This window comes from Ignatzschineria larvae DSM 13226, from assembly GCF_038500265.1.
Lineage (GTDB): Bacteria > Pseudomonadota > Gammaproteobacteria > Cardiobacteriales > Wohlfahrtiimonadaceae > Ignatzschineria > Ignatzschineria larvae.
This window is the reverse complement of record NZ_CP150637.1, coordinates 2,338,871-2,396,541: the sequence shown is the minus strand read 5'-3', so window position 1 is coordinate 2,396,541 and position 57,671 is coordinate 2,338,871. Positions and strand designations below refer to the sequence as shown.

The 57,671-nt window shown below is 39.8% G+C and carries 51 protein-coding genes, 4 tRNA genes and 1 riboswitch (2 of these 56 running past the window's edge); of the genes, 14 read left to right on the top strand and 41 right to left on the bottom strand.

Annotated features, from left to right (window positions below):
• The 3 genes from WMO13_RS09935 to scpB all read right to left on the bottom strand — a co-directional run.
• Positions 1-562 carry the 5' portion of an ABC transporter ATP-binding protein gene (locus WMO13_RS09935; protein WP_051396341.1) on the bottom strand. It extends 173 nt beyond the left edge of the window, so 562 of the gene's 735 nt are visible here — the first part of the coding sequence; the start codon lies at positions 560-562; the stop codon falls past the left edge of the window.
• On the bottom strand, positions 555-1,892 hold the full coding sequence (locus tag WMO13_RS09930) for a lipoprotein-releasing ABC transporter permease subunit (protein WP_026879610.1): 1,338 nt from the start codon (positions 1,890-1,892) through the stop codon (positions 555-557). Before WMO13_RS09930 ends, WMO13_RS09935 begins: the two co-directional genes overlap by 8 nt.
• Positions 1,893-2,042: 150 nt before the next feature.
• A complete protein-coding gene (scpB, locus tag WMO13_RS09925) occupies positions 2,043-2,648 on the bottom strand; it encodes an SMC-Scp complex subunit ScpB (protein ID WP_051396340.1) in 606 nt (201 codons plus the stop codon).
• Between the two features lie 794 nt (positions 2,649-3,442).
• Between scpB and WMO13_RS09920 the strand changes: the two genes are divergently transcribed.
• The 3 genes from WMO13_RS09920 (at position 3,443) to WMO13_RS09910 (ending at position 7,797) form a co-directional block, all read left to right on the top strand.
• The gene (locus WMO13_RS09920) at positions 3,443-4,735 is read left to right on the top strand and encodes a serine dehydratase subunit alpha family protein (protein ID WP_034856223.1); all 1,293 of its coding nucleotides are present in this window, start codon (positions 3,443-3,445) and stop codon (positions 4,733-4,735) included.
• A 125-nt stretch (positions 4,736-4,860) separates the two neighbouring features.
• Positions 4,861-6,303, top strand: coding sequence for a cation:dicarboxylate symporter family transporter (locus WMO13_RS09915; protein WP_051396339.1), 1,443 nt, complete (start codon positions 4,861-4,863; stop codon positions 6,301-6,303).
• Positions 6,304-6,462: 159 nt separating this feature from the next.
• Positions 6,463-7,797, top strand: coding sequence for a CoA-disulfide reductase (locus WMO13_RS09910; RefSeq protein ID WP_026879607.1), 1,335 nt, complete (start codon positions 6,463-6,465; stop codon positions 7,795-7,797).
• A gap of 210 nt (positions 7,798-8,007) precedes the next feature.
• Here the strand turns inward: WMO13_RS09910 and holA are convergent, their stop codons facing one another.
• Both holA and WMO13_RS09900 read right to left on the bottom strand, forming a co-directional pair.
• Positions 8,008-9,045 carry a DNA polymerase III subunit delta gene (gene holA, locus WMO13_RS09905; protein ID WP_026879606.1) on the bottom strand — a complete coding sequence of 346 codons (1,038 nt, stop codon included), beginning with the start codon at positions 9,043-9,045 and terminating at the stop codon, positions 8,008-8,010.
• Positions 9,046-9,170: 125 nt separating this feature from the next.
• On the bottom strand, positions 9,171-10,388 hold the full coding sequence (locus tag WMO13_RS09900) for an ankyrin repeat domain-containing protein (RefSeq protein WP_026879605.1): 1,218 nt from the start codon (positions 10,386-10,388) through the stop codon (positions 9,171-9,173).
• Positions 10,389-10,610: 222 nt separating this feature from the next.
• Between WMO13_RS09900 and WMO13_RS09895 the strand changes: the two genes are divergently transcribed.
• Entirely contained in the window at positions 10,611-11,390 is a 780-nt protein-coding gene (locus tag WMO13_RS09895) for a rhomboid family intramembrane serine protease (RefSeq protein WP_026879604.1), read from the top strand.
• 145 nt (positions 11,391-11,535) lie between these two features.
• On the opposite strand, the gene WMO13_RS09890 is transcribed toward WMO13_RS09895, so the two are convergent.
• The 3 genes from WMO13_RS09890 to nadR all read right to left on the bottom strand — a co-directional run bounded on the left by WMO13_RS09890 (position 11,536) and on the right by nadR (position 14,082).
• Entirely contained in the window at positions 11,536-11,814 is a 279-nt protein-coding gene (locus tag WMO13_RS09890; RefSeq protein ID WP_026879603.1) for a hypothetical protein, read from the bottom strand.
• 227 nt (positions 11,815-12,041) lie between these two features.
• Positions 12,042-12,812 carry a nicotinamide riboside transporter PnuC gene (gene pnuC / locus WMO13_RS09885; protein ID WP_245601183.1) on the bottom strand — a complete coding sequence of 257 codons (771 nt, stop codon included), beginning with the start codon at positions 12,810-12,812 and terminating at the stop codon, positions 12,042-12,044.
• A gap of 34 nt (positions 12,813-12,846) precedes the next feature.
• Positions 12,847-14,082 (bottom strand): multifunctional transcriptional regulator/nicotinamide-nucleotide adenylyltransferase/ribosylnicotinamide kinase NadR, encoded by a 1,236-nt coding sequence (nadR, locus tag WMO13_RS09880; protein ID WP_026879601.1) that lies wholly within the window; start codon positions 14,080-14,082, stop codon positions 12,847-12,849.
• A 219-nt stretch (positions 14,083-14,301) separates the two neighbouring features.
• On the opposite strand from nadR, the gene WMO13_RS09875 reads away from it, so the two are divergent.
• The gene (locus tag WMO13_RS09875) at positions 14,302-15,240 is read left to right on the top strand and encodes a hypothetical protein (RefSeq protein ID WP_156923316.1); all 939 of its coding nucleotides are present in this window, start codon (positions 14,302-14,304) and stop codon (positions 15,238-15,240) included.
• 298 nt (positions 15,241-15,538) lie between these two features.
• Here the strand turns inward: WMO13_RS09875 and secB are convergent, their stop codons facing one another.
• The 11 genes from secB to prmA form a co-directional block, all read right to left on the bottom strand.
• The gene (gene secB / locus WMO13_RS09870) at positions 15,539-16,021 is read right to left on the bottom strand and encodes a protein-export chaperone SecB (protein ID WP_026879599.1); all 483 of its coding nucleotides are present in this window, start codon (positions 16,019-16,021) and stop codon (positions 15,539-15,541) included.
• Between the two features lie 103 nt (positions 16,022-16,124).
• Positions 16,125-16,391 (bottom strand): glutaredoxin 3, encoded by a 267-nt coding sequence (gene grxC, locus WMO13_RS09865; RefSeq protein WP_026879598.1) that lies wholly within the window; start codon positions 16,389-16,391, stop codon positions 16,125-16,127.
• A gap of 11 nt (positions 16,392-16,402) precedes the next feature.
• Positions 16,403-16,831 carry a rhodanese-like domain-containing protein gene (locus WMO13_RS09860; RefSeq protein ID WP_026879597.1) on the bottom strand — a complete coding sequence of 143 codons (429 nt, stop codon included), beginning with the start codon at positions 16,829-16,831 and terminating at the stop codon, positions 16,403-16,405.
• 107 nt (positions 16,832-16,938) lie between these two features.
• Positions 16,939-17,811 carry a metallophosphoesterase gene (locus WMO13_RS09855; protein ID WP_026879596.1) on the bottom strand — a complete coding sequence of 291 codons (873 nt, stop codon included), beginning with the start codon at positions 17,809-17,811 and terminating at the stop codon, positions 16,939-16,941.
• Positions 17,812-17,953: 142 nt separating this feature from the next.
• Positions 17,954-18,457: a peptidylprolyl isomerase gene (locus WMO13_RS09850; protein ID WP_026879595.1), complete on the bottom strand. Its 504-nt coding sequence runs from the start codon at positions 18,455-18,457 to the stop codon at positions 17,954-17,956.
• 256 nt (positions 18,458-18,713) lie between these two features.
• Positions 18,714-19,190: a copper resistance protein NlpE gene (locus WMO13_RS09845; protein WP_026879594.1), complete on the bottom strand. Its 477-nt coding sequence runs from the start codon at positions 19,188-19,190 to the stop codon at positions 18,714-18,716.
• A 54-nt stretch (positions 19,191-19,244) separates the two neighbouring features.
• Positions 19,245-19,829: a peptidylprolyl isomerase gene (locus WMO13_RS09840; protein ID WP_034856220.1), complete on the bottom strand. Its 585-nt coding sequence runs from the start codon at positions 19,827-19,829 to the stop codon at positions 19,245-19,247.
• A 246-nt stretch (positions 19,830-20,075) separates the two neighbouring features.
• Positions 20,076-20,642 (bottom strand): elongation factor P-like protein EfpL, encoded by a 567-nt coding sequence (yeiP, locus tag WMO13_RS09835; protein ID WP_026879592.1) that lies wholly within the window; start codon positions 20,640-20,642, stop codon positions 20,076-20,078.
• 120 nt (positions 20,643-20,762) lie between these two features.
• Positions 20,763-21,035, bottom strand: a complete 273-nt coding sequence (locus tag WMO13_RS09830; protein WP_026879591.1) for a helix-turn-helix domain-containing protein — start codon at positions 21,033-21,035, stop codon at positions 20,763-20,765.
• Positions 21,036-21,177: 142 nt separating this feature from the next.
• Positions 21,178-22,122: a tRNA dihydrouridine synthase DusB gene (gene dusB / locus WMO13_RS09825; RefSeq protein ID WP_026879590.1), complete on the bottom strand. Its 945-nt coding sequence runs from the start codon at positions 22,120-22,122 to the stop codon at positions 21,178-21,180.
• 3 nt (positions 22,123-22,125) lie between these two features.
• On the bottom strand, positions 22,126-23,013 hold the full coding sequence (prmA, locus tag WMO13_RS09820) for a 50S ribosomal protein L11 methyltransferase (RefSeq protein WP_026879589.1): 888 nt from the start codon (positions 23,011-23,013) through the stop codon (positions 22,126-22,128).
• Positions 23,014-23,363: 350 nt separating this feature from the next.
• Here prmA and WMO13_RS09815 point away from each other — a divergent pair, with 350 nt between their 5' ends.
• A complete protein-coding gene (locus WMO13_RS09815) occupies positions 23,364-23,618 on the top strand; it encodes a succinate dehydrogenase assembly factor 2 (RefSeq protein WP_026879588.1) in 255 nt (84 codons plus the stop codon).
• Between the two features lie 499 nt (positions 23,619-24,117).
• Here WMO13_RS09815 and WMO13_RS09810 read toward each other — a convergent pair.
• From WMO13_RS09810 to WMO13_RS09795, 4 genes are all read right to left on the bottom strand, one after another.
• Positions 24,118-24,193, bottom strand: a tRNA-Thr gene (locus WMO13_RS09810).
• 65 nt (positions 24,194-24,258) lie between these two features.
• The gene (locus tag WMO13_RS09805; protein ID WP_026879587.1) at positions 24,259-26,283 is read right to left on the bottom strand and encodes a GNAT family N-acetyltransferase; all 2,025 of its coding nucleotides are present in this window, start codon (positions 26,281-26,283) and stop codon (positions 24,259-24,261) included.
• A 175-nt stretch (positions 26,284-26,458) separates the two neighbouring features.
• Positions 26,459-26,533 (bottom strand) — tRNA-Lys (locus tag WMO13_RS09800).
• Positions 26,534-26,692: 159 nt separating this feature from the next.
• Positions 26,693-26,767 (bottom strand) — tRNA-Lys (locus tag WMO13_RS09795).
• Between the two features lie 449 nt (positions 26,768-27,216).
• Here WMO13_RS09795 and WMO13_RS09790 point away from each other — a divergent pair.
• Positions 27,217-28,434, top strand: coding sequence for an aromatic amino acid transport family protein (locus WMO13_RS09790; protein ID WP_026879586.1), 1,218 nt, complete (start codon positions 27,217-27,219; stop codon positions 28,432-28,434).
• A 341-nt stretch (positions 28,435-28,775) separates the two neighbouring features.
• Here the strand turns inward: WMO13_RS09790 and fnr are convergent, their stop codons facing one another.
• From fnr to WMO13_RS09775, 3 genes are all read right to left on the bottom strand, one after another.
• Positions 28,776-29,489: a fumarate/nitrate reduction transcriptional regulator Fnr gene (gene fnr / locus WMO13_RS09785; protein WP_026879585.1), complete on the bottom strand. Its 714-nt coding sequence runs from the start codon at positions 29,487-29,489 to the stop codon at positions 28,776-28,778.
• Between the two features lie 653 nt (positions 29,490-30,142).
• The gene (locus tag WMO13_RS09780) at positions 30,143-31,885 is read right to left on the bottom strand and encodes a chorismate-binding protein (RefSeq protein ID WP_034856217.1); all 1,743 of its coding nucleotides are present in this window, start codon (positions 31,883-31,885) and stop codon (positions 30,143-30,145) included.
• Positions 31,886-32,432: 547 nt separating this feature from the next.
• Positions 32,433-33,353: an ABC transporter substrate-binding protein gene (locus WMO13_RS09775; RefSeq protein WP_026879583.1), complete on the bottom strand. Its 921-nt coding sequence runs from the start codon at positions 33,351-33,353 to the stop codon at positions 32,433-32,435.
• Positions 33,354-34,384: 1,031 nt separating this feature from the next.
• Here WMO13_RS09775 and pyrF point away from each other — a divergent pair.
• Genes pyrF through WMO13_RS09760 form a run of 3 tightly spaced genes read left to right on the top strand, consistent with a single transcriptional unit; the run spans position 34,385 to position 36,140 of the window.
• Positions 34,385-35,095 (top strand): orotidine-5'-phosphate decarboxylase, encoded by a 711-nt coding sequence (pyrF, locus tag WMO13_RS09770; protein ID WP_026879582.1) that lies wholly within the window; start codon positions 34,385-34,387, stop codon positions 35,093-35,095.
• Positions 35,095-35,760, top strand: coding sequence for an orotate phosphoribosyltransferase (gene pyrE / locus WMO13_RS09765; RefSeq protein ID WP_051396338.1), 666 nt, complete (start codon positions 35,095-35,097; stop codon positions 35,758-35,760). Before pyrF ends, pyrE begins: the two co-directional genes overlap by 1 nt.
• A gap of 5 nt (positions 35,761-35,765) precedes the next feature.
• Positions 35,766-36,140, top strand: a complete 375-nt coding sequence (locus tag WMO13_RS09760; protein WP_034856215.1) for a DUF1622 domain-containing protein — start codon at positions 35,766-35,768, stop codon at positions 36,138-36,140.
• Positions 36,141-36,377: 237 nt separating this feature from the next.
• Here WMO13_RS09760 and queF read toward each other — a convergent pair whose 3' ends face one another.
• Entirely contained in the window at positions 36,378-36,851 is a 474-nt protein-coding gene (queF, locus tag WMO13_RS09755; RefSeq protein ID WP_026879579.1) for a preQ(1) synthase, read from the bottom strand.
• Positions 36,852-36,854: 3 nt separating this feature from the next.
• A riboswitch (PreQ1 riboswitch) is annotated at positions 36,855-36,899 on the bottom strand.
• 309 nt (positions 36,900-37,208) lie between these two features.
• Here queF and WMO13_RS09750 point away from each other — a divergent pair.
• Both WMO13_RS09750 and WMO13_RS09745 read left to right on the top strand, forming a co-directional pair.
• Positions 37,209-38,423, top strand: coding sequence for an MFS transporter (locus tag WMO13_RS09750; RefSeq protein WP_026879578.1), 1,215 nt, complete (start codon positions 37,209-37,211; stop codon positions 38,421-38,423).
• Positions 38,424-38,903: 480 nt separating this feature from the next.
• Positions 38,904-41,429 carry a tetratricopeptide repeat protein gene (locus tag WMO13_RS09745; protein ID WP_026879577.1) on the top strand — a complete coding sequence of 842 codons (2,526 nt, stop codon included), beginning with the start codon at positions 38,904-38,906 and terminating at the stop codon, positions 41,427-41,429.
• 187 nt (positions 41,430-41,616) lie between these two features.
• Here the strand turns inward: WMO13_RS09745 and truC are convergent, their stop codons facing one another.
• The 7 genes from truC to folK all read right to left on the bottom strand — a co-directional run bounded on the left by truC (position 41,617) and on the right by folK (position 48,759).
• Positions 41,617-42,438 (bottom strand): tRNA pseudouridine(65) synthase TruC, encoded by an 822-nt coding sequence (gene truC / locus WMO13_RS09740; RefSeq protein WP_084331543.1) that lies wholly within the window; start codon positions 42,436-42,438, stop codon positions 41,617-41,619.
• A gap of 37 nt (positions 42,439-42,475) precedes the next feature.
• Positions 42,476-42,925: a type II secretion system major pseudopilin GspG gene (gene gspG / locus WMO13_RS09735; RefSeq protein WP_051396337.1), complete on the bottom strand. Its 450-nt coding sequence runs from the start codon at positions 42,923-42,925 to the stop codon at positions 42,476-42,478.
• Between the two features lie 14 nt (positions 42,926-42,939).
• Positions 42,940-44,226 (bottom strand): 3-phosphoshikimate 1-carboxyvinyltransferase, encoded by a 1,287-nt coding sequence (aroA, locus tag WMO13_RS09730; RefSeq protein WP_026879575.1) that lies wholly within the window; start codon positions 44,224-44,226, stop codon positions 42,940-42,942.
• A 291-nt stretch (positions 44,227-44,517) separates the two neighbouring features.
• Complete coding sequence (locus WMO13_RS09725) at positions 44,518-45,288, bottom strand: transporter substrate-binding domain-containing protein (RefSeq protein WP_026879574.1); 771 nt, start codon at positions 45,286-45,288, stop codon at positions 44,518-44,520.
• A gap of 391 nt (positions 45,289-45,679) precedes the next feature.
• Positions 45,680-47,014 (bottom strand): branched-chain amino acid transport system II carrier protein, encoded by a 1,335-nt coding sequence (brnQ, locus tag WMO13_RS09720; RefSeq protein WP_026879573.1) that lies wholly within the window; start codon positions 47,012-47,014, stop codon positions 45,680-45,682.
• A 421-nt stretch (positions 47,015-47,435) separates the two neighbouring features.
• Positions 47,436-48,029, bottom strand: a complete 594-nt coding sequence (gene rdgB, locus WMO13_RS09715) for an RdgB/HAM1 family non-canonical purine NTP pyrophosphatase (protein ID WP_026879572.1) — start codon at positions 48,027-48,029, stop codon at positions 47,436-47,438.
• A gap of 235 nt (positions 48,030-48,264) precedes the next feature.
• The gene (gene folK, locus WMO13_RS09710; protein WP_034856212.1) at positions 48,265-48,759 is read right to left on the bottom strand and encodes a 2-amino-4-hydroxy-6-hydroxymethyldihydropteridine diphosphokinase; all 495 of its coding nucleotides are present in this window, start codon (positions 48,757-48,759) and stop codon (positions 48,265-48,267) included.
• A 154-nt stretch (positions 48,760-48,913) separates the two neighbouring features.
• Here folK and WMO13_RS09705 point away from each other — a divergent pair, with 154 nt between their 5' ends.
• Positions 48,914-49,117, top strand: a complete 204-nt coding sequence (locus WMO13_RS09705) for a cold-shock protein (protein WP_026879571.1) — start codon at positions 48,914-48,916, stop codon at positions 49,115-49,117.
• A 454-nt stretch (positions 49,118-49,571) separates the two neighbouring features.
• Here WMO13_RS09705 and icd read toward each other — a convergent pair whose 3' ends face one another.
• From icd to WMO13_RS09670, 7 genes are all read right to left on the bottom strand, one after another.
• Positions 49,572-50,825, bottom strand: coding sequence for an NADP-dependent isocitrate dehydrogenase (gene icd, locus WMO13_RS09700; protein WP_026879570.1), 1,254 nt, complete (start codon positions 50,823-50,825; stop codon positions 49,572-49,574).
• Between the two features lie 104 nt (positions 50,826-50,929).
• Entirely contained in the window at positions 50,930-51,862 is a 933-nt protein-coding gene (gene truB, locus WMO13_RS09695; protein ID WP_026879569.1) for a tRNA pseudouridine(55) synthase TruB, read from the bottom strand.
• The gene (rbfA, locus tag WMO13_RS09690) at positions 51,846-52,265 is read right to left on the bottom strand and encodes a 30S ribosome-binding factor RbfA (RefSeq protein WP_051396336.1); all 420 of its coding nucleotides are present in this window, start codon (positions 52,263-52,265) and stop codon (positions 51,846-51,848) included. The genes truB and rbfA overlap by 17 nt, the downstream gene beginning before the upstream one ends.
• Positions 52,265-54,904: a translation initiation factor IF-2 gene (gene infB, locus WMO13_RS09685; protein WP_026879568.1), complete on the bottom strand. Its 2,640-nt coding sequence runs from the start codon at positions 54,902-54,904 to the stop codon at positions 52,265-52,267. The genes rbfA and infB overlap by 1 nt, the downstream gene beginning before the upstream one ends.
• 58 nt (positions 54,905-54,962) lie before the next feature.
• Positions 54,963-56,456: a transcription termination factor NusA gene (gene nusA, locus WMO13_RS09680; RefSeq protein ID WP_026879567.1), complete on the bottom strand. Its 1,494-nt coding sequence runs from the start codon at positions 56,454-56,456 to the stop codon at positions 54,963-54,965.
• Positions 56,457-56,478: 22 nt separating this feature from the next.
• On the bottom strand, positions 56,479-56,955 hold the full coding sequence (gene rimP / locus WMO13_RS09675) for a ribosome maturation factor RimP (RefSeq protein ID WP_026879566.1): 477 nt from the start codon (positions 56,953-56,955) through the stop codon (positions 56,479-56,481).
• 82 nt (positions 56,956-57,037) lie between these two features.
• Positions 57,038-57,114 (bottom strand) — tRNA-Met (locus WMO13_RS09670).
• A 310-nt stretch (positions 57,115-57,424) separates the two neighbouring features.
• On the opposite strand from WMO13_RS09670, the gene WMO13_RS09665 reads away from it, so the two are divergent.
• Positions 57,425-57,671, top strand: the 5' portion of a protein-coding gene (locus WMO13_RS09665; protein ID WP_051396335.1) for a DMT family transporter. 110 nt of this gene lie beyond the right edge of the window; 247 of the gene's 357 nt are visible here — the first part of the coding sequence; the start codon lies at positions 57,425-57,427; its stop codon lies beyond the right edge, outside the window.

Sequence of the window (57,671 nt, the reverse complement as noted above, 5' to 3'; positions counted from 1 at the left end):
TCGGTTCATCTGCAAGTACTGCCGCCGGCTTAGTCACTAAAGCCCGCGCAATGGCAACCCGTTGCCGCTCACCACCGGAGAGTTTACCCGGGCGATGACTTAAACGGTGAGAAAGCCCTACTCGTCCTAATAACACTTCAGCTTCCGCTCTTGCCGCCTGAATATGACCGCCACCAATCACTAGGGGCAATGCCACATTATCAAGCGCCGTAAACTCCGGCAATAGATGGTGAAATTGGTAGATAAAACCCAAATACTCATTACGCAGATAGCCCCGCTTCGCTTCAGATTCCCGGTTAAAATGGTGTCCGTTAAGATAGATTTCACCGCTTGTAGGTTTATCAAGCCCTGAGATCACGTGCATCAAAGTACTCTTACCCGCACCCGAAGCGCCGACAATCGCAATACGATCCCCTTTATGAATTTGAAAACTCAAATCTTTAAAGATCGCAATCTCCTCTTTCTGATCAATAAAGACTTTTGAGATCTTCTCTACATCAAGCACGATCTCATTTGAAGCAGATGATGCCACTGAAAGTGGCGAGGATAATAATTTACTCATAGCGTAACGCCTCCGCGGGTTGCGTTCTTGATGCTTTCCAAGCAGGATAGAGTGTGGCTAAGCTTGCTAATAAGAAAGCAATACCAGCAATCGTTGCCACATCTGAGAAGAGAACTATCGACGGGATTTCTGAAATGGGATAAATACTAGGTTCAAAGAGTGTTTTACCCACTAAATGCTCAATCCAATGGACAATATCCGCCACATTAAGGGCGATAAGTAACCCTAAAATAATCCCAATGACCGCACCAAAGAACCCAATAAAGGTGCCTTGTACCATAAAGATCGCCATAATTTTCCGAGGGGGTAGACCTAAAGTTCGCAAAATCGCAATCTCTGAACGTTTCTCGGTTACCACCATTACGAGCATTGATACCACATTAAATACAGCAACCGCGACAATCATACTCATAATAAGGAACATCGAGATCTTTTCAATCTCAATCATCTTAAAGAGCGCCGCAAATTGGTTCACCCACGTATAGACAGAGTAAGATTCTTCAGCATTATTACCCTCATTCCCCCCTTGATGTTGCAATTGCATTTGGGCGCGATCTTGTAATTTAGTTTGTAGATAAAAGGCGGTTTCTCTCGCTTTCATCGGCTCGGCTAATTTTAAGCGAACACCGGTCACACTCTCTTTCGGTAAACGGTAGAGAATCCCTGCATCTTTAAGATTCACAAAGATATTACTAATATCATATTCATACACGCCGGCTCTAAAGAGCGCCACCACTTTCAAGCGCTTCATCCGCGGGGTTGCGCCGGCTACAGTGACATTGATATCCGAGGTAATCAGGGAAATATAATCGCCGATACGCACCCCTAAGCGATTGGCCATATCTTGGCTAATCATCACTCCAAAGGGTTGTGTTGAGAGAATATCAAAAGTCCCTTCTGTCAGCTGTCCATTATCATCTTGAATGGTAATCGTGTTTGCAATCGGCGATACTTCTGCCTCATATTGTGGATCAACACCATAGACTTGAACGGGCAACATCAATCCTGAGGCATTAATCAAGCCCTGCCCTTCAATAAAAGGCGCACCCCCAATCACGTTATCCTCTGCTTTTGCTATCGGAATCAATGCTTCCCATTCAGCAATATGACCTGTGCGATCATTGAGAATTTGATTATGAAAAGCCATCGCAATACTGCGTTCAGCCACCTCTTTTTGGAAACCATTCATCACCGATAACACCACAATCATCGTCATTACGCCTAGCGCAATCCCTCCGATTGAGACAAAAGAGATAAACGAGATAAAATTATTTTTGCGTTTAGCGGCGGTATAACGTAAGCCGATAAAAAGCGGTAAAGGTCTAAACATAATCACTCATTTTATAGGTAAATTAAGGGGTTATTATAAAGCAAAAAACAATGCTGTCAGAAGATATTCCCTAACGATGGGTAAAACTGATCAAGCAATGTTCCTTGAGTATAACTTATAGAGACATTATAGAAGATCAAATATAGAGGATTAAATCACAAGATCCTCTTCCTCACCGGCAAGCTCTTTGAAGAGGGTTTCTAATTCTGGTAAGGGCGGTAATTCTTTGAGAGATTTGAGATTAAAGTCATCTAAAAACTGCTCTGTCGTTCCATAAAGAATCGGCCGTCCCGGCGTCTCTTTGCGCCCTACCACCTTAATCCATTCCCGATCTTCTAAGGTTTTAATAATATTACTATTGACCGCGACGCCACGAACAGCTTCAATATCACCGCGGGTCACAGGCTGTTGATAAGCAATCAAGGCAATAGTTTCAAAAAAGGCGGTACTATAACGTTGTTGCCTTGCTTCAAAGAGCTTGCCGACCCAAGGTGCAAAACGCTCTGGCACTTGAAAACGCCAACCGGAAGCAACTTCGACTAATTCAATCCCCCCTTTTGCTTGACGATAATGGTGCTCTAACTCAAAGAGCGCGCGAATAATATCACTCTCACCGTATGCTTCACTCTCTAAAATGGATAAAATTTCCCGCAGGGATAGCGGTACTTCTGAAGCCATCAAGATCGCTTCTAATAATGCTTTTAAGCTCTCATCAATGCTCTCTTGTCCCTCATGCTTCTCTATTATCTCCTGCATGTATCCTCTCTTCTTCGTCTCTCTTATAGATCCCATTGATCATTTCATTGATCACTCAGCTTGTAATTTTATGTCCTTTTCCCCTAAAAACATAGTCCCAAAATCAGAATGATTGCTGAAATATTACGATCTATTCTCACTATGCAATTCTCATAAATTCTCAATGTGACACTAATAAAACTCTAATTAGTCGTTAATTAATGAAATTATCGGATCATCTTTAGAAGATCTCCCGGCCAATAACCGCTCGGTAGGATTATCAGTGAGCATTTATTTAAAATAAGTCCCTATAAACTTACAATAAGATCATACACAATATCTTAACTTTGAAACATTCAATAATATAGATGATTGATTTTATTTATTTTTATAAGATTATTGAGTCAATCTATCCCTATTTTCATCAGGATAGATTTTAACGGAATAATTCCCCAAGCAAATACTTTTCAGTAATAAGGATTCATCACCAATATTGCAATAGAAATCGTTATTTTTTCAAAACTAAAACTCACTATAAACAACAATAACCCATTGAAACAAAACAATTATAAAAAATATTTATATTCTAGAAAATAGACAATAATTGACCCTCATCACAAATAATATAATGAGTTTTTATTATTGATAATAATCGTGATAAATTTTCAATATCTTATTACAAGAATGATTATGTGAAGTAGCTTTCCTCATTTGGAATTAAGCAACCTTACATAACCCCATGAATCTGATAAAAAATGTGAAACTATACCCTAAAAGGTTTCATACAAATCCATCGCATTATTGAGGAGATTGCTATGCGAGACAATCAAAAATGGATCGAAATGCTCAAAGCGGTCAAAAAAGAGGTCTTACCTGCTTTAGGCTGCACGGAACCCATTTCACTCGCTTTAGCCTCTGCTATTGCAGCCTCTCATCTCGAGGGTGAGATCGATTATATCGATGCTAAAGTCTCTCCTAACTTAATGAAAAATGGGATGGGCGTAACGGTTCCCGGCACAGGAATGCAAGGTTTACCTATTGCAGCTGCGGTTGGGGCTCTCGGGGGCGATCATGAAGCGGGGCTTGAAGTACTTTCGACCTTAACACCAGAGTTAGTCGCTGCCGGGAAAAAGCTATTAGAAGAGAATAAGGTATCCGTCAGTATCTCACCAAAACCGAAACTCCTCTATGCCGAATCAACTGTTGTTTCAGGCGATCATAGCGTCAAAGTCGCCATTGCTGATTCCCATACCCATGTCATTCTCATTCAAAAAGATGATCAGATTCTCTTTGAAGAGATTGAAGAGGTCGGACAAGAAGAGAGTAGCGCTTACTCCTTTGACGGGATTAATACTCATGATCTCTTTGAGTTTGTGAGTAATGTACCCTTTGAAGAGATTCAATTTATTCTACAAGCCGAAAAACTGAACGATGCCCTGTCTCAAGAGGGGCTCAAGAATAGTTATGGCCTTCATATCGGCGCCACGTTAAAACGGCAGATGGAAAATGGTTTCCTTGCCGATGATCTCCTCACCAAAGTACTGATTCGTTCAACTGCTGCGGCGGATGCCCGAATGGGAGGTGCGACATTACCAGCTATGAGTAATTCAGGTTCTGGTAATCAAGGCATTACAGCAACAATGCCGGTGGTAGTGGTTGCTGATTTTATCGATGCTTCACCTGAAAATCGGGCTCGTGCGTTAATGCTCTCGCACTTAATGGCGGTCTATATCCACGATAAATTACCCCGTCTGTCTGCGCTTTGCGCCGTTACCACAGCAGCAATGGGTGCGGCAGCAGGTATGGCTTATCTCTTAGGCAAAGGTGAATATGAACCGATTAGCCGAGCAGTTTCGAGCATGGTGGGGGATCTAGCCGGCATGATCTGTGATGGCGCTGCAAATAGCTGTGCTATGAAAGTTTCCACCTCTGTAGGCTCTGCATTTAAGGCGGTATTAATGGCATTAGACAATACCGGCGTAACAGGCCAAGAGGGAATCGTCAGTGATGATGTCGATGATTCTATTGATAATTTATGCGCTTTAGCAAGCGGCAGTATGCAACAAGTAGATACACAAGTTCTACAAATTATGGTGAATAAGAAATAGTGTCACAACAAGATCACTGATTAACTGACTGATTTTAGTTATTTCACGTGACGCTCTTTTCAATTTCACCACTTAAGCTTCACTTTTTTTAATTTCACTTCTTCAACTTCTTTAGGGGTAAACTTATGAACGTGTTCGATTCTGGCCCAATATTTGAAGGGACCTTCTTTGATAAATTCCTTGCCATTACACACTATCAAACGTTGGTCTGTATCTTTATTCTTCTAATCTGTTTCTACATTATGAAGCAGCTCCAAAATAGAAAGATGACCTTCTCAATGCGTATGCTTGTAGGCCTTATTTTAGGGGCTGTGCTTGGTTTAGTGATTCAACTTGTGGCAGGTTTCCCAGATAACCCATCTGTTTGGATGAGGGAAACTTCCGTCTGGTACGGACTCTTTGGACGCGCCTTTATCGCCTTTATCCGAATGCTCGTTATTCCACTGATCTTTGTATCGATTGTAAAAGTCATCATCGACTTTGCAGGTAAAGAGAATCTACCGAAAATTGCTTTTAGAGGGATCTTCTGGTTACTATTCACTACGGGAATAGCCTGTATCGTGGGCATTATTCTCGCGAATATCTTTAGTCTTGGTGAAAATCAAACCAATATTGAGATCGCAACCACCGCAACTGCAAAACAATATACCAATCTTGTAGATACCTTTATCCGCCTCATTCCAAGTAATATCGTTTCAGCAATGAATACTGAGAATATCGTGGGTTTAGTGATTTTCTCAGCCCTACTTGGAATTGCGGCAAACCGTATGGAGAAAAAGAATCCTGAAGCCATCGGTGCTTTTAAACTCTTCATGCAAGGTTTCTATAAAATTGTGATGTCTGTGGCAATGACCATTATTAAATTCATGCCTTATGCAGTGATTGCATTGCTTGCGAATACAATTGTTTCAAATGGTATTCCGGCGATTATTGAAGCATCTAGTTTCGTCTTAGCCGTCTATATTGCTATGATTGTTATGGTCATCGTTCATATTATTATCGTTGCGATCCATGGTGTCTCTCCGGTGATGTTTGTGAAAAAATCATTAGGCGTATGGTTAATGGGCTTCACTAGCCGTTCATCAGTCGGAACTTTACCGATGACCATTTCAACCTTAACAGCTCGTATGGGGGTTAATGATGGTACCGCTAACCTTGTGGGTTCTTTAGGAACAACCATGGGGATGAATGGTTGTGCTGGTTTCTTCCCTGCACTGATTGCCGTCATGGTCGCCCACATGGTCGGGATTGAGACAGATCTACAGTTCTATGTCATGATGGTTATTGTTGTGGTCATCGGCTCTATCGGTATTGCAGGTATTCCAGGTACAGCTACCGTTGCGGCAACAATCGTCTTATCAGGGATGAATATGGCAGAGTACTTCCCACTAATTGGTATGGTATTAGCGATTGACCCAATCATCGATATGGCGCGGACATTAACAAACGTATCAGGCACCTTAACTGCAGCTGTGGCGACAGATAGAGAGGTGGGTACGATGAATATGGAAGTCTTTAATGATCCCAATGCAACCTTAGAAAACTTAACAGATGATCATATGGATTAATATCATATGGATTAATGGAATAGCATAATATTGATCTTCTACGTGACTCTAAAAGAGTACACTAAGGAAATAGGTTAAAACTTAAATAAAAATATTCAATCAGAATCGCCCCTTTCAAGGGGCGAATTGTTACCGAAATATGGCTAGAGGTGAAATAAAATGAATTATCTAATTTTAGGGGCAAATGCAGCCGGAATGTCTGCGGCTGTCAGAATTCAAAAATCGGACAAATCCGCAAAGATCACTGTACTTGAAAAGAGCGATGTAGTCTCCTTTGGTTCCTGTGGTATCCCTTACTTTGTTGCTGGAGAATTTACCAATATTGAGCAGATGACTGCGCGCCCCTTAGAAGATTTTCTAAAAACAGGCATTGATATTCGTTGCTTTCATCAAGCTATTAAGGTTGACCCTGAACAAAAAAGCGTAACGGCTCGCAATCTCCAAACAGATGAGACTCTTCAATTTCTTTTTGATAAGCTCCTCATCGCAACAGGCGCTTCCCCTAGTGTTCCGCCGATTACCGGTTTAGATGCCGAACACGTTTATACAATGCATTCTCGATATGATGCGAAAGCGCTCGTTGAACGTTTACCTCATACACAAAATGTGGTCATTATTGGGGGTGGATTTATCGGTGTTGAAGCGGCAGAAGCATTTCAAGAGCGCGGCAAAAATGTCACGCTTATTGAGTTTGCACCTCGTATTCTCGAAAAAACATTTGATGCCGAAATTACACCGCTCCTAGAAGCGGAACTTCGACAAAAAGGGGTGAATCTTCGTACGGAAGAACGGGTCATCGAAATTGAAAAAGAGGCTACCGGCAAAGTCAGCCACGTTATCACGAATCAAGGTCGTTATGCTGCGGATTTAGTTGTGTTAGCCACAGGGTTTAAACCCAATACCGAGTTTCTCCAAGGTGTGATCGACATGACGCCGCAAGGGGCCATTATCATTGATGATCTATGCCAAACCAATCAAACCGATATCTATGCTGCCGGTGATTGTGCCACCGTACAACATCGTATTGCCGGCGATCGTTATCTTCCACTTGCCACAACGGCTAATAAACTTGGTCGTTTAGTCGGTGATACCATGGCGGGTAGACCTCGCCCCTTTATAGGCACTTTAGGATCAAGTGGTATTCGGGCATTTAATCTAGAAGCAGGTCGTACAGGTATTGGTGAAGAGGAAGCAAAAGCCCTTGGACTCGATTACAAAACTGTCTTTATCCAAGATAAAAATCATACTGATTATGTGCAACCCCAAACGGATATCTGGGTAAAACTGATCTATGATGCCAAAACACGCGTTATTTTAGGGGGACAGATGTGTGGTGCTTATCTAGGCGGTGCGGTACATCGTGTAGATGCCTTAGCGGTTGCCATTTATAGTGGTTTAACTGTAGATGAGCTTGGCTTTATGGACTTTATCTACGCGCCACCTTTTGCCCGCACTTGGGATGTGCTCAATATTGCCGGCAATGTTGCCAAGTAATATCCCGATAAATATTCTCAATAAATATCTCAATAGGGTTAATCTCTGATGTACCAAAACCCTATCTGATCCATCTATTTACCCAATATAAATAGTGGAAGATAGGGTTTTCTATAATAGCAATGCTCGTGATTACACCATTTATCTTAAATCAGATTTACTATAATATTCTGTGACTAGAGAATTTTAGACGGGACGATGACACCATCACTAGCGAACAACGGCAACAGCGCTTAGTGAGAGTAGACGTTCCCCTGACAGTGCAAAAGCCACACGCCGAAGTGCATTCCAAGGATTCTCTTTCAGTTGTCCTTTAGTCGCTTGATCGATCTGTACCATCATCTTCATCACATTTTTAATCAACGGTAAACTAATTCGTGATAAAGCACGTTGATAGAGCGGTTGTTTATTACGCCAAACTTTTGAGAGCACTTGTTGCATACTCTGTCCTGCTTGCAGATTAAGTAGCATCTCCCGAAGCGTCGCCACCTCTTTTTGTAGTAATGAATTGACTAATACAGCCGACTCATTCTCCTCCTCGAAGGCGCTAATAATTCGATGAATACGCGCAATATCGCCCTCTAAAATGGCATCACTTAAATCAAAAGCAATAAATTTCGAACTCTGCGTTAATGCATCCTTGAGATGTACTTCTGAAATTGATTGATCCCCGTAATAGAGCGCAAGATAATCTAACTCTTGAATCACCGAGAAGAGATTTCCCTCATTATTTTGCGCTAATAGCTCAACGGCTTCCCGCTCAAGATGCAAATTTCGGCGTTTCGCTTCATTAAAGATCCAACCAGGATATTCATGCACTCTTGGCGGATAGAGAAAAGCCACGATTCCGGCCTTATCGATTGCCGTTACCCATTTAGTTTTCTGCTGTGCTGATTTTAATTGCGGTGTAGAAATCAACAGAAAAAGATCCGGTTCAGGATGAGAAAAATAGGACTCTAATGCCGTTTGCGCCTTACGATCAGGAAGATGATTAAAGCGTAACTCAATGATCTTTTTCTCAGAAAAGAGCGAGAGCGATTGTGTCGCTTCGGTAAAAAGGTTCCAATCAAATTTGGCATCAATCTCAAAGAGATCCCGTTCGGTAAACCCTGCTTCCCGACAAAAGGCACGTGCTTGATCCATTAAGCTCAAGACTAAATAAGGCTCATCGCCAGCCGCTAATAGCGCCGAGACTTTACTGCCATGTTTTGCTAATGCCGGCATCACTTCATAAGCACTTAGTCGCATCCTTTATCCTCTAACCAGGTTGTTAAATATAATACTCTTAAAATCATACCTAAAAATGCTCTCTAGTATAGCACTGCCTTTCATCTATGATATACCTGCATTAATCATCGAAATACAGTAAAACATTAAGCCTGCTCTGAAAGTAACCCAAGCATTGCACTATTGCCTTTCTCTTTGGCTAAATCAATGGCGGTAATACCGGCTTTATTGGCGTGATAAGGATCGCTCCCCGCTAACAGAAGTGCTTTAGCAATATTGAGTTCACCCATAGCGCTTGCTCGATGCAGTGCCGTAAAACCGAGTTGATCCTTTAATTGGGGATGAGCGCCGAGTGTTAATAACGCATTGACCCCTTTCTCTGAACGCAATTCAACCGCATCCATCAAGGGCGTTGTTTGTGACAAGGAATAAGCATTGATATCCACACCTTTATCGGCTAAAAGTTCCATCATCTCAAAATGATCGGTATAGAGCGCCCAATGAATCGGGGTAAAGCCATCTTGTGCGATCACATTGGGATCAACCCAATTTCGAGAGAGAATGAGCTTCACGCTCTCCTTGTCATCATTGGCAATGGCAATATGGTAAGCGGTTGTTGAACGAATAATGCCCCCTTGCGCCGGGAAAATAGCATCTTCGGCAAAGACACCGACTTTGGCTTTATGGCCACAAAAAGCAAATGCCCAAACAGCCGCGCGATTAGGATCAGATTCAAGTTCATTGAGCAGAGGGACCGGCGCACTCTCGCCTAATACATGACTTAACATCAGGAAATTCACTAGCGCAATGGTCTGATTCTCTGTTTCAAACTCCTCTAAAATCGCACCTTCAATCTCCGTAATTAAGAGCTGATGAGGTTCAAGTTCCACCTTTGCCCTTGCCACTAATTGCCGGGACCAACTGCGCACAAAGTAGATATAACGCCCATCGAAGAAGATCGCCCAACGATCCTCCGGCGTTTGTGGTACAAAGAGCGAGCCGGGATAGAGTTTTTCAACCGTCTCATAAGAGAGTTCACAAGGAACTCGTCGAATTGTCTCTACAGATACCGTTTCGATGATGCTTCCGATATTCCCATCGCCCTTATTCGTATCGCTCTTGTCAGTACCACCATTATTCTCATCATCATTGCCACGATTCTCCGGCGATTCCCCCGGCAATAATCCGCTAAAGGTTGCACCATCCTCTAAACTATAACTGTCCAAATGTTTAAGTGCGACTTCTCCCACATCACTCGCAAGTTGAAATGTAATAGGACGAAGATCTAACAACGGTACACCATAAGGATTACGATCATAACGAATCCAAGGGAGTTGTGTTGCGTTATCTTTAATCTGTGTCATAAATATAGAACCTTTTGCGACAAAGTGGGGAAAATGATTATAACAATAGTATCGCCTAACGATTAGGCTAGATCGATCTTAGACGATTCATTAGTCTATCAGAGAATCGGCGATTCCCAAATCATTGCCCAAAGGGATTCTATGATAAAATGACACTAAAATTACGTCTCTACTGAACGACTTGATTTGCCATCCTATTTTCAGCGTATATAAGGATTTTTTATGCTAAAAGAGCTTCCCATAGCGACCCGTTCATTGATTTTCATTAATGTCGGGGTGTTTATCCTCACACTGCTCCTCTCTTATCTTGAGATCACCGATTTAAGCTATATTCTCGGCAGTTATTATCCCGGTTCGCCCCTCTTTCATTTCTGGCAACCTTTTACCCATCTCTTTATCCACGCGGGTATCTCTCATCTACTCTTTAATATGCTTGCACTCTTTATGTTTGGGGGAATGATTGAGCGGATTTTAGGAACGAAACGCTTCTTAATTCTCTATTTTGTGGCGGGATTTGGCTCCTTTATCCTCTTTAATGCGCAGAGTTATTTCTCTATTCACAACCTCGAAGAGAATGTAATCACAACACTCGGCATTTCCCCTGAAATATTGGCGCAAATTACCGGTTCAATCAAAATGGATGCGCTAGGCAATATTACCGGCAGTGAGATTATTAATCGTGTGCCCATTTTAATGGATTTAGTGAGTGAATATCTCCGGCCGATGATGGGTGCTTCAGGCGCGATCTATGGTGTATTGATCGCCTTTGGGATGTTCTTCCCCAATGCAGGCTTGATGATTATCTTTATTCCTTACCCGATTAAAGCAAAATACTTTATCCCCGGCATTATCGTTTTAGAGATTATTCTAGGTTTAATGAATCTCTCTTGGAATCCGATTGCCCACTTTGCCCATTTAGGCGGTGCAGTTGCCGGCTTCCTACTGATTCTCTACTGGAAAAAACGGGGATTAACAATTCCAAGCTACAATGGCACGATTTAATCAATCCGGAAGATAGATCCGTTCAAGACCTGTTCAAGATCATTCAAAGATCATCAACCCATAACCATAAAAAACCCCGACAAGATCAATTCTATCGGGGTTTTTATGATTGTATCAATGCAATCGATGATATTGATAATATTGATTACATCTTTTGAATTTTATCATTCGCTAATTGGGATAACTCTTTCGCTTTTGCCTTTAATGCTTCGATCTGCTCATTCAAAGAACTTCTCGCTTCATCAGCATTATCCGCTAGCGCATCACGCTTCTCTTTGAGCGTTGCAATCTGATCATCTAATGCTCTTTTCGCTTCATGGCTTTTAAGGATCGTTTCATCAGTCAGCTTCGCAGCCACATTGCCTAATTTTTCAGCCGCGTGAGTGATATTTTCTTTAACGATATCGCCTTTAGTTTTTGTCATTTTCTTATCTCCTACATTAAGTGGATCAAACAACTACCTATATTGAGTTTAAATAACGATAAATTCGAATTTTCAATTTTATTGATCTTTTATTTATCTATTTCAATATTCTTTGATGATTATAGCACTATTGCACTTATAACAGTGAATATCTATCTTTTTCATTCTCCACTTAATCTCTAGTGACTATCTATTTAATATCTATCTAAGGTCAGATTAAGCAGCAATTAAACAGTGCTATTTTCAGCTTCATAACTTCTTGCAAAGGTGCGCCATTCCACTAATCCATAGAGGGAATTAAAGAGGTAAACACTATATTGCGCACCAATAACAGGATTCGGTTCAGGGCCAAAGAAGTTGAGAATCACCATAAAGATATTCATCAACACCCAAAGATACCAACTAAAATCATAGCGCATCATTAAGAGCGTCTGCGCCGGAATGGCTAGCCCAAAGATAAAGCCATTGAGGATCAATTGCCAAAAGGTATTCTCTACCCCTAACATTCGGGTAATCACAATATTAAAGAGGAAGATCAGGATAAAGGCGAGCGCCACATAGAGATACTGCTTGAGCGTTAATGAGCGGGTAATCACTTTATCATCCGCATCGTGATTTTTGCGCCAATTAATAACACCGTACACGTGGGTACTAAAATTGTAGATATGGGGTAATCCTGCACCAATATTCCCCCCTAAGAAATTCCCGATACTTTCACCAAATGTAGAGAGTAGACCAAAGTAATTGGCAATCTGACTTCTTCGGGTCATTAAAATCACACAGATTAACCCGGTAATCGCGCCAAAAAACGAAATCCCATAGCGCAAATCAAATTCGGCAAAAGGTTCCGTATAGAGATAGGAAGCAATTACTAAAATAAAACAGATATAAGGGTAAGATTTATGGCGACCGATCGACAATACAGCCCGAGAAAAAGGACTCATCTTTATCGGGGAAGAGGTCAATGTAACCGGTGCTTCTTGAGTATTGTAAGTCATTGTAACGTCCTCATTGGATAATTTAATTCATAGATTAACGGGCATTTCTAAGCAATTCTTCAACTAATTCAATACATTGAAGATATCGTTCATCATATTGATCGCTCGTGACTTCCACATAATCAATCTGATTTTCTCGCAGTAATTTTTTGAGAAGTGATTGAAATTCTTTACGTACCTGATTATCCCCTAAATGCCGTAAACCATCGGCCACCCAAGGGGTATTGTTATCCAGTAGAATCACTAAATCGAAGCGGTAGCTATCAATCAACGCTTGTACAAAGGGATGCGGTTTGCCCTCATATTGAATGCAGAAAGCCTGCGTTGTGAGAAAATCGGTATCGATAAAGGCAATCTTATTGGCGTGTTTCACTGCAAAATTGATATATTTCGCGTGACCGAGAGCAATCTGATCGTAATCAGAATATTGCAGTGCGCGCTCATCGCCCCCTAAATGTTCAAAGACATATTCCCGACCATATTCCCAAGCACTTGTAGTATTAAACATATTGGCTAACTTATTGACCATCATACTTTTTCCACTCGATTCTCCGCCTAAAATCGCAATTGTTTTCACGAAAAAGGGGCGAACTTCTGTCGGAATATATTCCCAATGGGCAAGTGGCGACCGGCGAATATCTTCCCCGTGAATTGGCATAAATTCTCGATCCGGGTCAATAATTTTGGTCGGAATATTGAGATATTTTTGATAAAAAACTTCATCCGCTAATTCACTTGTATAGATCAAATCCGGTTGAATATTGTGAGATTTGAGAAAATAAGCAACCTTTTGAGCCCACAAAGCCTGATCTTTTGCAGAATCCGTCAAATTCTCTTCATCAATATAATGAATATGAATATTCTTCTGATACTTGAAAGTCTGTAGTAACCAACGCAGACGATCCTTCAGTGTAGGTTGCCGGCTCATAGCACTATCTTCGAAAGTTTGCAGATCTCTTGCCTCATTGTAACGAAGCACAATATGCAACTCATCTAACTGACTAATCGCTCGCTGAATAAGGTAGATATGTCCGGTATGAAGTGGATAGAAAGCCCCAAAAATAAGCCCCACTTTCTGCTTTTGCGTATCCGATTGTTGAATATTGAGATATTGATAGAGCGCATTCATCTTTACGGCACTAGGGTTTTGAATCTTGCCATTCAATAATTGACTCAAGTAACCTTTCGTCATATCGCACTGTTCTGCAACACGCTGCAGTGTTAAACCACGATCCTTGATTACTTTCTTAAGATGTTCAACCGGTATCATCATCGCAACCTCTTTCACTAAACTTTTTCTATTAATTAAGTTAATTTTGTTTAATATACAAAACATCAATATCAAAAGAAAGCTTTATTTGTTCAATGAATTAAATTTTTAAACGATCTCTTACATCATTCTCGAGTGATCTCCTAGATTGCAATAACAAGATCAAGTAAGATAACGGCTATCAATCACAAATTAATTTCGAACAGAGCAAGGTAGGATATGGCACAACATACTCGATTTTTATCCTCATTCATATCGCAACATTCAGATCGTAAAGATCTCCGTAATTCCCATCATCGATTGAGATTAAAGACTTCACTGAAGCTATTATTGAGTATAACGGTAGGGATGAGTGCATTGCTTTTTATGCCGGTTACAGCACAAAATAGGACAGGTTTGAATCCCGCCACCTCCACCCAACCCATCCATATTTCGCAACAAGCTCTCGCGCGCGTTGGGGAACAGATCTATCAAAATGAAACTGGAGGGAAACTAGAAAATCTAGTCTCGTGGAATGTCGGCGAAAATTTCCCTTCACTCGGGATTGGTCACTTTATTTGGTATAAAGCGGGGGAAAGGGACAAATATGAAGAGACTTTCCCGGCTTTAGTGGCGTTTTTACGACAAAATGGCGTGCCATTACCGGCGATACTACAAAAATATCCGACCGCCCCTTGGCCTAATCGAGAAGCTTTTAATCAAGCAAAAGCCCGCGGTGAGCTACAAGAATTAACCCAATTTTTGGCCAATACCAAAGATTATCAGGCGCTCTTTATCTTCCAACGATTACAAAATGCCCTCGGTAAAATGAAAGCGGTTTCTCAATATCCCGATTTTATAGAGATTAAATTCTACGAAGTGGCGAATGCCCAAAATGGACTCTATGCACTCATTGATTATGTCAATTTCAAAGGCGAGGGTATTAATACCAATGAGCGCTATCAAGGGGAAGGCTGGGGCTTAATGCAAGTATTAGAGAATATGGCACTCACTCATAACGGGCAGACTAAAGCAGAGAAAGATCAAGCGATCCTCGCTGATTTTCGCCGTTCGGCTGAACAGGTACTAACGAATCGAGTGAATAACGCAGATCCCGCAAAAGGCGAATCTCGTTGGCTTGCCGGTTGGAAAAATCGAATTCAGACTTATCAACCTTAAAAAGCAACTATAGTATAGTAATATCCGTTCAAAATAAGCTTATTCAAATGCCGGCGCATCAGCTGATCGAGGCAAGGAAGTTGTTCTATCCGGCATCTTGCAAGTGTTGGTGAGTCAGGTTTTATCTTCTTTTAAAACCACACAATAGCTGTTTAAAAGCCATTTTTCTTAAACCAAATTGACTATAATATTCATTAATAATACAAAAAAGCTGAATGATTCAATCGTCATTCAGCTCTCTTTTTATTCAATAGAGTATTCTACTGAATATTCGATGTTAGAAATTCCTAACAATCCATTACGCATCCATATTTTCAGCATCTGCACGCATTTGTGCTTGGCGCTCTGCATAGACTGCTTCAAAATTGATTGGTGAAAGAATCACTGGTGGGAATCCCCCTTTAGAGATGAGATTATCAAGTGATTGACGCGCATAAGGATAGAGGATATTGGGGCAATAACCTCCGCGAATCGCCTGTAGTTGCTCTGCAGGGAAGTTCACTAATTGGAAAAGACCCGCTTGCTCAACTTCAGCGATAAACATAATTTTATCTTCGCTTTTTGCGGTGACGGTGACTTTTAATGCCACCTCGTGAATACCTGGCTCGATTTCACGTTCTTCATTACTCAATTGAATTTGAATTTCTGGTTGCACTTCCATTTTAAAGATTTCAGGTGTGCTTGGGGATTCAAGAGAGACATTTTTAGTATAGATTCTTAAGATATCAAATGATGCTTGGTTCTCTTGGTTTACTTCGTTAGTTTGATTTGTTTCGCTCATGGATTTTAACCCTTTTAACTTAATAAATGAGGATCATCATAGATGATCCTCGTTTTAAAATTGCTTAGTGAGAGTGCATCGACACTCTTATCTATTACGACAATTACTGAGGTAACTTACCTGAAAGGTAATCATCAAGCTCACCTTTCTTCTCAAGCATCATTAGATCATCGCAACCACCGACGTGATAATCGCCGATGAAAATTTGAGGTACAGTATTACGACCAGAACGTTTTTGGCACTCTTCCCAAAGTTTTGGATCGCTATCCACATCAATTTTGACAGGCTCAACATTGTGACGTGCTAATACTTCAAATGCACGACGGCAATAACCACAAGTGGTTTTAAAATAGACTTCTACTTTTTTCATTTTCTACTCCTTTAACCTTTAGAAAGAGGTAAATTCGCCTCTTGCCAACCGACAATACCGCCTACAAGCACATTAAGCGCTGCATTCGGATGCAATTTACGTAATTTAATACACGCTTCATTAGCACGTGGATCAGTATCGCTATATACAATAATTTTCTTATCGCCAAATTGCGCTAAACTCTCTAATTGCTTCTCAAGCTCGGCTGTCGGAATGTTAACCGCATTAGGAATATGCAATTTTTTAAAATCCTTTTTCGGGCGAATATCAATAAATACAGCATTATCATCATTATATTCCCTCAAAGCATCGGTAATACTCATACGATACTTTTTACCACGAGCAGCGTTAATCTCATTGGCAATTAAAAGAACGACAACAACAACAAATGCTGCCACAAACATCCAGTTTTGTTGGATAAAAGGCATAATCGAATTCATATACTTACTCTTTATTCTTAATTGTTTTGAATCTTTGAGGTGAAGAGGTTTCACATAACCATCGGTTATCTTACGCTATTTTAGAGTAAAATGATACAGCCAAAGCGCTACCTTATCGCTTCCATTCCCTGATTCGTTATTTTAAATGTATGGCGACAGAGTCGACCCTTTTCAAGTACTAAATAATCTCCCGTTCGATCCCAATCACTTAAGACAACACGAACCTGTCCATTGCGATACCGATGAATGCCGGCGCGATGAGTATGCCCATGAATAATAGTCGATACCGACTTTTTTGCGAAAAAGTGTTCGGTAAAATCTTCATTGACATCAATAATCGCTTTATTAGGCAAATCTCGACTTTTCTGTCGGATCTTATCCGCTAATCGCAAACGATAAGCTCTTGGTAACCGCCGAAGTAAACTTAAAATCATGGGCTGACGAATCCATCTTTTATAGCGTTGATACGCGATATCATCAGTGCAGAGTTCATCCCCATGAATCAGTAAAATAGGTGAATCAATCGCAAGACAGTCAGCACTTTCTCTTGAATCATCAATATCCTTATCTATATCATCAGATATATCATTAAGATAATTCAGTGCTTTCGCCTCACTGTCATTCTCGACTATAAGCCGGTATTCCGTTGGCAGAATATGAAAATGAGCTTGTTGAGCATATCGCTTTCCTAACGCAAAATCACGATTACCCGGTAAGAAAAAGATCTCAACACCGGATTTCGCTAACTTTGATAGATGCGCTGCAACCTTTTCCGTTAAGGCAGTTTCAATATCATCTCCAGCCCAAAAATCAAAGAGATCGCCGAGGATATAGAGTCGATCGGCTTTAGGTGCAACCTCTGTCACAAATTGCAAGAAAGCCGTAACGATATCGTTACGACTCTCACTTAAATGAATATCACTGATAAAGAGTGAGATAGGATGATGTGCCAGTTGTGCACCGAGATGACTCCTATCCATATTTCACTCCTCTACTACGATTTTAATGCGGATCCCTATTTTATCACGTCATTCCTGTCTGAGAATCAAAGAAATGAATCATCCACAACAAATAGCGTGTAACAAGATAACGTTTAAAAAATATCGTAGTTTGATTAATTCATTACTCGCCAATGACTTCAACCCGCTCAATGATAATATCTTCAACCGGTACATCTCTGTGACCCGCTTTAGATGATGTTTTTACTTTTGCCATCGCATCGATTACATCCATACCTTCAGTGACTTTACCAAATACAGCATAGCCCCAACCTTGTGGCGTTTGTGATTTATGATCTAAGAAATCATTATCCACTAAGTTCACAAAAAATTGGCTTGTTGCAGAATGGGGGTCCATCGTTCTTGCCATCGCAACTGAACCTCGGACATTTTTAAGACCATTATCCGCTTCATTTTGAATTGGCTCATGATGACCTTTCGTCTTATTATGCATGCCAGGCTCTAAACCGCCGCCTTGCACCATAAATCCAGGGATAATACGATGAAAAAGCGTTCCTTCAAAATAACCTTCTTTAGCATATTGTACAAAGTTAGCGGCTGTAATCGGCGCTTTCTCATGATCTAAAGTAATAACAAACTCACCCATTGTCGTGTGAAACTTAAGCATAGGAATATCCTTCTATATTAATGTTGATATGTTGATATTGACTGTCACATATGAATGTCACAAAACGGATAAAAGAGAGAGGTTTCACGTGAATCCAAAAGTCGTTTGAAACCTCTACCTGCTAATCACTCGATACTCTACAGTAGAAACAGTGCCATATTCAGTACCGATATTCAATACTGAGATAATCGTGATCTACAATGGTTTTGATGATCAAGATTGATTACTTGCGCTGTAAAAGTATCTTCAAATAGTATTAACCCTCCGGTAATACTTTCTGTAAGTTGTAATCAAAAGGTCCTTCATTTTCGATGCGTTTACCCTCTTTATTTGCAGGGAAAAGGATATTCTCTCCCACGAAGAAGCGTAATTGACCATCTGGCCCGCCATCGGTGCCCTCTAATGTTACAACTTGTCCTTCTTTGTTCCACGTGAAACGACCTGATTCATTAAAGGTCTCATTTTTCCCTTTCACATCTAAATAGGTCTGTTTTAGATCATAATTACCATTATAATCTAAGGTTAATTCCACATCGATCCCACTACAATCTGCGCAAGGATATTGTCCTTTATAAACGCCGGCATAATCTAATGAATTTTGTGCGGTATGCTCAGATGAAAACTCAACGCTATTGGCATCAACCTCGGCAGGTGTGACCTCTTTCGCTTTATCATCACCGCAAGCGGCGAGTAATAATGTAGCACTAAGCGCTAAAATTAATTTCTTTTTCATAGTAAACTCCTATGCTGAATGAACTTGATGAATAAATTCTAAATGAGCGGAAACTTATGGTTTCTCCACAAACTTCATACTTTCAATCACAATCGGTTTAGCGGGGACATCTTGATGCATCCCTTTTGAAGTCGTTTTCACTTTCTCCATCTTGTCGATCACATCCATTCCCTCAACCACTTTTCCAAATACAGTATAACCATAGCCATCTTGTCCTGGATAATCTAAGAACGTATTATCTTGAGTATTAATGAAGAATTGGCTTGTCGCTGAATTAGGATCCATCGTTCTCGCCATTGCAATTGATCCACGAACATTTTTAAGTCCATTATCGGATTCGATCTTGATTGGCGCGGCTGTTTTCTTCTGTTTCATATCGGTATCAAAACCGCCCCCTTGTACCATAAAGCCATCAATCACTCTATGGAAAATTAAGCCATCATAGAAACCATCATCCACATAATTTTTGAAGTTTTCTACCGTAATAGGGGCTTTAGCTTCATCTAATTCAAAGACGACATTGCCAAGATTTGTATCCATTTCGACATAAAGAGGCGGTGCTTTGACCTCATCGGCGGCCATCGTTACGCCCGTCATTAAACTTGCCATTAAAGCGCCGGCTAACATCAATTTTCTCATTCTTTATTCCTCTACATCATTCAAATTTCATTAGATGATTCATTGCGATTATCGATGACGATAATCAATAATGTCTCCTTACATCATCTCATAATGGGGTTACTTTCTCTAATTTCAACCCATAAAAAAAGCGAGATTCTAAAGAACCTCACCTTTTCAATATACTTATCAATATTCCCTTCAATAACTTAAGAGCTGATATAGATATAAGATAAATATAAGATCAATACTATCTACGCGCTATTTCTAAGCGCGACTTGAATACTCTCTTGTATCCGTATTCACGATAATCTTCGTACCATTTTCAATATATTCTGGTACAGAAACGGTAATACCGGTTGAGAGTTTTGCAGGTTTATTGCGTTTTGTTGCACTCGCCCCTTTCATTTCAGGCGCAGTATCGATCACTTCTAACACTACTGTCTGCGGTAGAGAGAGCGCAACTGGCGCTTCATCAATCAGAGAAACATAATATCCTTCAATCCCCTCAATGATAAAACCGGCATCAATACCCACTAGTTTCTCGCTAAGATAGTATTGACTATAATCTTCACTATCCATAAAAACATAGCTTTCACCATCTTTATAGGAGAATGTCGCTGCGCGCTTACTTAATTGCACATCTTCAAGCTCATCATCCGCACGAAGAGAGAGATCAATTTTGTGGTTATCAGGAATCGAAAACATCTGGATTCTAAATGTAGTATTGCCACCGCGTGCAGTGGGCGCTGACTTTTCCACTTCTCGTACTAAATAGTAGAGATTGTTATGTGCAATCACATCTCCACGACGTACATCATTTGCTTTTTTCATGATTCTCTCCTCTAATTGGATAATTTAAACTACTCGGCACAGCAAAATAGGATTAATCAATATTGAATCATCAATGGAATCATAGATTACGGCCCTATTGCAGGATTGATAGCGCTTATCTTATGACTTATGCTCGCGAGGATCAATATCAAAGTAATCTAAACGTTTTTTGAGCGTTGAGCGGGTGATCCCTAAAATTTCAGAAGCCTTTGATTGATTACCATCCGTATATTCTAAAACTTTCTCAAAAAGCGGACGCTCTACTTCATTAATCACTAAACGATAGAGATTAGGTGGATATTTACCATCTAATAAATTAGAAATTTCATCTAATGCTTCTTTGACCGATTCACGTAAAGGAATGTGATCTTTAAGACGCTCACGAGAAATCATGTTGTTACTCCTAAAATAATTGTAATTTAATAAGTTAAACTAATAATTAAAACTAATCACTGAAACTAACAATTGAGACTTAAATAACTACTTAAATAACTATTTAAATAAGTACTCAATAATGCGATATTCCATCCATCGACTATTCACCAAAGATTCGAGTCACCCATTCAAGTTGCCTTGTGGGATCTAATTCCCGTAGCATAGTGCTACGCCAATCCTCCGCAATAGTGCGATTTTGCAAATACCAAAGTAGGTGCTTCCGCGCAACACGGACGCCCTTTTCAATTCCATAAAATTCATGTAACTCACGAATATGAGTCATCACGACCCCTAACCGCTCTCTATTCGAGGGTTGATATAGCTGCCCTTCCACCAATGAACGAAAAAGCCAAGGATTCCCAAGTGCTGCTCGACCAATCATAATGGCATCAACACCGGTGTAGGCCTTGATTTTGACCGCCTTCTCTACCGAATCAATATCCCCATTGGCCATTACAGGGATATTGATCGCAGCTTTTACCTCTGCAATCGTGTCATACTCTGCTTCTCCATTGAAGCGATCTTCGCGAGTACGACCATGAATGGCTAAAGCTTGAATACCAATAGCTTCAGCCAATTTTGCCACTCTTACTGCATTTTTATGCTCTCGACTCCAACCGGTACGAATTTTCAGTGTCACAGGGACTTCGACAGCATTGACCACCGCTTCTAAAATGGCCTGTACTAAAGGTTCATCTTGTAGCAGTGCCGATCCCGCCGCTTTTTTACACACTTTCTTAGCAGGACAACCCATATTAATATCGATAATCTCAGCGCCACACCCCACACTATAACGCGCCACATCTGCCATCATTACCGGATCGTATCCCACTATCTGTGCACTCACCGGCGAGACTTCCCCTTCATAGGTAAATCGCAATTGCGACTTCTCTGTCTCCCACAATTCGACATTAGCATTGACCATTTCACAGACGGCAAGCCCTGCGCCCATTGAGCGACAAATTTTACGGAAAGGAAGATCCGTTACCCCCGCCATCGGTGCTAACACATAAGGCGATGATAGTTGATATTGACCGATATTCATTGCTTACTGTTTTTTGATGCCGTAGAGTCGTGTCCAACCATCTAAACTCTTATCTGCCTCAAAGACAAATTGATCTCGATAGGCCGATTTTACAAATTCCGCATCGTGATCTAAGAGCCCGGCTAAGACTAAATGACCACCCGGTTCTACTAAATTCCCGAGAATAGGGGCTAATTCGACTAAAGGTCCTGAGAGGATATTAGAGAGCACAACCCGCGCTTTAGGCGGCGAGAACCCATCAGGTAATGAGGCAACAATCTCTACATTATTACGCGCAGCATTTTGCTCTGTCGCATAAATGGCCTGTGGATCTATATCAGTGCTATAACAAGATTTTGCCCCTAACAATTGACCGGCAATCCCTAAGATCCCTGAACCGCAACCATAATCAATGATGTTTTGATCGATAAAGAGCGATTGATTCTCTGAGAGCCACTCAAGACAGAGCGCCGTTGTAGGATGTGTGCCTGTACCAAATGCTAAACCTGGGTCTAAGCGTACGGTGGCAATTTCAGGTTCTGGTGAGGGTAAATGTGTTGGGCAGATCCAAAGATTAGGCCCAAATTTGATAGGCTTATAGTGATCTTGCCACGCTTTCACCCAATCCTTATCTTCTAGCTCGTGCTTATCGACGATCGGTAGATGCGGTTCATCTAGATATTGGCCTAAAAAAGCAATAATCCCATCCACATCACAAGGCACTTCATAGAGCCCTGTTACTAATGTCTCACGCCAAAGCGGTGTTTCGCCGGGAAGGGGTTCAAAAATAGGTTCATCTTCACCATCTTTCATTGTGACAGCCACAGCACCTGATTCTACCAAAGCTTCATCTAGTAATTCTGCGGTCAAACGTGAGTCTGCCTTGAGCGTCAATTCAAACCATCTATTCATAGTTCACCATCTGTCACAATAATTAAAGGGGAGAATACTAGCTAAGAAATGGCAGATAATCAAGCAAAAGTGATCTTGATTACTCTCTACCAATTTTCAGCAAGGGATAGATCATATCAAAAATAGCACATCATTTGCTCATTTTTTTTACGAATTTCAGGTAATCATCTGTTTTTAGTGAGGGCTTTCTCATTCAAATAGATTAAAAAAGAATATTGCGGGGCTACAGATAAATTCATCATATACGATATGGTGCTATAAGGTATTCCCTATTTTGCAATAAAAACGATAAACTAGGAGAATAATCCGATAACATCACTAAAAGATTTATTCCTTTCAGGAGGCTTACTATGAGTGAACAATATGATCTTCGAAAAATAAAATGGCGCTCACGCAGAGGAATGCGGGAACTCGATGCGCTATGCGATCGCTATCTAGAGCAGCACTTTGAATCTGCACCTATTGAAGAGAAAGATCTCTATCTATCATTGCTTGATATGCAAGATCCTGAACTCTATTCGCTCTTAATGCATCGCGCACCCTATCCTACGCCGGAAATTGAAGCGCTCGTTAAAAAGATGAATCCCGATATATTAGAAGATTAACCTCAATTCCCTAACCTAAGTTCCGATCAAATTTCAAATTACAAGTTATGGTAATGTCGGTTCAAAATAAGCTTATTTAAATGCCGGCGCATCGACTGTAATAAGCAAGGAAGCCATTCTATCCGGCATCTTGCAAGTGTTGTTTAAAATCATTTTTCTTAAACCAAATTTACTATACAAGAGCAGACTCTCTACTTAGAGGTATTCAGCAATAACAACAGAGCCCTAAGAAATCCATCTTACTGATCAGATTTCTTAGGGCTTTTAGCATTTAAACATTACCCCATTCTTCTTACTCTCTTACTCTCTTACTCTCTTACTCTCTTACTCTCTTACTCTCTTACTCTCTTACTCTCTTACTCTCTTACTCTCTTACTCTCTTACTCTCTTACTCTTCTTCTCACTCTACTTTTGAGGAAGATGATTCGTCTACATAGATAATTAATAATAGAGAAAAAGCAAAAAACCCAGTAACTTTCATTACTGGGTTCTTACTGTATGGTGCCGGCACCACGAATCGAACGCGGGACCTACTGATTACAAGTCAGTTGCTCTACCAACTGAGCTACGCCGGCTGAACTACATTTCAGAATTAGGATTATAGAGATGAGTTTTACTTCTGTCAACAGATGTCTAATCTTTAATCAATATTTTTACTACTTTTCTCTAAATCTCGCCGAATTACAGCATTTTGCACGCTATAAGCGGTCCGTTTTTCTTGCTCACAAGCCTCTATAACCATTTGATCTCGTTGATCAAATTCCCCACTCACCGCATATTTTTCCAATATATTCTTAATTTCTGGTAAAAAGGGGCGATTTTGCAGATGTAAAAAGGCATCCGCCTGAAATTTTACAATTGATTCCGCAATCCAAGCTTGCGACACAGTATTGAGCGCTTTAATCACAACCCCTGAATACAATCCGGTACTTTTATCTAAATGATAGCCTAAATGAATCATCTGATAATGACAACTACGCCAAAAATCGAGCAAATTTGGCGTTAAACCGAAACTGACCGAGATAAAATCAATAGATCGTTGTTGATCTCTGATCGCCTCTTCTAACTGCTTTACCATCGCTTGGCCAATACCTAAGCGCCGATAGGACTCATCGACTGAAATTCGGGAAATTCGAATAGAATATTGCCTCATTGCTTCCGGAAAATAGCTCTGCCCTGTGAGCATTTGCGCCACAAGATTCCCTTTAGGCCGGCGATAACCATTAAACACGCCGGCAATTAAATCCTCTGATAACCCCCCTTCTTCTACCCCCCAAATTGCGCCTATCAATTGCTGATTCTCACCAATATCGACCCCATTTTCAGCTTGAGATAAATACGCTAGAAGAAAACATTGACCGGGCAGATCAAAAAGACGCCGTAAATCTTGAATATGTGTTTGATAGTGAGTGCGATTGAATAACTGATAGAGCGCACGCATCGCCGGGATATTGCTTCGTAACTCGGCCATATTTTGATCATCAAAGTAGCGAAAAGTGAGTTTTGTTAGGATATCGCCCTTCTCCTCATTCCTTTTTGAGTGAGTAAGGGGAGCTGTAGAGCGCTCTCCACTTTGCAACATTAAGGCATTAGAGAGTTGCTGTAGGGGATCTTGCGGATCAAATCGATGAATCTGACTAAGCTTGTAATTTTTATGGATTGTAATCAGATCCGGCAATTTCTGCTGTAAACCTTGCCCGGTGCCTTCATAATTATCGGTAGAAGAGATTAAGAGCACTTTCTGAAAACGCTGAGATAAACGTACCAAATGATTCAATGGCATTTTCCCAGCCTCTTCCACAATCAAGGTTTCGGCATAACGATCGGGTTTCTGTGCAAGAAACAGCGCATCGGGGGCACGAAATTGTAATCCGTCAATCTGTTGATATTGAGAAATCGCTGATTGATTCGGGGCAGTCACAATATAGTCGCTCACATTATGGGCTACCAATTGGGAGGATAGCCACGATTTTCCACACCCTCGAGGGGCAAAAAGGGTATAAATACCGGCGGATTGCGCTTGAAAATCGTGGATAATCGCCTGCTGTTCAGGGGTTATCTCAATGACTTCTCGACTGTCTAACTCTTTTTCCGTTTGATTGAGGATATTCAAATGCGCATTTTGTAGATATTCAGGAATCATCACCCTATGATCTACAAAACGATACCCATAATAGGAGAGTTGTTGCTGTAAATAATGATCAAAAAAAGGGGTTGCAATCACTTCAGAATGAAATCGTAGACTTTCTGCCGTTCCAAATGCACCATTTATTCCATTATCCCTATTCTTATCCCCATTATTATCGCCACTCTTATCCTCTCTGTTGAGTAACAGAATGAGCAATCCCCCTTGCCTGATCGTCGCTGTAATCGCTAAGAAATAATCTAAGGGAAACCCTTGCCTAACATCGAGCAGTACCGCCTCTGTCGTTGCACCTAGATAGTGCCGTGTCGCTCTGAGGGGCTCTATGGTTATCTTCGCTTGTTCATCTGATAACTGTAGCTGATCGGAAAAGAGAAGCGCTTGCGGGTAATGGGCTTTAACGCTAGAGAGTAAAGCCGGGAAACTGAGCACTTCAAAATCATCAGCACATTCCACAATCCATAATTGCCGGGATAATGGGTGAATATATTGACTCAATGCTTGTTGCCAAAAAGGGATCATATTTCTTACGCTCTTCTATTACCTATTGTCTCTTGCAATGCTTCTAATGCACTGCTCTTCTGCTCCATTACCTTATTACCATCATTACTATAAAAGCAATCAAAAAAGACAGAGATAGCCATAGGCATAAACAGATAGACATAAAAAAACCTCCCAAAGGGAGGTTTCTTCAATTTGGTGGGTCATGAAAGATTCGAACTTTCGACCAATTGGTTAAAAGCCAACTGCTCTACCACTGAGCTAATGACCCAAATGAAGTGGTTATTATAATCTTTTTCTTCGCTTCGTCAACCCTGTTTTTAACATTATCTTGATTATCTTTAAAACAATCTTGAAAACAGATTCAATAATATTGATCGACTTAATCAGCTAGATAAGAAAAAAGCACCTAAAAGGTGCTTTTCTAGTCTGGTGGGTCATGAAAGATTCGAACTTTCGACCAATTGGTTAAAAGCCAACTGCTCTACCACTGAGCTAATGACCCGACAAGGATTGACATTATAGAGAAATTTTCAGAATCGTCAACTCTCTTTTTGATTTTTTTCAGAGGAGCGTCGATTTAAATAATACTCTTTTAAAAATCATTCTTCATTGTCAATTATTTACCCTTATATTCTGAATTATGAATAGAGAAAGAAAATTTATCATTTTTTCAAAATCTTCTTAGACAACCTATAAGTTCTCTACTATGATCAAAGAAATGGTTAAAATCAGTGCTCAAAAATCAGTATTTGTATACCAATGATAAGAAACCGTTATATTCTTACCCTCTTAATCGTGACTCAATAAGTGGTGAGCGTTAAACAAAAACTCTGATCATACTGATTTTATGGCTTAAATTTTATTAACTATTAATCTCAAATATTGACCCACAATCATCGTTAAATCATAAATGTTGATTGTTTTTATCTTCACTATAAGGATAGTAACAACGTGACAAATCGTGTATTTGGAAGTACGCTCATCATCGCCGGAACGGCGGTAGGTGCAGGAATGTTGGCAATGCCACTCACATCGGCACAAATGGGCTTTGGAATGACTTTTGCCCTACTCTTTTTCCTCTGGGTGCTCTTAACCTTTACGGCACTGCTCTATGCCGAAGTACATCAATATAGCCCTTATGATTACGGCATTGCCGGTATTACAGAGCAATATTTTGGCTTAACGGGTAAACTCATTGTGAACTTTATCCTGCTCTTCTTTATGTATGCCGTATTAACCGCGTATATTACCGGCAGTGGGGATCTACTCTTTAGTTTTATTCCTAATTCTTTCAATTTAGCCCCCGAGAAAGCGCAGAAAATTGCCTCTCTCTCTTTTGCGATTCTATTCGGTATTATTGTTACCATCGGTATCGCTTTATCAGATATCACCAATCGTCTCTTTTTTGCCCTGAAGGTAATCAGCTTTATCATCTTGCTCTATCTTCTCTTTGGCAAATTTAGTATTACCAATTTACAGTATAAGCCTACTAATAATCTGCTCTTTTTCTCGGCGCTTCCTATCTTCTTTATGACCTTTGGCTTTCACATCTGTACCCCCACTATTAATGAATATCTCAAAGGAGATAATCGTAAATTGCGAATGGCCTGTTTCTTCGGCTCAACTGGTATTTTTATCATCTACATCATTTGGCAAATGGCAACCCATGGCGTGCTTAAACAGTCAGAATTGATTGCGATCCTTAATGAAACGCCGAATCTTAATGGCTTAATTCAAGCCTTTGAGGTCACTACCGGCAGTAAAACTATTAGTGAAATGGTACGAATCTTCTCACTCTTTGCCTTAACAACCTCTTATATCGGCGTCTCTTTAGGCTTATCAAATGCGGTCAAAGATCTTCTTTCTCACTTTAATATGAGTAAAAATAATACCTTAGTTGGCGCGGTAACCTTTATTCCACCGATTATTGTGGGCTTTACCTACCCAAATATCTTCTTAAGCGCCTTTAGCTTTGCCGGTGTTATCTTCGCCTTTATCGGCGTTATCTTACCGGTTGCCTTAGTCTATAAAGCGCGGAAGAGAAATCCGCAAGGTCGAGCTGTTCGAGGTGGAAATCTCTCACTACTATTAGCCCTTCTTTGCGCTGGCGTGATTATTGTTGTCGGTTCATTCCCTGAGCTTTTAAAGCTACCCAGTGTTGTAGGCTAATTTCAAGCATAGACACTATATATAGTAAATTTGGTTTAAGAAAAATGGTTTTTCAACAGCTATTATGGAGTTTAAAAAACATAAAACCGTACTAAACAACACTTGCAAGATGCCGGATAGAACAGCTTTCTTGCCTCGATCAGCTGATGCGCCGGCATTTGAATAAGCTTATTTTAAACCGACATGACTATACAACAAAAAGGGAAGTTCAATCGAACTTCCCTTTTATAATCATATCTCTACAATCTAATATGTCTATCACTTAAATAGCTTAGTCTATCAAGATAGACAAACGATGTTTTTAGAGCCTCATTACAATCATTGCAATAATCACAATAATATTAATGGATCTCTAAATTGACTAATTCCCGTAATTGATCTAGATCGAGAAGTTTAATTTGCCGATGATTCACTTCGATTAAGCCTTGATCTTGTAACTTTTTCAATAATCGACTCACTGTTTCCACTGCTAAGCCCAAATAGCTACCGATATCGGCACGAGACATACTCAATGAAAATTCAGTAGCAGAATAACCACGACGTTTTAAACGCGCAGAAAGACTTAAGAATAACGCAATCAAACGTGCTTGTGCCGGTTGAGAACCGATCATTGTCATCATCTGTTCATCACACTTAATCTCATGACTCATAATTTTGAGTAATTGTCGGGAGATATTCGGGATCGTCACCGCAATCGTGTCAAGTTGAGTATACGGAATTTCACAGAGACTCGTTGTTTCTAAAGTTTTAGCCCCGCAAGTATGAACACCGGAACTTAATGCATCTAAACCGATAATTTCCCCAGGAAGATAGAAACTCGTGACATACTCTGTTCCATCATTGGCAACTTTGTATGTTTTCACTGCACCTGAACGTACAGCATAAAGTGATGTAAAAGGATCGCCGGGATAGTAGATATGTTTACCTCGTGACAAAGGTTTACCGCGTTGTACAATCTTTTCTAATTTTACAAACTCACTATTCTCAAGCCCAACGGGTAGGCAGAGTTGTTGTAAGCTACAATTTCCACATGCGACTTTAATTTTTTTATGCATGCCTTTTCCCTCAACATAAGATGCTTTTCTACTGTTTATCTACTCATTCACGTCGAATTCTATCATAGAGTGAAACAAAATAGCGCATTAACCAATAAAGAATACACTTTTGACTCATTGCAAATAATAAATTAATACCCACAAATAACGTTCTTGATGATAGATATTTCCTGATAGATATCACTGCTACCACTATTATTTCAATTTGACTGTAGAAAATCCTTTTCCTACTAAATTAATACATATTTTCTCATATTACAACGATTATTATCATATTTGTAATATCTTTACGTAAATATATGGTAGAAAACATGAGTAATGCTATTCAATCATGGTTGATAGATAGCCATTTTTATTTATTACGATCTCAAATTCTATATTTTAATATATTAAATCTTCTTTTCATAATAATCTCTAGCCACTATATTACCACGTTTTCCCGCTTAAACACTGCACTCGCTATTTAGATTATAGTCATAAAAGAATAATCCTATAACTTATTTAAATAATTTAAAAATAAAAATAAAAAATATTGCCAATTATATTAATTTTAAAAGTCCTTTCTAAAGTAGAAGAGTAAAAGTCATCATATCTCACTATTGATCTTCTAACGACAGCTACCCTTCTAAAGGATTACACAATCAAATTATCCGTTAAACTACTTGTTCCATTGATTGTGCTTGCAAGATAGCCATAATGACACTACTTGCTTTATTCTCTGTCTCATCTGCTTCTCGATCAGGATTCGATTCTGCCACGATACCGGCACCCGCCTGTACTTTTGCGATACCATCAGCCACATAAGCCGAACGAATTACAATTGCACTATCGAAATATTCCCCTTCCATCGTAGCTTGAATATAACCAATAGCCCCCCCGAAACTCCCTCGAGCCACTTGTTCATATCGATAGATCTCTTCCATTGCATAACGCTTTGGTGCGCCGGTCAAAGTTCCCATATTCATCACCGCTAAATAGGCATCAATCGGTGAAAGATCATCTCGCAAGCGGCCTACAACTTGTGAAACTAAATGCATTACATAACGATAACGATCGACTTTCATTAAAGCTTTAACTGCGATGGTCTCAGGATCAGAAACAAGCGCTAAATCCTCTTCTGCTAGATCCACTAACATCAGATGTTCCGAACGCTCTTTTGGGTCATTAATCAAAGTCTCTTCAGCAAGTTGATCTAACGCTTCATCAATCTCACCATTGATCATCCCTCGCAGTTTAGTACCGGCAATTGGATAGAGCTCTAACTCTCGACTTGTCGGATCATATTTAAGGGAAGATTCCGGCGAGGCACCAAAGAGCGTAAATTCAGAATCGTGAAGATAGAAGAGATAAGGACTTGGATAAGCTGTTTTAAGTGCTCGATAACTACTTAAAGGGTCAGGGCACGGCACTGTAAAAGTACGAGAAGGTACGATTTGCGCTAATTTTCCCGCATGAATCTGTTCAATATAAGACTCTACTATAGCTTTAAAGGGTGCTCTATCAGGGATCTGAACCCCTTTTTCGGGATCCATCACATTCCGCATATCCCCATCAGCCTGTGGATAACTCTGTGAATATTGTTGATGATAAGATTGCGTATAACTCTGAGTAGAACCTTTGGATAATGTGGATAACCCATTTTGATTCGCTTTTATTTCTGTAGAATCTGTCTGAATCTTATGATCTCCTGTGGATAACTCTGGGGATATTGTGGGGGAATCAGTGTGATGACTCACTCTATCGAGGATAGATTGATAATCTTTTAAATGTTGATTAAAAGATTTATAACTCTCAAGGCGCGTCGTAATTTCACTCAAAAAGAGTTCTTCATAACGACTCTCTTTTGTTTGATGATCTACTGTAATCAAGCCTTCTGCAAGATAGAGAGAAAGATCTCGTTCTCTCCCCTTTTCAGGAATGGTGATTTGATAAACATCCCCCACAAGATCATATCCGAGTAATCCGCCAATAAAAGGCGAAAATTCGGGATTCTTAAGCGCTAATAGCGGATCTAAAATAGTCAATACACCTCGTGGGCGAACTGCTGCATCAAAGGGGAGATCAAATATCGCTTCTTGATCCTGAAAATGAATTAATTCAGATTTAAAAATTTCTTGGAGATACGCAAGTAAATATTCCCCTAAAGTTGTCATTGCTCGGACAGTAACATGACTTTTTAAGGCTCTGATCGTAAGCGCTGATTGAGTAATGATCAGGCTTTTAAGGGCGCGTTGATCATCGGTACTAGCAGATTCAAAGAGTAGGTAAGGCGCTTGTGGATTTTGATGCACAAGCTCTGTAAAGAGTGTGCAAGGATCAAAATAGTGATCTGCTGATTTTGTCAGTGATTCTGTAAGTGTGAATATTTGTGAACGATTAAAAGTAGTGTAAGGCATGATTTGATTCCTCTTATTGTGGTTAACTGACTTGTTTTATATATGGATAGTTTTCCTCATCCATCATTGATTGAAGGGTTACGGGGATAAACCGAAGACTTCATTCCACAATATGAGTGCATCAAAAAAGCCCGCATATTGCGGGCTTAAAATCTCTAGGTGACTCTTATTTTAACTGACACGCCACCACGTCCCGCGATATTTCATCACAGGCCACCAACGGCGAGGTGTTGTTAAAATAGTTGAGGTCATCTTTAAATTCCTTATAAATGGGGGATTTCTCACTTGAAGCTAGTGGTTCCTTTTTTATCGTGACACTTTATTATCTCAAGATAAAAAAAGAACCCTGATCGTTTAGAAGTCTTAGGATATAATTTGCATGTTTTTTGGAGGAAGTCAACAAATTCTATTTCTAAGGATCAGGGCCAAGAGCAGAAACTGTGTTTTATCAAGGGATAGCGATTACAAGAAATATTGCTACTATCCATAAAAATTATGAGGAATCTAAACAGAGTTGCTCATCTCTGATTTCCTCTTCAATATGCTTTTATTGAGCAGAAGATGAAGAATCTTTTAATGCCGAAAGAACCTCATTCGCTTGCGTTTCGATACTGATTAAGCCATTACCTGAAAGATACCAGAGGGTTGGATCAAGATAGATCACTTTAATCGCTTTTCCATCTTTATTCATTGCTTTACTGACAACATTGGTTTCAAATAGAGATTGATCCATCGGCGTTTGACCAATCGCACTACTACGATCGACTACAAAAATAAGATCTGGTTGAATGTTATTCAAATAAGCCTCATCCACTGCTTGACGTGCAGGGCGAGCATCTTTATCTTGTTCTGTGGGTTGCGGTACTTCAGGAGCCGCATTCTTCACCCCTAAAAATTGATGAATAAATTTTGCAGTTCCACTTGTGGGCGTTGCCATATAGTGACCATCATTGTGGATCATCACAAGGGCTGTTTGAGGGAATTGGGCTATTTCAGCCCGTACTTGATCTAATTTGCCATTCAGTACATCTAATGATGCTTTTGCTTCGGATTCGGCATCCACTAACTCTGCTAACGCCAAAATATTTGTCGCCACCGATTGAGCATAATGATCTGAATCTACTGTGAAATTAAGTACTTTTCCATATTCACTTAATTCATCAACACGACCGCCTAAGCGAGGAGATATCACAATAAATTGGGGTTTTAACTCTGCAAATACCGCTAAATCAGGCGATTTCATTCCACCGCTATTTTGAATATCTTTAAGATCTAAATCGGATAGATAGGCCGGCAAATTCTGTATTGGCAACGCAGAGATACGATCCGCTTTACCTAGCGCTTTAAGGGTATCCACAGCCCCAAAATCCATAACAATCCCTTTATCCACAGCCATAGAAGGAGAGATAACAGAGAGCGCTGTCATTAAAGGGAGCATCCAAACACTACGTTTTAACAGAGTTTTCATTGTTGTCCTTTGATTCAGCAATATCATAGGTTGCCGAATTTTTATTTATAATCAGTCTTATTAACAGAGTAAGCTCTCTTAATAAGTCAATAGGGTAGATAGGTTTAGCAAGCCTATCTTAGAAATATATCAATGAGATATATTTAAACTTTATAGTTACAGAACGCTTCATTAAAATTTATGCTTCCATTCTCAATTGACTATTGATCTCTTTTGAGAATGATTCTTATTATTATTGAAAATAATCGACTTGTCTACTCTTTCTATTAAAATTTTTCACATTTTTTTGCTCAATCAGTGAGATGATTGATGATTGCTACTTTTTCATATCTAAAATTTATTTTAAATTGTTCCAATATTGCATTATTTTTACCCTATTTCCGATAAACCGTTCATAATCAATCTTCCTTAAAACCCAATTTTCTATAGGCAACTCTATAGATCAATGCTAAGAATTTATTTTATAGTAATATCGGTTCAAAATAAGCTTGTTTAAATGCCGGCGCATCGGCTGTAATAAGTAAGAAAGCCGTTCTATCCGGCATCTTGCAAGTGGTGTTTAAAACCATTTTTCTTAAACCAAATTTACTATAATAGCGTTCCCTTAAATGAATCTTAATAGATCTTTTCACGGTTGTTATCAACATATAGACAGTATTACCCACAAAGTTATCCACAAGTCATATCTCAATTATAAGTAACAACCATTACTGACAACTATCATTTTGTTTCTATTGAAAAAAAATAGTATATTAAAACTTCGAAAGTTTACTATTTGACGATTTTAGCCTCGATTTTTAGCCTATTTTTAAGGAGATCCTTATTCATAATCCTATTCATCGATTAAATACTTTTCATTCCCAATTTACGGTGCTAGAATATGCCCAATTTAAATGAATGAAAGTGAAATAGGGATATTTGCAGATGAAACAAACAGGCCAAACTCGTTGTTCACAACTCAATCATTCATAAGAGGAATAGCCGACAATAGTCGGTTTTTTTTTGGAAAAATAAAATAAAAGTAGATTGTTATGACAAAACCCATTATTGCCCTCGACTTCCCCAATTATCTCGAAACGAAAGCTTTTCTAGAGATGATGCCTAAAGGGGAAGAACTCTATATTAAAATTGGGATGGAGCTCTTCTATAACGAAGGGCCTATGCTAGTTGAAACTCTCAAAGCAAGAGGTTATGAGGTTTTTTTAGATCTAAAACTCTACGATATTCCAAACACCGTAAAAAGTGCGATGATCGGCCTTGCTAAAATGGGCGTTGATATGGTGAATGTCCATGCTGCCGGAGGAAAACGCATGATGGAAGAGGCGTTAGAAGGCTTAGAGATTGGCAGTGGCAATTCAAAACGTCCACGTCTTATTGCCGTTACTCAGCTGACGAGTATGAGTGAAAAAGAGATGCAAGCAGAGCAAAATATTCAAACAAGCTTACTTGAATCAGTCATTCACTACAGCAAAATGACCAATAATTCAGGATTAGATGGCGTTGTCTGCTCAGCACTAGAAGCGAAGATGGTCAAAGAAAACACGCGCGACAGCTTCCTTTGTGTCACCCCAGGGATTCGTCTAGCCTCTGATGCCGCGGATGATCAACGCCGGATTATGACCCCCTTTGAAGCAAAGAAAAATGGTTCAAGTTATATCGTTGTAGGTCGCTCAATTACACAAGCGAAAGATCCATTAAAAGCATATTACACAGTGAAAGAAGAATGGGAGAGAACAGAATAATGAATACGAATAATACTGCTAATTTACAACATGATGAAACCGTAAAACATAAAGTTGCGGAAGCACTGCTCTCTATCGATGCTGTTTCATTATCGCCTAAAGATCCTTTTACTTGGGCATCAGGCCTTAAATCTCCAATTTATTGTGATAACCGTCTTATTGTCAGTCATCCTGAAGTACGGAAATTTATCTCAAAAAATTTGATTAAATTGATCCAGGAGAACTTCCCTGGAGTAGAAGTGATTGCGGGAACCGCAACGGCCGGCATTCCTCACGCATCTTGGGTGAGTGCGGTCTTAGAAAAACCGATGGTCTATGTTCGTAGCTCACCTAAGAAACATGGTCGCGGGAATATGATCGAAGGAATTATTAAGCCGGGCCAAAAAGTCGTAATCGTAGAAGATCTAATCTCAACCGGTGGCAGCTCTTTAACCTGTGCAGATGCACTCAAAGAAGCAGGCGCTGAAGTGATTGGTGTTGCGGCAATCTTCTCTTACGATCTACCTATTGCAGCGGAAAACTTTGGTAAAGTAGGTCTACATTATGCGACTTTAAGTAATTATCCTGCACTGCTTGAAACAGCGCTTAGCAAAAACATCATTAGCGAAGAGGAGCGTGTTGCCCTCACTGAATGGAATAAAGATCCAAGTAGCTGGGGTAAGTAATCACTATGATATTTGCTTATATTGAATGGGGCGTTGAGCTCTTAGTCGATATTCTCAATATTTTTTCAATTCTTGTACTCTTAATCGGCGTGGTGAAAGCGGCTTTTGGCTTTATCAAAAATGAATGTTCTAAAGCTGACCGCTTTGCGATTGCTCATAAAAATAATGGTATTAAGATCTATCTCGGTTCCTATATTCTCTTGAGTTTAGAGATACTCATAGCTTCTGATATTATCGAAACCATTATGAATCCCTCTATTGACGATATGTTAATTTTAGGGGGCATTGTGGTCATTCGGACCGCAATCTCTTTCTTCTTAGGCAAAGAGATTGAGGCCGGCGAGAGAGAACGATTAGAGAAAGAACAAATTGAGAAATAATGGCTTGAAAAAATAATTGTTTAAGAAAAAATTTGATGGCTAGGGATAATATCAATCAATAAAGTCGATATAAGCAAGGATGCAATCAATATCGATCAATCATGAATAATCTATTTTTCGTGATCCAACCACAAGAGATCTACTTGAAGAATGGTTTATACCATCGTTCATTCTCAAGTAGATCTTTTTTATCTCTATTATAAATCTATTCTAAGATCATTCTATTAGACTTGAATATTAGAACTGAAAGTTCTCTAACCGACTTTGAGCAACCGCTTCCCAGCGCGTTCCTGTTTTACCATAATTGGCATAAGGATGAATAGAAATGCCGCCGCGAGGGGTAAATTCACCACGCACCTCAAGATAGAGAGGATCCATTAATGAGACAAGATCATTGAGAATAATATTGACACAATCTTCATGGAAAGAGCCATGATTGCGAAAACTAAAGAGATAGAGTTTCAACGATTTACTCTCGACCATCTCAATGGTCGGGACATAAGAGATATAGATCGTAGCAAAATCGGGTTGATTCGTTAGCGGGCAGAGCGTGGTAAATTCAGGGCAATGAAAATTCACAAAATATTCCCGATCAGGATGGGCATTTTTAAAGGTCTCTAAAATCGCCGGCGAATATTCCGTTGGGTAGATCGTTGCTTGATTCCCCAGTAATGTTAAATTTTCTAATTGTGTTTTTTTATCCGTTGTCATCATTAATCCTTAGTTTTTTATTGTGGGAGGGTTACGAACCACTAAATCAGGGATGATCATATCATTCTTAGGCTCTTGATGACAAAAAAGGAGAATATATTCCTGTCAAAACCACAGATCTTTATTGATCTCTCAAATCAACTATAAAGCTATCTCTAAGGGATATATCCAAGAAAAATTGACCGATGCGATATCAAAGAGATTTATCAAAGATAATCGTTATTTTAGAGCCTTTTTTTATGAGCCTTGTGAATAAGTTGCTATAATATTTTCCGTTTTAAATACTTGAAATTTGTATCTCTGCAAATTCTCACATTCTCTTATTGCATATCTCATACTTGTTCAGAAGGATCTCTTATGACACAGCACAATCACGTCCCTACAATCGAGAAAGGGGATCGTAAGACGCTCCTTGCGTCCACCTTAGGCTACGCAATGGATGGCCTTGATATTATGATTCTCGCCTTTGCCTTGATGCTTATTAAAGCGGAATTTGGTTTAACCGATGCCGAAGGCGGTATGATTCAGACAATCACCTTAATCGGAACCGTTATTGGGGGAATTGTCTTTGGAATGTTGGCCGATAAATATGGTCGTGTGCGTGTTTTTAACTGGACTATCCTACTCTTTTCTCTCTTTACAGGATTAGCAGCAATCTCTACAAGTGCCGAGATGTTTACGGTTTTTCGTTTCTTAGCAGGTTTAGGCTTAGGCGGTGAGTTTGGCATCGGGATGACATTAGTTGCGGAAACCTGGCCGGCGAATAAACGTTCAAGAGCAACAGCAGTAGTCGCCATTGGCTTTCAAATCGGGATTGTACTAGCGGCAGTTGTAGGGTTACTCTCCCCTTATATCGGCTGGCATGGCATGTTTATTATTGGTGCATTGCCGGCACTATTAGTTTGGTGGACACGCCGCAACCTGAGTGAACCTGAAATTTGGTTACAAGTGAAAAGAGAACATCGCAATAAAATCTCCATTAAACCGCTGTTTAAAGATACGCGCACAACGCTCACAACATTAGGCCTTATTATCGCGACAAGCGTACAAAACTTCGGCTTTCACGGCATTATGGTGTGGATGCCAACAATGCTAGCAAAAGAGCATGGTTTTACGCTTTCAGGCACTTTCTATTGGACGCTTATTACAACGCTCGGTATGGTAATCGGTACTCTCACTTTTGGTTCTGCATCCGATAAATTTGGTCGCCGCCCTGTCTATATTCTCTTCCTTTTAGTCAGCGCTGCTTTTGTGTGGATCTATTTCCAACAATCGAATTACTATGTATTAATGTTCTTAGGCGCTATTTTAGGCTTCTTTGTGAATGGCATGATGGGAGGCTATGGAGCGCTTCTCTCCGAGCACTATCCTACCGAAGCTCGTTCTTCCGCTCAAAATATTATCTTTAATATCGGTCGTGGTATTGCTGGTTTTGCACCTGTTATTATCGGTACACTCGCGATGCAATATAGCATCAGTTATGCATTAGGCTTAATCTCCGGCGTATATCTCTTATCGGCGCTTGCTTTTATCTTCTTAATTCCAGAAACAAAAGGTAAAATACTTGATTAAAGAGTCTTATTGCACAGGGTATCAATATATCGGGATAAAAAACAATATGCTTTACCTATCTTAATATTATATTAATTCTATTATAATAATATATTATTTCATTATTTTATTTACAGTTAATATTATATATAATAGGTTATTGTTTGTGGCAATATTGAGATCATTATAGGCTGTCTGTAATAGTAGAAATAGGCTGTTACCCTGTTTCTACTCTTTTTTTACCCTTGCAATTCATGATTCATTAATATTTAATTTTATTAAAAATGAAATTTATTCTCTGTAATAATGCCACTATGTCTAATTTCAGTTTATAATGAACATCAATTAGAGATTCTTGTTGATGTCAATGCAGAATCTAATACTCTCTCAAAACGTTACAAGTGTGTTTTTAAAGATGATAACTTGAGGGATGAACTTTATTCGAATACCAACTTTAAGAGTACTCACCTCTTAATGACTACTTATCAGGAGTTATTCAATATGCGCAAGATTTCTTCCAAAAAATTACTTCTCTCCTTGATTGTTTCAGCAATGCTTTCACCAGCACTTGCCGCAAATTCCCTCGAAGATTATATCGATCAAACGCTCGATCGTTATCAGGCAGTTTCGGAAACAAAAATTGCCGCAGATAAGAGTGCGGAGCTCTCTATCGAAAAACTACTCACCTCATCTCAAACGGCTCGTCATCAAAAGCTCAAATCGAATCTCAATACGATCGAGCAAGGTGCTAAAGCGCAAAATCCTGATGATCTCTTTCTCCTTGGATATTACTACTATTCAGAAGGGGAAAATGATAATAATCCTGAAACCTTTGCGAAAGCCAAACAATATTTCTTAGATGCAGAAAAATTGGGCTCTAAAGATGCCTCCTACCTTTTAGGTGAACTCTACTATTATGGGGAAGGCGTTGAACAAGATTATCTAGAAGCGGCAAAGTATTACCAAAAAGCCGCTGATCAAGGTCAAGCAGAAGCGCTCTTTAGTCTTGCCTCTCTCTATATGTCCGGTCGTGGTGTAGAGGAGAATCAAAATAGAGCGATTGAACTCTATGAAGCGGCGGCTCATTTAAATCATGCGGATTCTATTAATGTCCTTGCCTATACTTATGAAAATGGCAATATCGGTGAGATTGTGCCAAATCGTGAAAAAGCCCTTGAATGGTATCAAAAAGGCTGTGAACAAGGGAATGCTTCAAGCTGTGAATCAAAAGATCAGTTAACTGTTCGCTCTGAAGGTTTTGATGATCTTTTAGTTCAAGCGAAAAAAGAGATACCCTCAGTCAACAATACCACCGAGACGCTACCAGTTGTCGCCGACATCCTTACTTTAAATACCTTCGAGAGACTCATGCTCTTAAATGATCATGCCGCTACACTAATCGATGGTGCTGAAGCGAACAATGCCGATGATACATTTCTTCTAGGTCTACTTTATGAGACTCAAGGAGAGCTCAATAACAGTGAAGCGGATTATCAGAAAGCAAAAGTGATCTTTGAAAAAGCCGCTGAGTTAGGATCGAAAGATGCACTCTATAATCTCGGCGAGCTCTACTATTATGGTAACGGAGTAGAACAAGACTATCAAAAATCACTTGAATACTACTCAAATCCAAGCTTAAGCGATTATCCTGAAGCACTCTTTAGTCTTGCTGTACAGTATGACTTAGGTGAAGGCGTTGATCAGAGCTATGCAAAATCATTAGAACTTTACAAAAAGGCTGCATCATTAGGTCATGGCCCATCGATATTTAATGTAGGGTATATGTATGAACATGGGGAATATGTCGAACAAGATCTCCGTGAAGCACTGAATTGGTACAAAAAAGCCTGTGATGTGCAATATCAGGATGGCTGCTACGCTTATTCTATCGTGCAATCTTACTTCCCATTTGATATCGAAGATGATAGTGATGAAGCATTAGTCGATAATGCTAATGATGATATCAACATGATGGCAGACAATAATAGCTCCATGGCACTTGTTGAAGACTCTGCAACAACCGATCCGCTACTTCAACTTCCTACCGATGAAGCTATAGATGAAGATGTTGAGGAGAAATCTGTAGATAATAGCGGTGATAATGCAGAAACAGATGCTGTAGTTGCGGAAACACTTGCGGCAGAATCAACAGAATTAGAAACCCAAGATCCTGAGCTTGTACTGCTTGAAACACAGGAAGCAGCAGAAGAGCTAACACAAGATCCGCCATTAGCGGTTGACTCAACGTCAACAACAGATAAAAATACAGAAGCGCCTGCCCTACAATCTTTCTTTAATGAGATTATGGGAAATGTAGCACCAGAACCCGCTTTAACACTCGATAGTGCCTCAATTTTAGCGGCAGATCCGACTCAAGCAAAAGCTTTCTTACTTGAAGAGATGCCTCAAATTCTTGAAAATATCAAAACAGATCAAAGTGGTGAAAGCCTCTTCTTATCGGGTTATCTCTTCCTCTTAGAAGCTTACGATACGGAAGATATGAACACTCTCAATCAAGCGATCAAACTATTTGAGGTTGCTTCGGAAGCGGGTAACAATGATGCAACATTCTATCTCGGTAAAATCTATTTTGATACCGCTGAATCTGATTCAGATATGATCAAAGCGCGTTATTACTTTGAGAAACTGCGTAATAGCGATCATGCTGAAGCACTCTTCTACTTAGCAAGTATCTATGATCTTGGTTTAGGTGTACCACAAAGCTCAGAGCAATCATTTGCACTTTACCAAAAAGCAGCAGGTTTAGGCTACGCGCCAGCGGCTTACAATGTGGGCTTTATGTATGAAAATGGTGAAGCTGTGGATATTGATCTGATTGAAGCGAGTAATTGGTATAACGAAGCCTGTATTTTAGGCGATACTGATGGTTGCGAGAAAGTCACTGAATTAGCCTCAGCCATTGAAGCGGAAAATCAGAAGATTGATGAAGTCACGCAAAAAATTGAAGGCGGTATCAAAAACATCTTTAAAGAGATCATCAATAATATTCAAACTGATGAAAAATAAGGGTGTTAATAACTCATTGATATTTAACCTATAATGTTAAATATGGACTATCAAGTGTAATCCGTTGAATGTAGTTTGTTGAATGTAATCAATGAGATTGTACTTAGGGGATTAGAGATTCGATAGGCTATATCAAAAAATTAAAAGGATCGTTTCAGCGCTTATTTTCGGCGGTAGCGATCCTTTTTTATATTGAGATTGGATTTTTCCATCCCAATGCTGTCAACAGAGTTATCCACAAGTTATCGAATGGTGCAGTAATGATGAGTGTCGTTTTTTGGGTCGGATGAATAATCTCTAATTGATAAGCGTGAAGCAACAATCGATCAACCCCATAATGCGTTGAAAAGAGCCTATTATGCCGTAAGTCGCCATGTGTTGTATCTCCTACAATAGGATGAGCAATATGATTCATATGCCGGCGTAATTGATGTTTCCGCCCTGTTTCTGGTCTTAATTCTACCAAGGAATAACGAGAAGTGGGATATTTCCCTGTGGATAACGGTAGCTCAACTGTATCAATTCCTCGGTAAAAAGTATGCGCTTCCTGCGCCTCTTTTATCCCCTCATAACGATCGGCAATTTTATCTTTCATCACAGTTAAAGGTTCATTAATCTCCCCTGAATCAGTGAGATAACCTCGTATGATGGCTAAATATCGTTTTGTCACACGATTCTCTTGCCACAATTGAGATAAAATACGCGCACTCTCTTCGGTAAAAGCAAAAAGAAGCACGCCGGAAGTAGGTCGATCTAAACGATGAATAGGGTAGAGGTAACGCCCAACCTGATCCCGCAGATGTTGAAGGACGATATCAGTGACTTTGGGGTCTAATAGAGAACGATGAACGAACCAGCCTGCAGGCTTATTGACCGCTATGATCTCCTCATCTTGATAGAGGATCTCTAATGCTTGAGTTGTAATGGGTTGAGGTGTAATTGATTGAGATGTAGTCTCTGCAGATTGTACAGCGACATCATTCTCACTATTCGCATATATAGAAGTCATCAAATTCATCATTAAACGTAGAGGCTATTGAAAATAATTATCGAGATTGCGATGAATAGAGCTGCCGAGTATAGACAATATCTTCCTCTAAACCTTTACCACTTTCCCGGCGATCTTGCCCAAGCGTAATGAGAAAATATTGTTGAGGGGTAATCTCATAATAATAAGGAATGCCCCAAGGATCGATCAGCAATTCTGGCTGAATATAAGGCCCTTGCCATAACGCAGATCCAGAATCCTCCACTAAAATGTTTAACCCCTCTTCATTTGTGGGATAACGGGCAAAATCTTCGCGGAAAATCGACAACGCGCCCTCTATAGAACGAATATTTTGATGAACAGTGGTAATCTTCGATTCATCATTAATTCCTAACACATTTTGCGAGAACATTGCGATTAAAATGGCAATAATCACCGAAATAATCATCAACTCAACAAGGGATAGCCCTTGTTTATAAAAGGTTTTAAAAGAGTGTGTCAGCATCATACCTTTATCCACAACTATTGCGTCACTGCATTAAGACATTCGAAATAGGTCGGGAAAGTCTTATCCACACAGCGTGGATCTAAAATTGTTAATGGGACTTTATAAGAGAGTAGTGAGAAACACATCGCTATCCGATGATCATCGTAAGTCTCAACTTCGACATTCTCATTGAGCTTTTCTTGAGGATAGATCACTAAGAAATCGCCCCCCTCTTCCACTTGAACCCCAAATTTCATCAATTCAGTGGCCATTGCACGAATTCGGTCGGTTTCTTTCACGCGCCAACTACCTATATTGCGTAGAATCGTCTTAGAATCGGCAAAAACAGCCAGTACAGCCAAAGTCATCGCTGCATCGGGGATATGATTGCAATCGAGGTCTATGCCTTTTAAAATGCCATTTTGAGGCGGTCCAACGACGACCTCATTAGCATACCACTCCACTGTAGCGCCCATCATCTCAAGTGCTTCAATAAAACGGATATCCCCTTGTATCGAATCAGTCCCCACACCTTTTACAGTGAGAGGTCCACAGAGCGCTCCTAAGCCAAGATAATAAGAAGCGCTAGATGCATCACTCTCTACAAAGAAAACGCCTGGTGAACGATATTTGGCATCTTCTGGAATGAAAAATCGTTGGTAGTTATCGTGTTTAATCTCTACACCAAATTGCTCAAGTAGGATAAGGGTAATCGCCACATAGGGTTTTGAGATGAGCTCTCCCACAATTTCAATCTCAATTGCTTGATTTAATTGCGGTAACGTTAGAAGTAGCGCCGTAAGATATTGACTTGAAACATCACCTTTGAGCGTAATATGCTTAGATTGTAACTTGCCGGGATGAATCTGTAGAGGAGGGAAGCCCCTATTTTCAAGATAATCCACTTGAAAGCCTAAACCATCAAGCGCATCCACAAGATCTTTAATCGGACGTTCATGCATTCGCGGTACACCGGTTAATTGATATTCTCCACCATTAAGCGCAAGTGCCGCTGTCAATGAACGAAAGGCTGTTCCGGCATTACCTAAGAATAATTGAGCTGCTTTAGTCGGAAAACCTTGAGGACAACCTTTCACCAAAAAAGAGCGAGTTTTCGGATCCACCACAGTGATTTCAACGCCTAATTCTAAAAGCGCTTCTAACATACGATCAGTATCATCACTTTTTAGTAGGTTGTGAATGACCGTTTCCCCTTCACTTATCGCCGCTAATAGTAAAATCCGATTAGAAATACTCTTAGAGCCTGGAATCATCACTTCACCAGAGGCTTTTGTAATACGGGGTAAAAAGTGTTTCGCCATCATTTGTTGATCATCCTGTTCATTCTTTATCAATCAGTCTTACTTCATACTACTAATCCTTGAAATATCTCTCTGTTTATCTTCGAGAAGATTAATTCCAATTTATTTTTTATCATAGCATTGAAACCCAATTTTAGAATAGCTTTTCGCTGATAGAGGTAAAAGTACTACATCCTGTTTTGCGCTGTTATCGCCCTATAAAAGTATATTCAAAAGGCATATAAAAAGCCTTAGTGACATATTCAATTCACTAAGGCTAACATTTACCTGAAATTATTGAAATTGAAATAACTATTTATCTTCACCATAAACGTCATAGTCGAAATATTTTTTCTCAACTTCTTGATATGAACCATCTTCGCGAGAGGCTTTAATCGCTGCATTAAAACGTTCTAATAATGCATTGTCGTTTTTGCGTACACCGACACCCACGCCTTCTCCAAACCATTCTTCTTCAAAGAAATCAGGACCGATGAACTCAATGCGATCGGCATAATCTTTTTGTAAATAACCCGTATCAAGGGCAACGACATCCGCAAAAATCAGATCGATACGACCTGTTTCTAAATCCATCATCGCCTCATCGAGGTTTCGATAACTACGAATATCTGCAGAGCGCTTATACTTGTCATTCATATAAATTTCATGAATTGTACCGCTTTGAACACCAATACGTTTTCCTTTTAGTCCCTCATCTGTGACGTCAGCAGTTTTGCCTTTAGAAATCACAAATTTAGCAGGTGTTTGGTAATACTTATTACTGAAATTAACCGCTTTTTTACGGGTATCTGTAATCGACATTGACGCTAAGATGGCATCAATACGACGTGTATTGAGAGAAGGAATTAATGCATCAAAATCCACTTGGACAATCTCGCATTTTTGATTCATCTTTTCACAAAAAAGTCTTGCTAAATCAGGCTCAAACCCTTCCATTGTCTGATTTTCAGAGATATAACTAAATGGAGGATAAGATCCTTCAATTCCGATTTTGATGACATCTTGTGCCATTGCTTGGCTTGCAAGAAGGAAAGAGGATGCAACTAATAATTTTTTTAACATATGAAACCTCGATTTGAAAATGAAATTAAAATTCTTGTTATGTTTTACTTCTTATCTCTCTTTTTATAAAGAATAGATGATGATGAGTAAACAGAGTTATCCACAATTTTATGTGTAAATGTCGATTTATTCGATCTTTAAGGTTCACTTTTTCTGTGAATATCTCTTGATATAAATCTTTGGATCAAAAAATGGATAACCTCACGACCTTTTTATCTTAAAGTTATCCACAGATTTCTACCGTTTTTTTGCGGATAATTATCCTATGATGTTTTAAAAAGCGATTATTTATAGATTACAAATGTAGATCACCGTTTACAACAATAAATAATTCCCAAATTGTTATCTCTTTATCATAAATTAACATCCTATTGATTACATTAAAATTATCTTATTTTTCAATCTGAACAGTTTGCGCTTTAGGTCGGCGTTTGCCAAACATTAAACCGATGATTAAAGCAATTGCAGCCGGCACCATCCAGCCCATAGAGCTATCTTGGAATGGTAATAATTCAAAGAGGGATTTGAAACTTGATTCTTCCATATAGCTCAGTACCACAGATAAAAAGCTAATGATTAATGTGACATAGATGGGTAATTGGAAAGCAAGATTTGAGATCCCTTTGGATAAACGATCAATAAAGATCAGAATAATCAATACGATTGTGATCGGATAGATAATCAAAAGAATCGGAACAGCGCCCATGATAATGCTATCTAAGCCTTGACTTGCAAGAATAAAGCTGATGAGAGTGAAGACAACAGCATAGACTTTGTAAGAGATCTTGTTATAGAGCTCATTAAAATAGCTACTAACAGCTACAATTAAGCCTATAGCTGTGGTTAAACAGGCAAGCGTGACAATTAAGCTTAGGAGGAAACGTCCACCTTCACCATATGTTAAACGGGCTACACCAGTCAAAATTGAGGTTCCCATATTACCGCCTTGAAGCTGCTCTGCGCTCAATGGATAGTTATTGCCAATCCAAGCAAGTGAAATATAGACTAAACCAAGTCCAACGCCGGCAATAATAGCCGCGATTACCGCTTGTTTGAAGATCGATTTTTGTTCCACTAGACCGGTTGCTTTGACGGCACTTAAAACAATCAGAGAGAAAGCCACGGCCGCAATGGTATCCATGGTTTGATAGCCTTCAGAGAAACCAATAAAGAAAGCATTTTTACCGATAAAAGGTTTAGAAACCTCGGTAATGGGATCATTAAGTAAAAAGAAGGCTCTCACGATTAATAAGATAATTGTGATTAACAGCAGAGGGGTTAAGATTTTTCCGACACGATCCACAAGTTTTGATGGGTTCAGTGCAAGATAGAAAGTGAGTGCAAAATAGATTAAAGCAAAGATGATTTTGGAACTAAAAGTCTCAATACCGCCTTCAAGATAAGGTAGTACGGCCATCTCATATGAAACCATCGCTGTTCTAGGAATGGCAAAGAATGGTCCGATAGTCAGGTAGATCACAACCATAAAGAGAATTGCAAAAATTGGATGAACCCGTTTTGCTTCTGAACGAAAGCCTTCTGCTGAGAATGAGCCCGCAATAATTCCAATGAGCGGTAAACCGACACCTGTGACAATAAAACCAATAATTGCAGGGACAAAGTGACTACCACTTAATTGACCAACGGTTGGGGGAAAAATTAAATTGCCAGCGCCAAAGAAGAGCGCAAATAGCATAAATCCAATAAATAATGTTTTTCTAGACATAAGAATTCTCTATTAATACAGATGCATCATGCGTGTATTTTTAATTGAAATAAAAAGAATTTTTTCAAAAAGTCTGAGGGTTACAGTTTTTTGAAAAATAGAGATCTTGTAGAGATCTATCCCAGCCTGCCATCAAAATAATAGAAATCTTGTTCCTCTTTTATTATTAACATCTCTTTTATAAAGAATAGATGATGATGAGTATGCAGAGTTATCCACAGATTTTGGTAAAATTCAGTGAATAACTTATCTTAAGACAGTTTTTTGCTGTTGAAAAGTCCACGCATAAATATCTGTATGAATTTGTCGATAAAAAAGAGGGAAGTTATCCACTAGTTATCCACATTTTTGTGGATAACTTATCCTGATAGATTTTAACAATAAATGTGGATAATAGCGGTAAGTAGCTATTTATGAAGGGTTATATCTGAGATAGCTTTGCGGATAACGAACTAAGCGCTATAGCACGGTGAGAAATTTGATTTTTTTCAGAGGCTGAAAGCTCCCCAAAGGTGCGAGAAAGTGGGGGATAAAAGAACAGGGGATCGTAACCAAATCCACCATCTCCTAGAATAGTATCAGTAATAAAACCATGTACTTCACCTTCGGCAATAAGCGGTACAGGATCATTTTCTGTGCGTAATAGTACTAAAACCGCTTTGAAGTAAGCTGCGCGTTTCTCTCCTTGAAATTTTGCCATTTTCTTAAGTAACAGCGCATTATTAGCTTGATCTGAACCCTCTACACTGTAACGTGCAGAGTAGATTCCCGGCATGCCATCGAGCGCCGGGACGACTAATCCTGAATCATCCGCTAACGTAGGAAGACCACTTAATTTAGCTACATTTCGAGCTTTAATAAGGGCATTTTCTACAAATGTCAGGCCTGTTTCTTCGGGATCCGAGGTAATATCTACTTCTTTGAGAGATAGAACCTCGATATTAAGGGGGGCAAATAGCGATTTAAATTCGGCAATTTTGCCTTGATTATTACTCGCAATCACAATTTTTTTCATAAGATATATCGCTCCATTTTTGTCTAAAAAATACTCATTGTTTTTTTTAAAAATAGTGTAAAAAGTGAGAAAAATTAGGATTTAGATCTTTTCACCTTTATAAGAAATAGGTTGGAATTATATAGTCAGGATATATTTCATGACTATATTTTGGAAAATGCGTTATTTTAGACTGAAAAAGTAATGGAACTTGCTAAGGTTACAATACCTATTTTTTCGCATCCATTATCGTTTTTTATGACTGATTGCTAGGGGAGAGCGAAATGATGTCACATCGATCTGTTAATTGCATGAGGTGATGTTGTAGTTTCCCATGTTGTGGTGTCATAAGATCGGGTTCAATCTCTAAAAGGGGAACAAGTACAAAAGCGCGCTCGGTTAAATAAGGATGCGGTATTGTTAAATTTTCTTCATCAATGGAGAGGTTATCAAAGAGCAGTAGATCAATATCGAGGGTTCTTGGCCCCCAATGGATGGTGCGTTGGCGCTGGTGATCTTGTTCGATCCTTTGCATCGCATGCAATAACGCATCTGCAGAGAGGTTTGTCTCTATTTTGAGTGCGGCATTGATAAAGTTAGGTTGTTTGGGACCAATGGGCGGTGTTTCATAGAGGGAAGATTGTGCTAAGACTTTGATATTTTCATTGGCTGAAATCTCTGAAATCGCAGATAAAACTTGATTTATCGGGTTGTTTAGATTTGATCCTAGAGAGAGATAAACAGTAGACATGGAATCCTTTTTTTAAAAAATAATAAATATATATCTTGCATTTAATTGAATTTACGCTTAATGTTAGTTACTGTCTAGTGAAAACAGTAGCTCGATAGTTTCTTTTTTTAAATATGATTTTAGATCATATAAGTTTTATTTTTTGAGGTTTTTTATGCGTATTGGAACTGTAAAATGGTTCAACGAATCTAAAGGATTCGGATTTATTACTCCTGATGATGGTGGTGCTGATGTATTCGTACATTTCTCAACTATTCAAGGCGATGGCTTCCGTACTTTAGCGGAAGGTCAAAAAGTTCAATTTGAGGCCAAAGAGAGTGATCGTGGTCTTCAAACAACTGTTTGTAAGCCTGCTTAATATTCATTTTATTAAGTGAAAGTTAGGTTGTTTAATTGTTCCAAGATTGTTAGTTATGCATTAATTAGTAACCTCTAGAACAAAAATTACCGGACATAAAAAACCTTCTAGGCAAAGCCTAGAAGGTTTTTCTGTTATAGTAAGCTCGGTTCAAAATAAGCTTATTTAAAAGCCGGGCATCAGCTGATCGAGTCAAGGAAGCCGTTCTATCCGGCATTATGCATGTGTTGTTTAGTACGGTTTTATATGACTCCACCATAGCTGTTTAAAAGCCATTTTTCTTAAACCAAATTTACTATAATTAGACAATCAAAAAACCTTCAAACAATGATTGTTGTTTGAAGGTTTGATCTATTATTTATCATGTTTTTCTAAGATAACAGCGTATTAATCAAGCTCTCATTGCAATTAATAGTGCTATCGCACAATATGCTTTGACTATCTCTGTCTATCGCTACATATTTGCAATCATCACATCGCCAAATTCGCTTGTAGAGACTTCAGTTGCGCCTTCCATCATGCGAGCAAAGTCAGCGGTAACTCTCTTCGATGAGATGGCACCATTGAGGGCTTTAATCACTAAATCTGCCGCTTCTGTCCAACCTAAATGACGAAGCATCATCTCAGCTGATAGGATAATTGACCCTGGATTAACAATATTTTTGCCGGCAATATCAGGAGCCGTTCCATGGGTTGCTTCAAAGATTGCAATTGAATCAGAAAGATTTGCGCCAGGTGCGATACCAATACCACCCACTTGAGCTGCAAGTGCATCAGAGATGTAATCACCATTTAAGTTGAGGGTCGCCACAACGGTATATTTCTCTGGTTCAAAGAGAATGCGTTGTAAGAAGGCATCGGCAATACTATCTTTGATAGTGATCATTTTACCAGTTTTAGGATTCTTAAATTCACACCATGGGCCATTACCAATGAGTGTTGCCCCAAATTCTTCTTTTGCTAACTCATATCCCCAATCACGGAAGCCCCCTTCAGTAAACTTCATGATATTCCCTTTATGTACTAGGGTGACATTGGGCTTATCATTATCGATCGCATATTGAATCGCTTTACGTACTAAACGCTTCGTTCCCTCTTCTGATACGGGTTTAATACCGATACCTGAAGTTTCAGGGAACCGGATTTTAGTGACATGCATCTCATTTTGTAAAAAATCGATGATCTTTTTCGCTTCAGCAGAGCCTGCTTCCCACTCGATTCCTGCATAGATATCTTCAGAATTTTCGCGGAAGATCACCATATCTACTTTTTCAGGGGCTTTAACCGGCGAAGGTACGCCTTGGAAATATTGCACAGGGCGCATACAGAGATAGAGATCAAGTGTTTGACGCATCGTTACATTCAGTGAGCGAATACCACCCCCAACAGGGGTTGTTAAAGGGCCTTTGATAGAGACGATATACTCTTTTAAAGCATCTAAAGTCTCCTGTGGCAACCACTCATTCTCACCGTATACCTTCGTTGACTTCTCGCCGGCATAGACCTCCATCCAAGCGATTTTACGTTCACCGTTATAGGCTTTTTGAACTGCTGCATCGATCACTTTTTGCATCACAGGCGTAATTTCTGCACCGACTGCATCTCCTTCAACGAAAGGGATAATCGGTTGGTTTGGAACATTGAGCGAAAAATCTGCGTTAATGGTAATTTTCTCGCCTTTCGGCACAATAATATGTTGATATTGCATAAATCCTCCAAAATTTTTAAAAGTTAAATAAAAATAAAAAATAAAATCACTAAAAAGATCGGTTATACAGTCAACGTATTATCAATATTTTGAGGGTATAACCTTTAAATTCTGGGTTGAATGATGCGTTTAGGGCCAATGGAGGTTGGCGTATGAGGCGCACCAATGCCTAAAAATTGGTTCTGATCGTTGTAAAGACGATAGAGAGGCTGCTCAAGTGTACCCTCTATGTGGATTCGTTGTCCATGGAGAATCCGATCGCTATCCATAGCATTGAAAGTGAGGATGGGCAGATCTGTTAATGCATGATCAATAGGGTAGAGAAATTGGTCAAGTTGTAACGGATTCGGGTCATTATTGATCAATGTTTCGAGTGTTTCTAAAGAGACCATCGGCGTATCGATAAAAGGATCGATAGCTAATCGGCGAAGCATCGTTAAGTGACCGGCTGTATCGAGTTTCTGTGCAATATCTTCCGCTAAAACGCGAACATAAGTTCCTTTTGAACAAGTCACAGTGGCGGTAAATTCATATTCGCCAAGATGATCAAGCGTTAAAGCTGAAATCGTAATAAGGCGAGGTTTCCGCTCTACTTCAATCCCTTCTCGAGCAAGTTCATAGAGACGCTTACCATTGTGGTGTAGTGCCGAGACCATCGGTGGCACTTGTTCTATTTCACCCATAAATTGTTGTAATACGTTATTGAGCTTTTCCTGCGTTAAATTTTGTGGAGGGGAACACATCTCGATGATTTCTCCCTCTTCATCCCCTGTTGCCGTTTTTTCCCCTAATTTACAGGTAAATTGATATTGCTTATCTTTATCGAGTAGTTGCCCTGCAAATTTAGTTGCTTCGCCAAAACAGATCGGCAGCATCCCGGTTGCCATGGGATCAAGGGTACCGCTGTGCCCCGCTTTTTCGGCATTAAAAAGACGCTTTACCCGTTGTAAAGCGTGATTACTTGTCATGCCTTTAGGTTTATCTAAAAGCAAAATGCCGTCAAGATGACGGCGTTTATGTTTAATTTTTTGATTCATCTTCGAACTCATTGTGAGGTGTTTCATCATTATGATGTTCTTTTGCTTTTTGCTCATCGGAACGAATCGCTTCCGTAATGAGAGACGTAATCGCATTACTCTTCTCTAACAGATCATCATAGATAAAGTGAAAGCGCGGAATTGTCCGTAAGCGTAAGATTTTCCCTAATTGCCGGCGAAATTCAGGTGCATACTCATGGAGTAAGTCAATCATCTCTTGCCGCTCTTCATCAGGCCCTAAATAGGTCACATAAACCTTTGCTTGGGAGAAATCCCGCACAGTTTCCACTAAGGTTATAGAGACTAGCATTGCCCGAGGGTCTGTAATCTCTTTGCGAATAAGCATCGAGAGCTCCTGACGGAGCTGCTCGTTAATGCGTTTTAATCGTGAATTAGTACTCATTATAATTTACGTTCTACTTCCACAGTTTCAAATACTTCGATCTGATCGCCAGGGCGCACATCGTTGTAGTTCTTCACACCGATACCACATTCGATACCAGCTCTTACTTCAGCAACATCATCTTTAAAGCGACGAAGTGACTCAAGTTCCCCTTCATAGATTACAATATTATCACGAAGTACCCGAATAGGGCTATTTCGTTTGATCAAACCTTCTGTCACCATACAGCCAGCAATTGCGCCAAATTTTGGTGATTTAAAGACATCCCGTACTTCTGCAATACCGATAATTTCTTCTTTAAATTGGGGTGCAAGTTTGCCGATAAGGGCTTTTTTCACTTCATCAATTACATCATAAATGACGCTATAGTAATAGAGTGAGAGACCTTCATCTTCGATAATCTTGCGGGCGCTGTTGTCTGCACGGACATTAAAGCCGATTACAAGCGCATCAGAAGAGACTGCAAGGTTCGCATCAGATTCAGTAATACCACCTACACCGCTTGCGATAACGCTTACAGTTACTTCATCATTTGAGAGTTCATGCAACGCATTTGTAAGTGCTTCAACAGAACCTTGTACATCGGCCTTAAGTACGATATTGACATGTTTAGTTTCAGCTTCACCCATTGAGTTAAAGAGATTCTCAAGTTTCGATTTATGCTGTCTTGCGAGTTTAATCTCACGGAATTTACCTTGACGGAAGAGAGCAATTTCACGGGCTTTACGTTCATCAGGTACGACCATCACTTCATCACCGGCGTTAGGTACACCAGAAAGACCGATCACCTCCACAGGAATTGATGGCGAGGCGCTTTCAACAGGCTGACCATTTTCATCAATTAAGGCTCTTACACGACCATATTCATAACCAGCAAGAAGAATATCCCCTTTCTTGAGGCAACCTGATTGCACAAGAATAGAAGCCACAGGACCGCGACCTCGATCGAGTTTCGATTCAATCACAGAACCACGAGCAGGACCTTCAGAAATTGCTTTAAGTTCGAGTACTTCTGCTTGAACTAAGATCTGATCAAGAAGATGATCAATGCCTTCCCCTGTTTTTGAAGAGACAAAAGCAAAGAGGTTATCACCGCCCCAATCCTCAGAAACGATACCATATTGTGTCAATTCAGACATAATACGATCTTTATCTGCTGAGGGTTTATCGATTTTAGTGACCGCGACAATAATCGGTGTTTCAGATGCTTTTGCATGCTGAATTCCTTCGATTGTTTGTGGCATGATGCCATCATCTGCAGCAATTACAAGTATGACAATATCTGTGACTTTTGCACCACGGGCACGCATTGCGGCAAAAGCACTGTGTCCTGGAGTATCTAAGAATGTAATGACCCCTTTATCTGTCTGTACATGATATGCTCCGATATGCTGGGTAATACCCCCTGCTTCGCCACTTGCAACATGTTCTTTACGAATATAGTCAAGAAGAGAAGTTTTACCATGGTCAACGTGACCCATGATAGTGACAACCGGTGGACGAGGTTTGAGAAGATCTTGACCACCTTGTTCGATAGAAGCAATCAACTCTTCTTCTAATGGGTTTTCACTCACAAATTTGTAAGTATGCCCCATCTCTTCAATCACAATCGCTGCAGTTTCACGATCAAGTAATTGATTGATCGTGACCATAGATCCTAAATTCATGAGAACTTTAATCACTTCAGCAGCTTTCACCGCCATTTTATGGGCAAGATCAGCAACGCTAATGGTTTCTCCTAATTCAACTTCAATCTGTTTTGTTGCTGTTGGAAGTTGGAAACCATGTTGTTGCTGTGGTTGATTACCGCGTTTAGTTTGACGGCGATTACCTTTCTTGTTTTCCCGTTTAAGTGTGATTTCAGCACGATCATCATCGTCATCACGGCCACGACCACGGCGACTACCTGCTTTACGAGATTTTTTAGGACTTGTTTTATCATCAGCAAGTTTTGCTACATTTTTGACAGGTTTTACTGTGATCTCATCTTCTACATCCTTGATAAGCACAGAATCATCAATATCCGCTGTTTCAATAACTTCAGGGACTTCAGGTTCCTCTTGTGTTTGGAACTGAATGGCCACTTTAGAGAGTGGTTTTTCAGTAGCAGAAGCCATTTTATTGAGACGCGCAATCTCTGCTTGTTGTGCTTTTTCACGTTGCTCTTTTTTGAGACGTTCAGCTTCTCGTTTCTCTTCTTGTTCCCGTTCAGCACGTTCTTTAGCGGCTAATTGACGTTCATGAGCCAATTTTTCTGCTTCAAGACGTTTAGTTTCTTGCTCAGCTTTACGCTGATCTTTTACAGCATCTTCGGGTGAAGATTGCGCTGGTTTACTTTCTATAACCGCTTCAGAAGCCTTTGTATCTGGCGTTGAAGGGACAGATCTGTCTACCGGAGGTGTTACCGTAGGTTCTGCTACTGCCTCATTAGCCGTTGAAGTTGCCTCTGCAATTGCAGTTTTTTCTTCTGGTGCAATCACATTCTCTTCAACTTTTTGCTTCACATAAGTACGACGACGACGAACCTCAACAGGCACCGTACGTGCTTGTCCTGGGGCTGTTTCAACCTTTAACTCTGTATGGGTTTTGCGTTTTAACGTAATTTTAGATGGGCTTTTTGCTTTATCTTTTTCACTCATTCTTATCTTCCAAGTAGACAAAATCTGTCTATTTCAATGTTATCTTTATCTATTCATACTATTCGAACCAGCTCTGTCTTGCTGCCATAATGTACCGACTTGCATCTTCTTCTTCCATTTCGGCGAGTTCACATAACTCATCAGTTGAAAGCTCTGCAAGATCATCTATGGTACGGATATTACTCTTTGCAAGCGTAATTGCAAGTAACTCATTATCATCTAAGAGCGCAATGAGTTCAGGCGTTGGCGCTGATTCCCCTAAATTTTGTAGTAACGCTTTCTTGTTATTGAGCGCTTCAATTGCAGCATCTCGTAATGCTTCGACAATCTCTTCATCGAACTCTTCAATTTCAAGCATTTCAAATACAGGCACATAGGCCACTTCTTCAAGTGTTGAGAAACCTTCACGAACAAGGATTTCCGCAACCTCTTCATCGACATTTAAACCATCCATGAAGATATCTATAATGCGACCGGATTCCTTCTCATATTTCTGCTGTGCATCATCGCTACCCATCACATTCAATTCCCAGCCTGTGAGTTTTGAAGCAAGGCGAACGTTCTGACCACCTCGGCCAATGGCTTGTGATAGCTTATCTTGGCTAACGGCAATATCCATCATATGACGATCTTCATCAACGACAACAGACATCACTTCAGCAGGTGACATGGCATTAATGACAAATTGTACAGGATTCTCATCCCAAAGGACGATATCAACACGCTCACCCGCTAATTCTTTCGTGATATTTTGCACACGTGAACCGCGCATACCCACACAGGCGCCCACAGGGTCGATTCGTTGGTCATGGGTTTTAACTGCGATTTTAGCACGACTACCAGGATCACGACTTGCAGCAATAATCTCGATAGAACCTTGATTGATTTCAGGGACTTCGATCTCAAAGAGTGCTTTGATTAAGGCATCGCTTTTACGAGAGAGCACAACCTGAGGCCCACGAGGGTTATCCATACTGATCTCTTCAAGGACGGCACGTACTTGGTTACCGATACGAAGTGATTCGCGAGGAATCATATTCTCTTTTGGGAGAAATGCTTCATCATTATCGCCGATATCCACATAAAAGTTACCTCGGTCGATTCGTTTGATTGTGCCGCGAATTAAGTCGCCAATTCGGTTCTCATAGCGACGTGCCATTTGGGTTCTTTCAGCTTCCCGAATTTTTTGGAAGATGATCTGCTTCGCTGTCTGTGCGCCAATTCGGGCAAATGGGATATTTTCAATCTCATCTTCGATGAAATCACCCACTTGAATGTTAGGATCATCAATTTGTGCCGCTGAAAGGGTGATTTGTCTTGTGGGCACTTGCTCTTCTCTTGGAAGATGATCATCAACCACCATCCAACGACGGAAAGTACGATAAGAGCCATCAGCTTTATTGATCTCAATACGAAGATCAACATCAATAGTATAAGTTCTGCGCGCAGCTGCAGCTAATGCGAATTCTAATGCCGCAAAGATCTCATCACGAGAAATCCCTTTCTCATTTGAGACGGTTTCTGCAACGAGTAGTATTTCTTTATTATTCATTTGAGAACTCTCTTAGATAAAATTAAAAGTCGATCACAAGCTGTGCTCGATCAATATTAGATAGCGGAATCATCACGGGCTCTTCCGAAAATTGATTGTTTTCAAGGCGCATAGACACAGAGAGATCTGTATCTGTGACAGCCACGACTTTACCCTGGAATTTACGGCGATTATTAATCGCAGAACGTAATTGAAAAGCGATGAGTTGATCAGGGTATTCAGCAAATTGTGCCGCATTAAAAAAGTATCGATCTAATCCTGGTGATGATACTTCAAGCGTATAAGCCATGGTAATAGGGTCGTGGACATCTAAAAGCCCCGTTATTTGGTGACTGACAATTTCACAATCCTCAATGCCGATGCCATCTGCTTTATCGATATAGATGCGCAAAATAGCATTTTTAGTATTTGGATGAAATTCAATCCCCCATAACCGATATCCTAGTGCTTCTACGGAAGGCGCTAGGAGTTCTGTAAGATTGTAAGGATCTTTACGCATATAGGTGATAATGTTCCATTTAGGTTAAATAAAATTTTAAGTATGCAAAAAGCCCGTTTAAAAACGGGCTTTTATTATTATTTGGTTGCGGGGGCCGGATTTGAACCAACGACCTTCGGGTTATGAGCCCGACGAGCTACCAGACTGCTCCACCCCGCGTCAATGAAGTAGCTATTATATACAGGAATCAGTTAAATGCAAATACTATTTTATAAAAACAGATAAATAGATGGTAGTTTATTGTTTTTAAAGGTCTATTTTTCGATATTTATGGGTGGCTTCTCGATAAATAGGAAAAGATTGTAATTTATGGAAATTCTTATTGAATATCTATTTTGTCGACTTTTTATAGTAAAACGGCGCAATAAGTCACAGAATCATCATTTTTACGGAATTAGAACAGATCAATTTAAAAAAAATGTGTAGAATGTTGTCATCAATTTATAAAGATCGTTGAGAAAGGGAGATTATGCCTGCAGGATTTTTAATGGCGCTCGCCATCTGTTTTGAGGTGCTCGGAACTGTCTGTATGAAGTTATCGAATGGGTTTCATGAAGTGATACCCTCTCTCTTTATGCTTGTTTTTTATGGCCTTGGTTTTTTAGCATTTGTTGCTTGTATTGCCCGTATTCAAATCTCAATCGCTTATGCACTTTGGACGGCAATTGGTATGGTGGCAATTTCACTTATCGATATCGCATTCTTCGATGCCCATA

Bases quoted from the DNA above. Each gene is read 5' to 3' on its own strand.
- WMO13_RS09930 (WP_026879610.1), bottom strand. From the start codon at position 1,892: ATGTTTAGACCTTTACCGCTTTTTATCGGCTTACGTTATACCGCCGCT.
- scpB (WP_051396340.1), bottom strand. From the start codon at position 2,648: ATGCAGGAGATAATAGAGAAGCATGAGGGACAAGAGAGCATTGATGAG.
- WMO13_RS09920 (WP_034856223.1), top strand. From the start codon at position 3,443: ATGCGAGACAATCAAAAATGGATCGAAATGCTCAAAGCGGTCAAAAAA.
- WMO13_RS09915 (WP_051396339.1), top strand. From the start codon at position 4,861: ATGAACGTGTTCGATTCTGGCCCAATATTTGAAGGGACCTTCTTTGAT.
- WMO13_RS09910 (WP_026879607.1), top strand. From the start codon at position 6,463: ATGAATTATCTAATTTTAGGGGCAAATGCAGCCGGAATGTCTGCGGCT.
- holA (WP_026879606.1), bottom strand. From the start codon at position 9,045: ATGCGACTAAGTGCTTATGAAGTGATGCCGGCATTAGCAAAACATGGC.
- WMO13_RS09900 (WP_026879605.1), bottom strand. From the start codon at position 10,388: ATGACACAGATTAAAGATAACGCAACACAACTCCCTTGGATTCGTTAT.
- WMO13_RS09895 (WP_026879604.1), top strand. From the start codon at position 10,611: ATGCTAAAAGAGCTTCCCATAGCGACCCGTTCATTGATTTTCATTAAT.
- WMO13_RS09890 (WP_026879603.1), bottom strand. From the start codon at position 11,814: ATGACAAAAACTAAAGGCGATATCGTTAAAGAAAATATCACTCACGCG.
- pnuC (WP_245601183.1), bottom strand. From the start codon at position 12,812: ATGACTTACAATACTCAAGAAGCACCGGTTACATTGACCTCTTCCCCG.
- nadR (WP_026879601.1), bottom strand. From the start codon at position 14,082: ATGATACCGGTTGAACATCTTAAGAAAGTAATCAAGGATCGTGGTTTA.
- WMO13_RS09875 (WP_156923316.1), top strand. From the start codon at position 14,302: ATGGCACAACATACTCGATTTTTATCCTCATTCATATCGCAACATTCA.
- secB (WP_026879599.1), bottom strand. From the start codon at position 16,021: ATGAGCGAAACAAATCAAACTAACGAAGTAAACCAAGAGAACCAAGCA.
- grxC (WP_026879598.1), bottom strand. From the start codon at position 16,391: ATGAAAAAAGTAGAAGTCTATTTTAAAACCACTTGTGGTTATTGCCGT.
- WMO13_RS09860 (WP_026879597.1), bottom strand. From the start codon at position 16,831: ATGAATTCGATTATGCCTTTTATCCAACAAAACTGGATGTTTGTGGCA.
- WMO13_RS09855 (WP_026879596.1), bottom strand. From the start codon at position 17,811: ATGGATAGGAGTCATCTCGGTGCACAACTGGCACATCATCCTATCTCA.
- WMO13_RS09850 (WP_026879595.1), bottom strand. From the start codon at position 18,457: ATGCTTAAGTTTCACACGACAATGGGTGAGTTTGTTATTACTTTAGAT.
- WMO13_RS09845 (WP_026879594.1), bottom strand. From the start codon at position 19,190: ATGAAAAAGAAATTAATTTTAGCGCTTAGTGCTACATTATTACTCGCC.
- WMO13_RS09840 (WP_034856220.1), bottom strand. From the start codon at position 19,829: ATGAGAAAATTGATGTTAGCCGGCGCTTTAATGGCAAGTTTAATGACG.
- yeiP (WP_026879592.1), bottom strand. From the start codon at position 20,642: ATGAAAAAAGCAAATGATGTACGTCGTGGAGATGTGATTGCACATAAC.
- WMO13_RS09830 (WP_026879591.1), bottom strand. From the start codon at position 21,035: ATGATTTCTCGTGAGCGTCTTAAAGATCACATTCCTTTACGTGAATCG.
- dusB (WP_026879590.1), bottom strand. From the start codon at position 22,122: ATGAATATCGGTCAATATCAACTATCATCGCCTTATGTGTTAGCACCG.
- prmA (WP_026879589.1), bottom strand. From the start codon at position 23,013: ATGAATAGATGGTTTGAATTGACGCTCAAGGCAGACTCACGTTTGACC.
- WMO13_RS09815 (WP_026879588.1), top strand. From the start codon at position 23,364: ATGAGTGAACAATATGATCTTCGAAAAATAAAATGGCGCTCACGCAGA.
- WMO13_RS09805 (WP_026879587.1), bottom strand. From the start codon at position 26,283: ATGATCCCTTTTTGGCAACAAGCATTGAGTCAATATATTCACCCATTA.
- fnr (WP_026879585.1), bottom strand. From the start codon at position 29,489: ATGCATAAAAAAATTAAAGTCGCATGTGGAAATTGTAGCTTACAACAA.
- WMO13_RS09780 (WP_034856217.1), bottom strand. From the start codon at position 31,885: ATGCCTTACACTACTTTTAATCGTTCACAAATATTCACACTTACAGAA.
- WMO13_RS09775 (WP_026879583.1), bottom strand. From the start codon at position 33,353: ATGAAAACTCTGTTAAAACGTAGTGTTTGGATGCTCCCTTTAATGACA.
- pyrF (WP_026879582.1), top strand. From the start codon at position 34,385: ATGACAAAACCCATTATTGCCCTCGACTTCCCCAATTATCTCGAAACG.
- pyrE (WP_051396338.1), top strand. From the start codon at position 35,095: ATGAATACGAATAATACTGCTAATTTACAACATGATGAAACCGTAAAA.
- WMO13_RS09760 (WP_034856215.1), top strand. From the start codon at position 35,766: ATGATATTTGCTTATATTGAATGGGGCGTTGAGCTCTTAGTCGATATT.
- queF (WP_026879579.1), bottom strand. From the start codon at position 36,851: ATGACAACGGATAAAAAAACACAATTAGAAAATTTAACATTACTGGGG.
- WMO13_RS09750 (WP_026879578.1), top strand. From the start codon at position 37,209: ATGACACAGCACAATCACGTCCCTACAATCGAGAAAGGGGATCGTAAG.
- WMO13_RS09745 (WP_026879577.1), top strand. From the start codon at position 38,904: ATGCGCAAGATTTCTTCCAAAAAATTACTTCTCTCCTTGATTGTTTCA.
- truC (WP_084331543.1), bottom strand. From the start codon at position 42,438: ATGACTTCTATATATGCGAATAGTGAGAATGATGTCGCTGTACAATCT.
- gspG (WP_051396337.1), bottom strand. From the start codon at position 42,925: ATGATGCTGACACACTCTTTTAAAACCTTTTATAAACAAGGGCTATCC.
- aroA (WP_026879575.1), bottom strand. From the start codon at position 44,226: ATGGCGAAACACTTTTTACCCCGTATTACAAAAGCCTCTGGTGAAGTG.
- WMO13_RS09725 (WP_026879574.1), bottom strand. From the start codon at position 45,288: ATGTTAAAAAAATTATTAGTTGCATCCTCTTTCCTTCTTGCAAGCCAA.
- brnQ (WP_026879573.1), bottom strand. From the start codon at position 47,014: ATGTCTAGAAAAACATTATTTATTGGATTTATGCTATTTGCGCTCTTC.
- rdgB (WP_026879572.1), bottom strand. From the start codon at position 48,029: ATGAAAAAAATTGTGATTGCGAGTAATAATCAAGGCAAAATTGCCGAA.
- folK (WP_034856212.1), bottom strand. From the start codon at position 48,759: ATGTCTACTGTTTATCTCTCTCTAGGATCAAATCTAAACAACCCGATA.
- WMO13_RS09705 (WP_026879571.1), top strand. From the start codon at position 48,914: ATGCGTATTGGAACTGTAAAATGGTTCAACGAATCTAAAGGATTCGGA.
- icd (WP_026879570.1), bottom strand. From the start codon at position 50,825: ATGCAATATCAACATATTATTGTGCCGAAAGGCGAGAAAATTACCATT.
- truB (WP_026879569.1), bottom strand. From the start codon at position 51,862: ATGAATCAAAAAATTAAACATAAACGCCGTCATCTTGACGGCATTTTG.
- rbfA (WP_051396336.1), bottom strand. From the start codon at position 52,265: ATGAGTACTAATTCACGATTAAAACGCATTAACGAGCAGCTCCGTCAG.
- infB (WP_026879568.1), bottom strand. From the start codon at position 54,904: ATGAGTGAAAAAGATAAAGCAAAAAGCCCATCTAAAATTACGTTAAAA.
- nusA (WP_026879567.1), bottom strand. From the start codon at position 56,456: ATGAATAATAAAGAAATACTACTCGTTGCAGAAACCGTCTCAAATGAG.
- rimP (WP_026879566.1), bottom strand. From the start codon at position 56,955: ATGCGTAAAGATCCTTACAATCTTACAGAACTCCTAGCGCCTTCCGTA.